Source organism: Cupriavidus necator, assembly GCF_013141915.1.
Taxonomy (GTDB): Bacteria; Pseudomonadota; Gammaproteobacteria; order Burkholderiales; family Burkholderiaceae; genus Cupriavidus; species Cupriavidus necator_B.
Window position 1 is genome coordinate 168,557 of record NZ_SROX01000010.1, and the last position, 48,047, is coordinate 216,603.

General features: G+C 68.3%; 35 protein-coding genes and 1 tRNA gene (1 of these 36 cut by a window edge). 13 read left to right on the forward strand and 23 right to left on the reverse strand.

Annotated features, from left to right (window positions below; genetic code table 11):
* Both E5S69_RS19405 and E5S69_RS19410 read right to left on the reverse strand, forming a co-directional pair.
* Positions 1–58, reverse strand: partial view of an OmpW/AlkL family protein gene (locus tag E5S69_RS19405; protein ID WP_171516261.1) — the 5' end (the start) only. Its footprint begins 665 nt before the window's first position; the window shows 58 of its 723 coding nt (coding positions 1–58); it begins with the start codon at positions 56–58; its stop codon lies off the left edge, out of view.
* Between the two features lie 268 nt (positions 59–326).
* Positions 327–2,315 carry an alkyl/aryl-sulfatase gene (locus E5S69_RS19410; RefSeq protein ID WP_171516299.1) on the reverse strand — a complete coding sequence of 663 codons (1,989 nt, stop codon included), beginning with the start codon at positions 2,313–2,315 and terminating at the stop codon, positions 327–329.
* A gap of 186 nt (positions 2,316–2,501) precedes the next feature.
* On the opposite strand from E5S69_RS19410, the gene E5S69_RS19415 reads away from it, so the two are divergent.
* Positions 2,502–3,146 (forward strand): TetR/AcrR family transcriptional regulator, encoded by a 645-nt coding sequence (locus E5S69_RS19415; RefSeq protein ID WP_171516262.1) that lies wholly within the window; start codon positions 2,502–2,504, stop codon positions 3,144–3,146.
* Here E5S69_RS19415 and E5S69_RS19420 read toward each other — a convergent pair whose 3' ends face one another.
* Both E5S69_RS19420 and E5S69_RS19425 read right to left on the reverse strand, forming a co-directional pair.
* A complete protein-coding gene (locus E5S69_RS19420) occupies positions 3,147–4,100 on the reverse strand; it encodes a delta(1)-pyrroline-2-carboxylate reductase family protein (RefSeq protein ID WP_171516263.1) in 954 nt (317 codons plus the stop codon).
* A gap of 59 nt (positions 4,101–4,159) precedes the next feature.
* Positions 4,160–5,173 carry an aldo/keto reductase gene (locus tag E5S69_RS19425; protein ID WP_171516264.1) on the reverse strand — a complete coding sequence of 338 codons (1,014 nt, stop codon included), beginning with the start codon at positions 5,171–5,173 and terminating at the stop codon, positions 4,160–4,162.
* A gap of 100 nt (positions 5,174–5,273) precedes the next feature.
* Here E5S69_RS19425 and E5S69_RS19430 point away from each other — a divergent pair, with 100 nt between their 5' ends.
* On the forward strand, positions 5,274–6,197 hold the full coding sequence (locus tag E5S69_RS19430; RefSeq protein WP_171516265.1) for a LysR family transcriptional regulator: 924 nt from the start codon (positions 5,274–5,276) through the stop codon (positions 6,195–6,197).
* Here the strand turns inward: E5S69_RS19430 and pbpC are convergent.
* The 4 genes from pbpC to E5S69_RS19450 form a co-directional block, all read right to left on the reverse strand.
* Entirely contained in the window at positions 6,187–8,412 is a 2,226-nt protein-coding gene (gene pbpC / locus E5S69_RS19435) for a penicillin-binding protein 1C (RefSeq protein WP_171516266.1), read from the reverse strand. The two genes, E5S69_RS19430 and pbpC, sit on opposite strands and share 11 nt — an antisense overlap.
* Positions 8,409–9,113 (reverse strand): lysoplasmalogenase, encoded by a 705-nt coding sequence (locus E5S69_RS19440; RefSeq protein ID WP_171516267.1) that lies wholly within the window; start codon positions 9,111–9,113, stop codon positions 8,409–8,411. The genes pbpC and E5S69_RS19440 overlap by 4 nt, the downstream gene beginning before the upstream one ends.
* The gene (locus E5S69_RS19445) at positions 9,110–15,184 is read right to left on the reverse strand and encodes an alpha-2-macroglobulin family protein (RefSeq protein ID WP_171516268.1); all 6,075 of its coding nucleotides are present in this window, start codon (positions 15,182–15,184) and stop codon (positions 9,110–9,112) included. Before E5S69_RS19445 ends, E5S69_RS19440 begins: the two co-directional genes overlap by 4 nt.
* Positions 15,185–15,292: 108 nt before the next feature.
* A complete protein-coding gene (locus tag E5S69_RS19450) occupies positions 15,293–15,778 on the reverse strand; it encodes an Lrp/AsnC family transcriptional regulator (RefSeq protein ID WP_171516269.1) in 486 nt (161 codons plus the stop codon).
* Between the two features lie 167 nt (positions 15,779–15,945).
* On the opposite strand from E5S69_RS19450, the gene phhA reads away from it, so the two are divergent.
* The 4 genes from phhA (at position 15,946) to E5S69_RS19470 (ending at position 19,948) form a co-directional block, all read left to right on the forward strand.
* Positions 15,946–16,875, forward strand: a complete 930-nt coding sequence (gene phhA, locus E5S69_RS19455; RefSeq protein WP_171516270.1) for a phenylalanine 4-monooxygenase — start codon at positions 15,946–15,948, stop codon at positions 16,873–16,875.
* Positions 16,876–17,041: 166 nt separating this feature from the next.
* Positions 17,042–17,341 carry a 4a-hydroxytetrahydrobiopterin dehydratase gene (locus E5S69_RS19460; RefSeq protein WP_012354319.1) on the forward strand — a complete coding sequence of 100 codons (300 nt, stop codon included), beginning with the start codon at positions 17,042–17,044 and terminating at the stop codon, positions 17,339–17,341.
* Between the two features lie 145 nt (positions 17,342–17,486).
* Positions 17,487–18,191, forward strand: a complete 705-nt coding sequence (locus tag E5S69_RS19465; RefSeq protein WP_171516271.1) for a response regulator transcription factor — start codon at positions 17,487–17,489, stop codon at positions 18,189–18,191.
* Positions 18,192–18,319: 128 nt separating this feature from the next.
* A complete protein-coding gene (locus E5S69_RS19470; RefSeq protein WP_423766653.1) occupies positions 18,320–19,948 on the forward strand; it encodes a sensor histidine kinase N-terminal domain-containing protein in 1,629 nt (542 codons plus the stop codon).
* 21 nt (positions 19,949–19,969) lie between these two features.
* On the opposite strand, the gene E5S69_RS19475 is transcribed toward E5S69_RS19470, so the two are convergent.
* Positions 19,970–20,485, reverse strand: coding sequence for an SET domain-containing protein (locus tag E5S69_RS19475; RefSeq protein ID WP_216621379.1), 516 nt, complete (start codon positions 20,483–20,485; stop codon positions 19,970–19,972).
* 1,128 nt (positions 20,486–21,613) lie between these two features.
* On the opposite strand from E5S69_RS19475, the gene E5S69_RS19480 reads away from it, so the two are divergent.
* Both E5S69_RS19480 and E5S69_RS19485 read left to right on the forward strand, forming a co-directional pair.
* A complete protein-coding gene (locus E5S69_RS19480; RefSeq protein ID WP_012354324.1) occupies positions 21,614–21,892 on the forward strand; it encodes an HU family DNA-binding protein in 279 nt (92 codons plus the stop codon).
* A 241-nt stretch (positions 21,893–22,133) separates the two neighbouring features.
* Positions 22,134–23,132, forward strand: coding sequence for a DUF2272 domain-containing protein (locus E5S69_RS19485; RefSeq protein WP_171516274.1), 999 nt, complete (start codon positions 22,134–22,136; stop codon positions 23,130–23,132).
* A gap of 75 nt (positions 23,133–23,207) precedes the next feature.
* Here the strand turns inward: E5S69_RS19485 and dinB are convergent, their stop codons facing one another.
* The 4 genes from dinB to ltrA all read right to left on the reverse strand — a co-directional run bounded on the left by dinB (position 23,208) and on the right by ltrA (position 28,538).
* A complete protein-coding gene (gene dinB, locus E5S69_RS19490) occupies positions 23,208–24,287 on the reverse strand; it encodes a DNA polymerase IV (protein ID WP_171516275.1) in 1,080 nt (359 codons plus the stop codon).
* A 63-nt stretch (positions 24,288–24,350) separates the two neighbouring features.
* On the reverse strand, positions 24,351–25,256 hold the full coding sequence (rarD, locus tag E5S69_RS19495) for an EamA family transporter RarD (protein ID WP_171516276.1): 906 nt from the start codon (positions 25,254–25,256) through the stop codon (positions 24,351–24,353).
* Between the two features lie 150 nt (positions 25,257–25,406).
* The gene (locus E5S69_RS19500; RefSeq protein WP_171516277.1) at positions 25,407–26,543 is read right to left on the reverse strand and encodes a TRAP transporter substrate-binding protein; all 1,137 of its coding nucleotides are present in this window, start codon (positions 26,541–26,543) and stop codon (positions 25,407–25,409) included.
* Positions 26,544–26,825: 282 nt separating this feature from the next.
* A complete protein-coding gene (ltrA, locus tag E5S69_RS19505; protein WP_171516278.1) occupies positions 26,826–28,538 on the reverse strand; it encodes a group II intron reverse transcriptase/maturase in 1,713 nt (570 codons plus the stop codon).
* 1,444 nt (positions 28,539–29,982) lie between these two features.
* Here ltrA and E5S69_RS19510 point away from each other — a divergent pair.
* Positions 29,983–31,671 carry a carbohydrate porin gene (locus E5S69_RS19510; protein ID WP_171516279.1) on the forward strand — a complete coding sequence of 563 codons (1,689 nt, stop codon included), beginning with the start codon at positions 29,983–29,985 and terminating at the stop codon, positions 31,669–31,671.
* On the opposite strand, the gene E5S69_RS19515 is transcribed toward E5S69_RS19510, so the two are convergent.
* The 10 genes from E5S69_RS19515 to def all read right to left on the reverse strand — a co-directional run bounded on the left by E5S69_RS19515 (position 31,655) and on the right by def (position 42,059).
* Entirely contained in the window at positions 31,655–32,407 is a 753-nt protein-coding gene (locus E5S69_RS19515) for an aquaporin (protein WP_171516280.1), read from the reverse strand. The genes E5S69_RS19510 and E5S69_RS19515 overlap by 17 nt on opposite strands.
* A 297-nt stretch (positions 32,408–32,704) precedes the next feature.
* Entirely contained in the window at positions 32,705–33,196 is a 492-nt protein-coding gene (locus E5S69_RS19520) for a hypothetical protein (RefSeq protein ID WP_171516281.1), read from the reverse strand.
* Between the two features lie 327 nt (positions 33,197–33,523).
* Positions 33,524–33,599 (reverse strand) — tRNA-Phe (locus E5S69_RS19525).
* Between the two features lie 60 nt (positions 33,600–33,659).
* Positions 33,660–34,370, reverse strand: a complete 711-nt coding sequence (locus tag E5S69_RS19530) for a response regulator (protein WP_171516282.1) — start codon at positions 34,368–34,370, stop codon at positions 33,660–33,662.
* A gap of 52 nt (positions 34,371–34,422) precedes the next feature.
* Complete coding sequence (locus tag E5S69_RS19535) at positions 34,423–36,855, reverse strand: sensor histidine kinase (RefSeq protein WP_171516283.1); 2,433 nt, start codon at positions 36,853–36,855, stop codon at positions 34,423–34,425.
* Positions 36,852–37,754, reverse strand: a complete 903-nt coding sequence (locus tag E5S69_RS19540; protein WP_171516284.1) for a DUF4390 domain-containing protein — start codon at positions 37,752–37,754, stop codon at positions 36,852–36,854. Before E5S69_RS19540 ends, E5S69_RS19535 begins: the two co-directional genes overlap by 4 nt.
* Positions 37,755–37,763: 9 nt before the next feature.
* Positions 37,764–39,194: a 16S rRNA (cytosine(967)-C(5))-methyltransferase RsmB gene (gene rsmB / locus E5S69_RS19545; protein ID WP_171516285.1), complete on the reverse strand. Its 1,431-nt coding sequence runs from the start codon at positions 39,192–39,194 to the stop codon at positions 37,764–37,766.
* A 142-nt stretch (positions 39,195–39,336) separates the two neighbouring features.
* Positions 39,337–40,197, reverse strand: a complete 861-nt coding sequence (gene htpX, locus E5S69_RS19550; protein ID WP_171516286.1) for a zinc metalloprotease HtpX — start codon at positions 40,195–40,197, stop codon at positions 39,337–39,339.
* 188 nt (positions 40,198–40,385) lie between these two features.
* Positions 40,386–41,399 carry a methionyl-tRNA formyltransferase gene (fmt, locus tag E5S69_RS19555; protein WP_171516287.1) on the reverse strand — a complete coding sequence of 338 codons (1,014 nt, stop codon included), beginning with the start codon at positions 41,397–41,399 and terminating at the stop codon, positions 40,386–40,388.
* A gap of 153 nt (positions 41,400–41,552) precedes the next feature.
* Positions 41,553–42,059, reverse strand: a complete 507-nt coding sequence (def, locus tag E5S69_RS19560) for a peptide deformylase (RefSeq protein WP_018005004.1) — start codon at positions 42,057–42,059, stop codon at positions 41,553–41,555.
* Positions 42,060–42,219: 160 nt separating this feature from the next.
* On the opposite strand from def, the gene E5S69_RS19565 reads away from it, so the two are divergent.
* The 4 genes from E5S69_RS19565 to E5S69_RS19580 all read left to right on the forward strand — a co-directional run bounded on the left by E5S69_RS19565 (position 42,220) and on the right by E5S69_RS19580 (position 47,936).
* Positions 42,220–43,401, forward strand: coding sequence for a LysM peptidoglycan-binding domain-containing protein (locus E5S69_RS19565; protein ID WP_171516288.1), 1,182 nt, complete (start codon positions 42,220–42,222; stop codon positions 43,399–43,401).
* Positions 43,402–43,408: 7 nt separating this feature from the next.
* Entirely contained in the window at positions 43,409–44,611 is a 1,203-nt protein-coding gene (gene dprA / locus E5S69_RS19570) for a DNA-processing protein DprA (RefSeq protein ID WP_171516289.1), read from the forward strand.
* A gap of 83 nt (positions 44,612–44,694) precedes the next feature.
* On the forward strand, positions 44,695–45,099 hold the full coding sequence (locus E5S69_RS19575; protein ID WP_171516290.1) for a thioredoxin domain-containing protein: 405 nt from the start codon (positions 44,695–44,697) through the stop codon (positions 45,097–45,099).
* A 158-nt stretch (positions 45,100–45,257) separates the two neighbouring features.
* Positions 45,258–47,936: a DNA topoisomerase III gene (locus E5S69_RS19580; RefSeq protein WP_171516291.1), complete on the forward strand. Its 2,679-nt coding sequence runs from the start codon at positions 45,258–45,260 to the stop codon at positions 47,934–47,936.
* Positions 47,937–48,047 lie beyond the last annotated feature (111 nt).

Genomic DNA, 48,047 nt, shown 5'->3' on the forward strand with positions numbered 1-48,047 from the left:
CTCCGGTCAGCGCCAGGACGGCGCTCGCGGCCAGCATCTTCTTATAGGTCGATTTCATAATCCTCTTACTCCTCTTTCGGTAACTGCTGCGTGCATTATCCGGCCAGCCTGCGCGCGGTTGTTTCATCAATGACACGGATTCGTAGAGGACGCCCCCTAAAGGGAGGGTTAACCATGAAAAAAAGCGGCGGCCGCGGCCCGCCGAGGCGACCGTCCGCAGCGTCGACGCAACGGTTTATAGCGCAGGGCGGAAAAAACCCTCACGTGCAAGCGGTTTTAGCGGCCTGGCGCGCAATAGCGGCCGCGCGCCGGCGCCCGACACGGCGTCAGGGCGTCACGATGGCAAAGTTCGGTTCGGACTTGTCCATCAGCCCCGCCCACGCCGCCAGCGCCTGCGGGTCGCCCTCGACGCGCGCGCGGCCCGCCTGGGTCTCCGCCTGCAGCGTGGTCTGGCCGGCCAGCACGCCCATCAGCACCGCGCGCGGCATGATCAGCGTGGCCTGCGGCGCGGCATGCTGCGCGTCGGCCTTGTAGCGGAACACGCCGTTTTCCACGGTGAGCGCAAAACGCTTGCCGGTGTCCGGCTGAACCCAGTTCAGCGCCAGCGTCTTGCCGGCGGCACGGTCGCCGTTCAGGCTGATCGCCAGGTAGTCCAGGAACATGGTGTCGGTCATCGCGCGCAGCACGTCCGGGCTGCCGGCGCGGCGGCCAGTCTTGGGCGGGCCCGCGCGCAGCTCGGCGGCGCCGCTCAGGTAGGCGTTGCGCCAGGTCGACGATTCCGCCTGGTAGCCGAGCTGCTCCAGCGCATCGGCCTCCAGCTCGCGGGCCGCCTGGTTGGACGGGTCGGCAAAGACCACGTGCTTGACCACCTCGGCCACCCAGCGGTACTCGCCGCGCGCGTAGGCGGCGCGCGCCTGCTCCAGCACGCGCGCCGCCCCGCCCATGAATTCGACATAGCGCTTGCCCGCCTCTTCCGGCGGCAGCGGGTTCAGGTTGGCCGGGTTGGCGTCGTACCAGCCCAGGTAACGCTGGTACACCGCCTTGGCGTTGTGGCTGACGGTGCCGTAGTAGTCGCGCAGGTGCCACTCGCTGGCCAGCGACGGCGGCAGCTTGAGACGCTCGGCGATCTCGGCCGGCACGTAGCCCAGGTTGGCCAGCCGCAGCGCCTGGTCGTGGATGTACTTGTAGCCGTCGCGCTGCTTGCCCAGGTAGGTGACGATCTCCTGGCGGCCCCAGGTGGGCCAGTGGTGCTGGGCGAACAGGACGTCGGTGCGCGCGCCGAAGCGGTCGATGGTCTCGTCGAGCGCCCGCCACCACTGGTTGGCGTCGCGCACCTGGGCGCCGCGGAGGGTGTAGAGGTTGTGCAGGTTGTGGGTGGCGTCCTCGGCCGCGCACAAGGCCTTCCACTGCGGGAAATACATCAGCATCTCGGCCGGGGCCTCGGTGCCGGGCGCCATCAGGAACTCGATCTTCACGCCGTCGATGGTGCGCGTGTCGCCGGTCTTGTGGATCAGGTCGGTCGGCGCGATCAGCGTCAGGGTGCCATGCGCCACGGCCTTGCCCAGCCCCACATCGACCTGCCCGGTGGCCGAACGCGGCAGGTTGAAGCCATACATGTACTGCGCGCGGCGGCTCATGGCGTTGCCGGCGAAGACATTCTCGCTGACGGCCTCTTCCATGAAACCCTCCGGCGCCAGCACCTTGACTCGCCCGGCCTTGACGTCGTCTTCGCTGACGACGCCCTTGACGCCGCCGAAGTGGTCGCCGTGGCTGTGGGTATAGATCACCGCCAACACCGGCTTCCTCGGCCGGTGCTTGAAGTACAGATCCAGGCCGGCGCGCGAGGTCTCCGTCGCGGTCAGCGGGTCGATCACGATCAGCCCGGTATCGCCCTCGATGATCGTCATGTTGGCGATATCGAAGCCGCGCACCTGGTAGATCCGGTCCGTCACCTGGAACAGCCCGTGGTGCAGATTGAGCTGGGCCTGGCGCCACAGGCTGGGGTTCACCGTGGGCGGCGCCGTGTCTTGCTTGAGGAAATCGTAGGGCTCGAGCGCCCACACCACATTGCCCTTGGCGTCGCGGATCTCGGTCTGGTCCAGCGTGCCGATAAAGCCCCGGCGCGCCGCCTCGAAATCGCGCCGGTCCTGGAACGGCAGTTGTTGCAGCACCGCCGCGTTGGCGCGCGCGGTAGCAGCGGTGGCCGGGTTGCCTGCCGGGGCCGGGCCGGCGGCGGCACTGGCGGGGCCGGCAAGGGTGAAGGCGGCTGCGGCCAGGGCGGCTGCGGCGGCAGCAAAGGCAGTTGGGTACGGCATCATGGTCTCCTGGAATGCTGCGCCGGGCGTAGGTGGTTGCCGCCAAACGCTTATGTCATTGTGCTGAACGTTCAGTACAATTCAGGAGTTTGCTGGCAGACCTCGTCTACTGTCAAATAGACTGCCGGCGCAGATCGGACCCTGCCGCCAGCAACCGTCTTCCTCCACTTCTTGCCGCCCCCGCCAATGCCCTCGACCCGCCCGGCCGCCAGCCTCGCCGCACAGAACCCTCCCGCGCCGGTCGCCAAGAACCGGCGCGGCCTGGAAACCCGCGAACGCGTGATCACCGTCACACGCGGGCTGATCAGCGCGCACGGCTACGCCGAGGTCACTCTTGACCAGATTTCCGCCGAGGCCGGCGTGGCCAAGAGCAGCCTGCTATGGCATTTCGGCAGCAAGGAAATGCTGCTGGCCGAGGCCGCCAGCAGCCTGTTCCGGCAGATTGGCGAGGAACTGGGCGCGGAGCCGCGCCACGGCAGGACCGCGGCACGGCGGCTCGAGAACACGTTCGACCGGGTCGCCGACTATTTCACCGCCAACCCGGAGGCCAAGGGCGTGGTGCTGGCGCTGCTGTTCTCCGGCAGCGTGCCGGCCAGTGTGCGCGAAGAAATCCGCCGCAGCTGGGACAGCCACGTGCGGGACCTGGTCGAGGCGCTGTCGGCCCCCGGCCGTCCGCTGCCCGCGCCGATGGCACGCCTGATGATCGCGACCCTCCACGGCTGCTACTGCCACTGGTATGCCAGCGACCGCAGCGAACCGATCGCCGCCTTCCTGGCGCCGGCGCGCGAACTATTTGGCGACTGGCTGCGCCAGCGCGACCGCGGCGCTTGATCAGGCGCGGCTGGCCAGCACGCACGCCGCCAGGTCCCACAGCGCGTAGCCCACGCTCTTGAACACCAGCGGGCTGCCCGCCCGCGCGCGAATGGTGTCCGCCTGCAGGATCGCGGTCTCGAATGGCTGCACGTTGGCCCAGTCGATGCCGGCCTGCAGCAGGTCGCCGGCCTCGTCCTCGATGCCGAACAGCGTGTCGGCCAGCAGGCGGCCGTGGCCCGCGGCGGCATGGCACAGCGCCGGCGGCAGCTCGCACATATCGGGCCGGAACGCGCCGACCGCGGCGATGAAGTGATGGTCGCGCCAGAGGCCGCTGTCCAGGTCCGGCAGCACTGCCGTGCGGCTCGACGTGACCGTGACCACCATCGACACGCGCGGCAACACCGCCGCGACCGACTCCGCCACCTGCGCTTCCACCCCCAGCGCCCGGGCATGCGCGACCAGCGCGTCGGCCTTGTCGCGCGTGCGCGAATGCAGCCACAGCTTGCGCACGCGCAGCCCGGCGACGAAGGCCTCCAGGTGCGTCAGCGCCTGCACGCCCGCGCCGACGATCAGCAGTTCGCCATCGGGGCGCGCGGCAAAGCGCTGCGCCGCCAGCAACGACACCGCCGCGGTGCGCCGCCCGGTCACGGTGGGACCGTCGAGCATGGCGATGCGCGCGCCCGTATGCGCGTCGGCCACCACCACTTCGCCGAGGATGCTGGGCAGGCCGCGCTGCGGGTTGCCGGGATGGACGGTGATGTTCTTGGTCATCACCAGCTCGCGGTTGCGCGCCGGCATTACCAGCAGCGTGCCCGCACCGCCGTGCGCGTCGCCGACCGGCAGCGCGATACGCGGCGGCGCCATGGCGGTGCCGTCGCGCAGCTCGGCCAGCATGTCGGCGATGGCTTGCGCCAGTTCGGGATACGGCAGGCGCGCCGCGGTGGTGGCGGCATCGAGGGGGACGAAGGACATGCGCGGGCTCCGGCAGGACATGGCGAAGCGCCATTATTGCGCATGGCCGCGCGCGCGTTTCAGCCCGCCAGCAACGTCATCACCTGCGCCGCATAGCGCGTACCCGCCGCTGCGCCGACCGGAAACACCGCGTCGATATCGGCCAGGTCGCTTACATCCAGCCGCACCGTCAGCGCGCCGAGGTTGTCGTCCAGGTTGGCGATGCGGCGCGTACCCGGGATCGGCACCACCTGCGGCCCGCGCGCCAGCACCCAGGCCAGCGCCAGTTGCGCCGGCGTGCAGCCCTTGTCCGCCGCCAGCGCGCGCACCTTGTCGACCAGCGCCAGGTTGCGGGCGAAGTTCTCGCCGACAAAGCGCGGGTTGGTCCGGCGGAAGTCATCCGCGTCAAAGTCTTCCGGGCTGCGGATCGCGCCAGTCAGGAAGCCGCGCCCGAGCGGACTGTACGGAACGAAGCCGATCCCGAGGCGCGCGCAGGCTGCGAGCACGCCGTCCTCGTCGGCGTCGCGCGTCCACAGCGAGTATTCGCTCTGCAGCGCCGTGATCGGATACACGCGGTGTGCGCGTTCGAGCGTGGCGGCGCTGGCTTCGGACAATCCCAGCCAGCGTACCTTGCCGGCCCGCACCAGGTCCGCCATGGCGCCGACGGTGTCCTCGACCGGCACGGCCGGATCCACGCGATGCAGGTAATACAGGTCGATGTGGTCCGTGCCCAGCCGCTTCAGGCTGGCCTCGCAGCTGGCACGCACATAGTCGGGCCGGCCATTGACGCCCCGCGTGGCGGGATTGGCGGGGTCGCGCACCAGTCCGAACTTGGTCGCCAGCACCACCTGCTCGCGCCGCCCGGCAATGGCGCGGCCCACCAGTGCCTCGTTGGTGTGCGGGCCGTAGACATCGGCGGTGTCGAGCAGGTTGATGCCGCGCTCCAGGGCGTGGTGGATGGTGCGGATCGACTCGGCGTCGTCATGCGCGCCATAGAAGTCGCTCATGCCCATGCAGCCCAGGCCCAGTGGAAACACGCTGGGACCGGTCTTGCCGAGCTGGCGCAATGGGGTGGAAATGGCGTTGGCGGTCATCAAGGGCTCCGGTTGGCCGGCGGCATGCCGGCGGTGCATGGGATGCGGCAAGTATGGGCACTCGACCCGCCAGGAAACAGCGTGCTACGCTGCATGCATCATGAAGCCAGACTTCACAATCGATATCGATTCACTGCCCGCGCTCGCCGCCTTCGCCCGCGTGGCCCGGCTGGGGAGCTTTACCGCCGCCGCCGCCGCGCTCGCCGTCAGTCCTTCGGCGGTGTCGCAGACCATCCGGCAATTGGAAACGCGCCTGGGCGTGCGGCTGCTGCAGCGGACCACCCGCAGCGTCGGCCTGACCGAGGCCGGCGCCGCCTTGCTGGCGCGCGTGGAGCCGGCGCTGGCCGAGATTGGTGCCGCCACCGACGATATCCGCCAGCAGCGCGACCTGCCCGCCGGCACGCTGCGGCTGACCACGCCGACCACCGCCGGCGCGCTGGTGCTGCGCCCGCTGCTGGCCGATTTCATGCGCGCCTTCCCCGGTCTCACCGTCGACGTGGTCACCAACGACCGCTTCGCCGACCTGGTCGCCGAAGGCTTCGACGCCGGCCTGCGCCTGGGCGAGGCCCTGCAGCGCGATATGGTCGCCATCCCGGTCACAGGGCCGCTGCGCATGGTGGTGGCGGCCTCGCCCGATTACCTCGCGCGCCACGGCACGCCGCGCCATCCGCGCGACCTGCACGCGCACCTCTGCCTGCACTACCGCTTCGGGCCCCATGGCAGCGTCTATCGCTGGGAGTTCGTCGAAGATGGCCGCACCTTCACCATGGACACGCGCGCCGCGCTGATCGCCAACGACAGGACCCTGCTGCACCAGGCGGCGCTCGACGGAATCGGCCTGATCCACGAATTCCCGGTGCATATCCAGCCGTCGCTCGACAACGGCCGGCTGGTCACCGTGCTCGACCCCTGGCTGCCGCCGTTCGACGGGCTCTATCTGTATTACCCGAGCCGCGTGCTGATGCCGCCCAAGCTGCGCGTTTTCGTCGATTTCCTGAAAGCGCGCGCGGGCCTCAGCGCCTAGCCGCAGGCACGGGCGCGCGCACCGAAGCGCCGCGCACCTCGATGCCGATGCGGTCCACCACCTTGCCGGCGGCATCGAGCAGTTCCACCTGGTGCCGGCCGGGCCAGGGCAGCCATGCCACCTCGCCGCCGCGCCCGAGCGGCTTGCCGTCTATGCGCCAGCTGACCGCGCGCGCCGGCTGGCCGGCCACGCCTTGCGCGTGGAACCATACCCGCTGCGAGGCCGGCGGCATGTCCGGGTCCAGCGCAAACACCGTGCCGTCAGCAGGCGTGGCGATTATCGGGGCAGCCGGGCGCGCGGCCGGTGCGCCCACGCTGACGCGCCGGATCGCGGTGCCCGCCAGGAACACTTCATCGCGCGCGGGCTCCAGCCCGTCGTCGAAGCTCAGCGCCACGCGCTCCACGCCGGCGGGCATGGCGGGCGCCTGGCTGGCGCGCGCGCGGTGCAGGATTTCCATCACGTCGTGCCATACCGGCGCCGCGCCCGACACGCCGGAGACGTCGCGCATGCTGGCGCCGCTGGCATTGCCGACCCACACGCCCACGGTGTAGTGCTGCGACCAGCCGATGCACCAGTTGTCGCGCATGTCCTTGCTGGTACCGGTCTTCACCGCGCTCCAGAAGCGCGTGGTGAGCGGGCTGTCGAGCCCGAAGGTACGCGCGCGGGCGTGGCGGTCGGACAGGATGTCGGCGACCACATAGCTTGCCGCGGGCTGCATCACCGTCTTTGCCGGCGTGGCCGGCGCCCCTTGCCGCAGCCGTGGCGGCGCGTAGCTGCCGCCATTGGCGAGCGCGCGGTAGGCATTGGTCAGCGCCAGCAGCGACACGTCGGCGCTGCCCAGCGCCAGGCTGTAGCCGTAGTAGTCGCCCGCCTCGGTCAGCGGCAGCCCCAGCGCTACCAGGCGCTTGTGGAAACGGTGCGGGGTCACCATCACCAGCGTGCGCACCGCCGGCACGTTCAGCGATGCCGCCAGCGACGCGCGCAAGCTGACCCAGCCGGCATAGCGGTGGTCGTAGTTCTGCGGCACGTAAAGGCCGCCGCCCACCGGCAGGTTCACCGGCCGGTCGTCCAGCAGCGAAGCCGCCGTCAGCCGCTTTTCTTCCAGCGCCTGCGCGTACAGGAAGGGCTTGAGCGTCGAGCCGGCCTGGCGCAGCGCGGCCGCGTGGTCCACCTGCGCCGCGCCGGACAGCGCGCCAGACGAGCCCACGTAGGCCAGCACGTCGCCGCTGGCGTTGTCGATCACCACCACCGCGCCGTCCTCGACATTACGCCCCGCCAGTTCGCGCAGGTGCCGGTCCAGGCTGGTGACGGCAGCACGCTGCAGGCGCGCGTCGAGCGTCGAGGCGATACGCGCGGGCATGGCGGCGCCGGCCGCCAGCTGCGCGCGCGCCTCGCCGACCACGCGCCGCGACAGGTGCGGCGCCAGCTGGGCCGGACCCGCTGAGGGCATGGCCGCCGCCGCGCGCTGCGCCACCGGTCCGGTGCGCAGCAGCGCCAGTTGCGCGAAGCCCTCCAGGCCGTCGCACTCGCGCGGCACGCGCATCTCGCGCAGGATGCCGCAGGCCCGGCTGGCCACCTGCGCGGCCCGCGCATTGGGCGCGCGCACCAGCGCCACCGCCAGCGCCGACTCGCGCGCATCGAGCCCTTCGGGGTACTTGCCGAACAGCACCTGCGACATCGCCGACAGGCCCACCAGTTCGCCACGGAACGGCACCAGGTTGAGATAGGCCTCCAGGATCTGGTCCTTGCTCCAGCCACGTTCCAGCGCCGCGGCGCCGGCGGCCTGCCCCAGCTTCTGCGTGAAGCTGCGCCCCTGCCCCGGAGCGCCGGGGCGGCGCAGGTCGTCGTCGAGCAGGCCGGCCAATTGCATGGTCAGCGTCGAAGCCCCGCGCGTGCGCGTGTTCCACAGGTTGGCCCACGCCGCCGCGGCAACCCCCTGCCAGTCGACGCCGCTATGCGCATGGAAGCGCCGGTCCTCCGACAACACGATGGCCGTGCGCAGCGCGGGCGAGGTGTCGGCCAGCGCCACCCAGTCGCCGCGGCGCGCGTGGAAGTCGTCGCGCACGCGGCCTACCGGCTCGCCGTGGCGGTCCAGCACCACCACGTCGGCGCTGCGCCAGTCGGCGCGCACCTGCGCGAAGGTGGGCAGGGCCGCCGCCGGCGCCGACCACGCCAGCGCTGCGGCCAGCGCGACCAGCGACAGGCACTGCCTCATGGCCGTGCGCGTCCCGAGACCAGCCCAGCCACCAGCAGCACCTGGGCGGCGGCGTAGGTCCACCAGATGCCGAGCTGGAACGATTCGAACGGCACCAGGAAGCGCGCAATGCCGATCATCATGTCCGACGCGGCGAAGCACAGCGCCCCCAGCGCCGCCAGCGGCGTGGGCAGGCGTGCCACCAGCGCGCCGCACACCATGGCGGCGAGCACGCCCACGTATAGCGCAACCGGCACCGTCAGCGTGCCGAGGTTGGGCCAGAAGCGGCCCAGCATGGTACCCGCCACGCCGAGCATGGCGCCGCAGGCAATCAGCCGGTGCGGGCGGGTATCGCCCGCCAGCGGCACCAGCAGGCGCAGGTAGGCCAGATGCGCCAGCAGGAAGGCGCCAAGCCCGCCCATGAACGAAAACGACAGCGCCGGCAGCGCCAGCAGGAAATCGCCCAGCGCCGAGCACAGCAGCGCCGTGACCAGCCAGCGGCGCTCGCCGGGTACGCGGTGGAACCACGCGGCGCGCGCCAGCAGCAGCGCCATCGCGGTCTTCCACACCGGCTGCATGGCGATATGCCCGGTCAGCGGCGCGCCCTCGGGCAGGTCCAGCGCCACCTGCACCAGCAGCGCGCCGTAGAGGAGGCCGGCCATGGTGCCCGCGAGCCACCATTCGCGCACGCGCGCCGGCATCATCATGGCCAGCCAGCTCATGGGCGCGCCCCGACCGCCAGGCGCGCGTTGGGCGCCACGCCGAATACGTCGGGCGCGTACATCGCCTCGACCCGCGTGGGAGGCAGCGCGAAGTCGCCGGCGTTGTTCAGCCTTACCGTGTATTCGACCGAGACCTTGCCCTTGGGCAGGTAACCGAAGTACTCGCGATAGGCCTGCGGCGTGCGCTCGACATAGGCCGGCCAGGCCGCGCCCTGGCGCCGCTCGCCGCGCGTGGCGATGGCCGAGTCGCGGCCCAGCCCGCTGCCCAGGATGGTGGCGCCGGCTGGTACGGGGTCGCTCACCACGACCCAGGTCATGTCGGCCTGCGCATCGATCTCGAGCTTGACGCGGTACACGTCGCCGCGCGACCACTTGCCCGGCACCGCCTGTTCCTGCGGCGTCACGCTGCGCTGGATGCGGTAGCCCGCCTCCAGCGGCGCGGTCACCGGCACCGCCGCCATGGCGCGCACCGTGGCCCAGGGCTGGCCCGCGCCGGCGTGCTCCACCTGCAGCGTGCCCCCCTCGGCAGCCGGCCAGGGCAGCTCGACGCTGCCCTGCGCCACGCCGTCGCCGCGCTGCGCGCGCGCCCAGTCGAAACTGCGCGCGGCATCGGCAGCATTGCTGACGCTCGCGCGCGTGGTGCCGGCCACCGGCGTCTTTTCGAACGCCTGCGCAAAGCGCGTCACCGCCAGCATGCCCCAGGCGTTGGCGGTGGTGGTGCCCCAGGCGCCGTGCACCTGGCGTCCCAGCAGCCCCGTGGCCAGTTGCGGCGCGTCGTCCTTCCAGCCCGGCAGCTCCGACGCCAGCGCCAGCAGGCGCGCGGCATTCACGTCGCCGCCGGCCATCATCCACCACCAGTTGTCAGTGCGCTCGGTGGAGAACGCCAGGCGCGTGCCCTGCACCGTCAGGCGCGAGCGCAGCAATTGCTGCGCCTCGGCCAGGCGCTGCTCGCGCTGGGGGATATCCTGCACGCGCGTCAGCAGCAGGGTCCAGTCCAGCAACGCCGAGGTAGGCCATTGCGCCGGCAGTATCTGGATCGAACCCAGCATGCGCGCCTGCGCGTGGCCGCTGCGCGACAGCGCCTCGAGCGCGGCCAGCTTGCGCACCTCGAGATACTGCGTACCGCCGGCGGGCGACCAGCTGTCGCGGCGGATGCGGCCTTCGACGAAGTCGGCCAGGCCGCGCTCCATCTGCGCGCGCTGCGCGTCGGGAATACGCAGCGCCTGCCCGGCGCGCGCCGCCTCGTCGGTCACCGCCAGCAGGTAGGCGGTCAGCACTTCGCTGCCGTAGTCGCTGTCGCTGTTCAGCGGGAAGTACGAGGCCAGGCCGTTGGCATCGAGGTAGGACGGCAGCTGCGCCATCAGCGCATCCCAAGCGGCGCTGTCGTTCAGGCCGATGGCTTTCGACGCGCGCTGTTCCAGGCAGGTGAACGGGTAGTTGCGGAACCACTCGCGCACGCCCGGCATGCCGCCCGCCAGCGACGACTGGTAGCTGACCTGCAGCCCGCCGCGTACCTTGCCCGCCGGGTCGGCCAGCGCGCCTGGCGGCGCCTTGACCGGCACCGACAGCGACGGCGCCACCTGCGCCAGCGTGGCCTGCTGCACCGTGACCGGCACCGCCGGCACGATCTGCTGCGACACCTTGATGCGGTCGGAGGCGCCCTGCGTGCCCTGCTCGCTGGCCTGCACTTCCCACATCACCGTGCCGGTGCGCGCATACGCCAGCAGCGCGGGCGCGGTCACGTCCCAGCCGATCTCGCGCGCTTCGCCCGCGGGGATCTGCACGGTCTGCACCGGCAGGCCGGTCTCGTTGCCAAGCAGCGTGCCGCGCGCGCTGGCCTGCACCGTCATGGCGCGCCGGGTGGTATTGCGCAGCGTGAACATGGCGCGGTAGCGGTCATCCTCGCGCACCAGCGGCGGCAGCCCGGAAATCACTTGCAGGTCCTGCGTGGCGGCGATGGTGGCGCTGCCGGTGCCGAAGCGGCCCAGGCCAAGGTCCGCCACCGCGACGATGCGGAAGCTGGTCAGCGAATCGTTGAGCGGCACCTCGACGCTGGCACGGCCCTCGGCGTCGAGCTGCACGCGCGGGTGCCACAGCAGCAGCGTGTCGAACAGCTCGCGCGTGGGGCTCTTGCCGCCGCCGCCGCCCGCCGGCACCGCCTTGCGCCCGTAGTGGCGGCGCCCGATGATCTCCATCTGCGCGGTCGCGGTTTCCACGCCGTAGCCGCGCCGTTGCAGCATCGCGTCGAGCAGGTCCCAGCTGGTGTTGGGCATCAGCTCCAGCAGCGCCTGGTCCACCGCGGCGAGCGCGACTTCGCCGTTGGCGGCAGGCTTGCCGTCGGGCAGCCCGACCTGGATCGCCACGCGCGCCTTGCCGCGCACCGGATAGCTGGTCTTGTCCGGGGTCACCGCGACGTCGAGCCGGTGGCCGGCATTGCCGACGCGGATCTCGGCCAGCCCCAGCCGGAAGGCCGGCTTGGACAGGTCGACCAGCGCGGTCGGCGCCGCATACTCGCGCCCTTCGCTGCGGAACGCGCGCCACCATTCGCCCGGCTGGCGCCAGCCCCACGTGAAGAACGAATACCACGGCACTTCATGCAGGCGCCCGCGCAAGGCCAGCACCGACACGTAGACGTTGGGGCCCCACTCCGGCTTCACCTGCACGCGCACGGTCGGATCGCTGCCATGCAGCTCGACCACCTGGGTCTGGTAGATGCCCTCACGCTCCACCGCCACCAGCGCGGTGGCGTGGCGGAATGGCATGCGCACCTGGAACACCGCGGTGTCGCCCGGCGCATAAGACTTTTTCTCCGGCAGCAGGTCGATGCGGTCATGGTTCTCGCCGCCGAACCACAGCTCGCCCTGGCGCGTCACCCACACCGTCGACGCCGCCTGCGCGGTGCGGCCGTCCTTGTCGCGCGCGCTGGCCACCAGCTCGATCTGGCCGGCCTGTTCCAGCGCTACTTCGCAGCGCGCGCGGCCCTGCGCATCGGTGCGGGTCTCGCATACGGTGCCGAGATCGCGCGTCTCGGTACGGTTGTCATAGCGGTAGAAGCCGCCCACCACGCGCTTGCGCGCCGAGGTGGTGATGCGGGCGCGCGCGTTGATCCTGACCGGCGCGTCCGCCACCGGCTTGCCGTTGACGTCCAGCACCACGCCATGCACCGCCAGCTTCTGCCTGACCGAGACCCAGTCATCGGTACGGATGCCGGCCACCACCGCCGCGGGCCATACCGGCACGGTCTGGCGCAGCGTCTGGATCTCGCCGTTAGGGTCGGCAAAGCCGGCTTCGAGCACCAGGTCGCGCGGCGCGTCGGTCTTGGGCAGCTTGCGCAGCGTCACGCTGCCATTGCCGTTCTTGTCCAGCGTCAGCGGCAACTTGTCGGCGACCAGCTTCTGGCCGTCGGCGCTGGCATCGCCCTGCTGGTCTTCGTCCATCTCTTCGTCGCCGCCGCTTTCGCGCTGCGCGCGCGGGGGGTTGAACGAGAATTCTTCATAGCCCGGGAAGCTGACGTATTTGTCGCGCAACAGCGCGGACATGCGCACCGGCAGCCCGGCGGCGCCGCCGCCGGAAAGATAGTGGATCTCGACGCCAACCGGCAGTTCGGCCGGCGCCACCACGGGCCCGGCCTTGCCCGCCACTTGCAGCGTGCCGGCGAGCACCGGCAGGCGGAACGCCTCGACGCGGAAGCTGCCGCTGGTGTAGCTGCGCGCGCCGCCGTCGTCTTGCGCGCCATCGCCCTTGGGGCTTTCCAGCTCGACGGTATAGACCCCCAGCTTGGCCGCCGCGGGCACCTGGAAGGTGCTTTCCGCGCTGCGCCCGCCGGTCGCGGTCTGGCGCCATTGCAGCGGCAGCTCGTAGCGCTGGCCGCTGCCCTCGTGGCGGATGGTCATGCGCGTGGGCAGCGGACGGCTGGCCGGCGGCAAGGCAAAGCCCTGCGCGGTCTCGGCGCGGATCAGGTGCTTCATCGACACGGTTTCGCCGGCGCGCAGCAGCGTGCGGTCGAAGATGGTGTGGGCGCGCACGGTGGGCGTGGCGCTCGTGTCCGTCGGCACATTGAAGCGCCAGCTCTCGATGCCGCGATTCCAGTCCGACATCACGAAGGCCATGTCGGCCTTGCCGCGCGCCTGCGGGTGCGTGGCGGCGATGCGGGCGGAGACAAAATAGCCCGACAGCCCGTTCTGTTCGCAGGCGCCTTGCGGTGCCGCGGCCAGCCTGGCAAAGCGCGCCACGCCGCTGGCATCGGTGCGGCCTTCGCCAAGCAGGCGCCCGCTGCAGTCGCGCACCGCCACCGCGGCATCGCGGACCGGCTTGCCATCGTCCAGCGCGGTGACCCAGGCCACCCCGCTGCGGCTGCCATCGTCCTCGTTGCCGGTGCTGCGGCCCAGCTTGAAATGCACGCCCAGGTTGGTGACCAGCGCGGCGGTGCGCACGTACATCGGCGCGCGCTTGCCCAGCAGCGCCTCGCCCAGCATCGGCGAGGCGATCTCGACCACATGGAAACCTGGCTCCGGTAACGGGATGCCGACCACCTCGAACGGCCGCGGCGCATCGCCCGAAGGTTTGGGCACGGCCAGCTTCTGCACGCCCGGGGCGCGCTCGAGCAGCGACACCGAGCGGGTTTCGATCGACACCGCATTGCGCGGATTATTGACGCGGTACGGCGCGCGGCCCGCCAGCACGGCGTCGAGTTCGCCGCGCGTATAGCTGGCCTCATGCAACCGGCGCACCAGGCCGAACCACTGCATCACCGCCGCGTCGTCGTCGACGCGCAGCTTCATCACGGTGCCGGCGCGGGCCTGCACGCCGCGTACGGCGAGATCCGCTTCGACATTGCGCAGCGTCACCGGCAGCAGCGGCGGATAGTCGGCGGCGGACTTGCCGCGCGGCAGTTCGCCGAAGCGCTCGACCACGCCGAACGGCGCCGCGGCAAACTTGGCCAGCGGCGGCATCGAGGCGGTGGCCACCTTGAGCGGGAACAGGTCCGCATTGGCCAGCGCGCGGCCGCTGTCGTCCTGCAGCTTGCGCGGCACTTCGATGGTGAACTGCGCCTTCTCGGCGAACGGCGCGGCAAAGGTGAGCGCGCTGACGCTGGCGTCCGGCGCCAGGTCGGGATCGAACTGCGGCGCGCGCGGACCCGATGGCGTCTTCAGCACCACGCTTTCGGCCAGCTTGCGCGGTACCGGCGCGGAGAACGTCACCGACATCGGCCGCAGCGGCGTGCAGGGAGACTGCGCGTGTTCGCGCTCGCAGCTGAAGCTGGCGGTAAACGGCTCGCGCACGGTGTAGTCGAAACGGCGTTCCTCGCGCGTGGCAACGCCCGACGCCGTGGCTATGCCCGCGCCCAGCACCAGCTGCACCCGTGCCCCGGCCGGCAGCCGCTGCTGGCAGGCGAGCAGATGCACCGCATCGGGCACCGGCTTGGCCAGGCGGTCCCAGCGGATGGCCTCGAGCACGGCGTCGCGCTCCTTGCCGGCCAGCAGCCGCACCGGGATGCGCTCGCCCAGCCCCTGCGCCTGGCACCAGGCGTGCTCGCGCACCGACGCCGCGGTGGCGGCGCCGTTGAAGCGCAGCGCGAAGACCTGGTCTTCCTCGATCTCGCCGCCGGAGGGCCGGCTCGAGACCACGGTCGGGCCGCCGGTCTCGAAGCGGTATTCCGCCTTGCCGGCATAGGCGCTGCCGGCCTCGCTGCGCAGGCCGGCGCGCATGCGCACGGTACAGCGCACCCCAGGCGGCAGGTCGCTGGCGAAGTCATAGACCCAATTTTTTGCATCGATCCAGCGCGCCTGGCCGCTTGTGCTGGCACCGGTGCAGGAGACCGCGGCGGGCGCCGCGGCCTGGACATCGCCCATCGGCACCATGGCTTCGTCAAAGCGGATCGCCACCTGCCGCACCTGGCCCACCGTGCCTTCCGGCGAGAAACGGCTCACCTGCGCGGCCAGCGCGCCGCCGCCCAGCGTACCCAGCGTGGCCGCCACGGCCACGGCCGCGACCCCGCAAGCACGCCCCAATTGCGATTGCTGCAGCGAACTGCCAAGGCCCCGATCGGCTCGGGCGACGATCCCCTTCATCCTGCCATCCTCCGTTTCCGCCACGTTTGCGGCACCCGGCGAGGGTGACACGCACGCCACAGGAGCGCAAGACCGGCGCGCACCGGCAGCGCGTGCGGGGGAGACGTTTCAGCGCAGGTGCGACAGTGGCAACGGGCCCTCGCACTTGATTGCCGTCAGCACGATGTTCGACCGTACGCTCTCCACGCCCGGCACGCGCATCAGCCGTTTCATGGTGAATTCAGCCAGCGTGGGCAGGTCAGGCACGACCACGCGGATCAGGTAGTCGGCCTCGCCAGCGACGGAATAGCACTCCTGCACCTCTTCCAGCAGCAGGATCTCTTCGCGGAAGCGCTCGATGATGGTGTCGCCGTGATGCGCCAGCTTGACGCTGATAAACACCACTACGCCCAGCCCCAGCGCCTGCGAGGACAGGCTAACGCGGTATCCGGTGATGACACCGTCGGCCTCCAGCCGCGCCAACCGGCGTCCGACCTGGCTGGGCGACAGGTGCACGCGCTCGGCCAGCTGCTGGTGCGTGGTGCGGCCGTCGGCCTGCAGCGCGCTGAGCAGGGCGAGGTCATACGCGTCGAGGGAAATGCTCTGGGCTGCCATACATGAATCCCGCATCCAAATGTCCGTTGATGCGCATTATATGCAGGATCCACCGTAATCAAGCGGACTATGCGGACAGATTGCAGCTTCACGCGCCTAAACTACGCAGTAAATCCGCATTCATGCTGCCGCCGACGCAGCCAGCACGCATTCAAGGAGACACGCCAATGTCCATCGCCATGGCCAGCGAAGCCCCCGGCGCCTTCCAGGGCACCCTGACCGACAAGCTCAAGGAACAATTCGACGCCGGCCTGCTGTCCGGCCAGGCACTGCGCCCGGATTTCACCATCGCCCAGCCGGTGCACCGCTACACCAGCACCGACCACGCCATCTGGCGCAAGCTGTACGAGCGCCAGGCCGAAATGCTGCAGGGCCGCGTCAGCGATGAATTCCTGCAAGGCTTGGCCACGCTGGGGATGGAAAAGGACCGCGTGCCGGACTTCGACCAGCTCAACGAGACCCTGATGCGCGCCACCGGCTGGCAGATCGTGGCCGTGCCCGGCCTGGTGCCTGACGAGGTGTTCTTCGAGCACCTGGCCAACCGCCGCTTCCCGGCCAGCTGGTGGATGCGCAAGCCCGAGCAGCTCGACTACCTGCAAGAGCCGGACTGCTTCCACGATGTGTTTGGCCACGTGCCGCTGCTGATCAACCCGGTCTTCGCCGACTATATGGAAGCCTATGGCAAGGGCGGCCTGAAAGCGGCAGGGCTGGGCGCGCTGGAGATGCTGTCCCGCCTGTACTGGTACACCGTGGAATTCGGCCTGATCCGAACGCCGCAGGGGCTGCGCATCTATGGCGCCGGTATCCTGTCGAGCCAGGGCGAGTCGATCTACAGCCTGGACTCGGCCAGCCCCAACCGGATCGGCTTTGATGTGCGCCGCATCATGCGCACGCGCTACCGCATCGACACCTTCCAGAAAACCTACTTCGTGATCGACAGCTTCGAGCAATTGTTCGACGCGACCCGCCCGGATTTCGCGCCGCTGTATGAAGCCCTGCGTGCCCAGCCGACGCTGGGTGCGGGCGACATCGCCGAGGGCGACCACGTGATCAACGCCGGCACCCGCGAAGGCTGGGCCGACACCGAAGACATCTGAGGCGGCCCGCCCGGCCAAACCCCGGGGCCGCTGCCCCGCTCCCCGCTTTGTGAAACAATGCCGGCATGCCCGCCGCCCCGGCGCGGGCGGGCCGGCTGTCCGCCCGATGCGCGTTGTCCGCATCGGGCGACCTTCGTTTTCTCCCAAGATCCAGATCGAGCCCATCATGACCCCTCTTTCCCCGCAAGCCCGTGCCACGCTGCTCGCCGACCTGCCCGGCTGGACTACCGTCCCGGACCGCGACGCGATCTTCAAGCGCTTTACCTTCCACGACTTCAACGCCGCCTTCGGCTTCATGACGCGCGTGGCGATCCAGGCCGAGAAGGCAGACCACCACCCGGAATGGTTCAACGTCTACAACCGGGTCGACATCACGCTGTCGACGCACGATGCCAACGGCCTGACCCAGCGCGACATCGACCTGGCGCACTTCATCGAGCGCGCCGCCGATGCGGTGACGAACTGACCGGCAGCCCGGGCGGTAGCTGTAGGCTAACCGTAAGGAAGCCGCGGGCGGCGCCTAGTACAATCTGGCGCAGGCCCGCACCGCCATGTGCGCCGTGCGGCCTTTCCCTGCAAGCCATGCCCAACGTCCTTCCCGAGCTGCCGCCATGCGTATCCTGCTGATCGAGGACGACCGCCAGATTGCCAGCGGCGTCGAAGCCGGCCTGTCCCGCGCCGGCCACCAGGTACGCGTCGTCCACGACGGCGTCTATGCCACCGAACACCTGCTGCGCGAGCAGCACGACCTGGTCATCCTCGACCTGGGCCTGCCCGGCATCGACGGCATGACCCTGCTGGCGCGCTATCGCGCCCGTAACCGCACCACCCCGGTCATCATCCTGACCGCGCGCGACGAGCTGGAAGACAAGCTTTCGGGCCTGAATGCCGGCGCCGACGACTACCTGATCAAACCCTTCGCCCTGCCCGAGCTGGAAGCGCGCGTGCGCGTACTGCTGCGCCGCAGCCAGCATGGCGAGGCCACGCCCGAGCGCGACGTGCGCCTCGGCCGCCTGCGCCTGTCCGGCAACGACCGCCGCATGTTTATCGACGCCCGCCCGCTGGAGCTGTCGCCGCGCGAGTTCGCGGTACTGGAGCTGCTGCTGCAGCGCCAGGGCCGCGTGGTCAGCAAGGCCCAGCTGCAGGACCACCTGGCCACCTTCGCCCACCCGGCCGGCGAGGGCGGCGATACCGTCGGCGACACCGCGATCGAGGTCTACGTGCACCGCGTGCGCAAGAAGCTCGAGGACAGCGACGTCGAGATCGTCACCGTGCGCGGCTTCGGCTACCTGCTGCAGATCCGCGCCGGACAATGAAACCGCTCCGGCCGCCGCGGTTATCCGCCCCGCGGCCCTGTCCTTTGGCCTAGCCGGCAATGTGGCCTCGCTCCCGCACCTCCTCCCGGGTTTCCTGGCGCACGGCCTCCCGCATCGCGACGCGGAACGTGCCCCCATCTCCCGCTGCGGCTGATGCCGCGGGAGTCAACCCTGCGCCCGCGGCGACGCGCCAGGCCTCCCGCCCCGGCTCCAACATCAGCCTGCGCGTGCACCTGCTGCGCGCGCTGGCCACGCCGCTGTTCGCGCTGGTGCTGACCAGCGGTTCGCTGTCGTACTGGCTGGCGGCGCACTACACCACGCAGGTGTTCGACCGCGCGCTCTATGGCGTCGCCAACAACATCGCCCAGCAGATCCGCATCGCCGGACCGCGGCTGGAGCAGGACATCCCGATGATCGCGCAGACGCTGGTCGAGGCCGAGGGCACCGACCGCATCTACTGGCGCATCCACGGCCCCGACGGGCTGATCGGCGGCATGGATACCTGGCTGGGCTACGGCACCGGCCAGACCACGCTGCACGACGCGCGGCTGTTTTATGCGTGGTTCAGCGGCCGCCAGGTGCGCGCGGTGCGGCTGCCGGTGATGCTGCCCAGCGCCGCGGTCGATGAACTCGGCACCAGCGAGGCCGGCAAGCCCGCGCGCGGGCCGATCGTGGTGGAAGTGGCCGAACTGCTGGACCGGCGCGAGACCGCCGCCAACGAGATCCTGCTGTCGGTGTCGGTGCCGCTGATCCTGCTGCTGCTGGTCGGCAGCCTGATCCTGTCGCACGTGCTCAAGGAGGAACTGGTGCCACTGCAGATCCTGGCCGACAAGCTCAACCGGCAGACCGCGCGCTCGCTCGCCGCACTGGATGAAACCCAGGTCCCGGCCGAAGTGGCGCCGCTGATCCGCGGCCTCAACGCGTTGCTGGCGCGGCTGCGCGACGCGCTCGACGCGCAGCGCAAGTTCATTGCCGATGCGGCGCACCAGTTGCGCACGCCGCTGACCGCGGTCAAGCTGCATGCCGATCGGGCACAGGCCGCCGATTCACTGGAAGTGGCCCGCCATGCGCTGCGCGAGGTGCAGACCGCGGCCGACCGCGCGGTGCGCCTGTCCAACCAGCTGCTGTCGCTGGCGCGGGCCGAGCCCGGGCTGTCGCTGGAACGGCTGGGGCCGGTGGAACACTTCGACCTGGCCGAGCTGGCCTTTGAAACCGGCGCCGAGTGGGTGCCGCAGGCGCTGGCGCGCCGCATCGACCTGGGCTTCGAGATCCTGCCCGGCCCCACCTTCACCGGCGGCGCCCCGGCCGTGGTGCGGGGCAACCGGCTGCTGATGCGCGAAGCGCTGTCCAACCTGATCGACAATGCGGTGAAATACGTACCCGCCGGCGGTCGCATCACGGTGCGCGCCGGCGGCGAGACCATGGGTCACCGCGGCATGGCGGTGGTGATGGTGGAAGACAACGGGCCCGGCATCCCGCCGCAGCGGCGCGAGGAAGTGTTCAAGCGCTTTTTCCGCGGCGACCGCGCGCCGGAGCCGGGCGGCGGCCGCGCCGTCCAGGCGGGCGGGGCCGGCCTGGGTCTGGCCATCGTGCATGAGATCGTGACCCTGCACCACGGTACGATCCGCATCGAGGACGTGCCGCCACTTCCGCCCGGGACCGCGCCCGCAGCGTCCACCGACAGCCCGCCGGAGCGGCGCGCGGTGATGCGCTTTGTCATCCGGATTCCCTGCGAGCCGGCAGGGGCGGCAGCCTGAACCGCCGCGCGGGCAACGGCCTTACTTGGCCTTCTTCTTCTTTTCCTTCGGCGCCAGCATGGTGCCGCGGCATTGCGGGCTGCCGCAGCGGCACTCGAATTCCTTCTTCAGCTTGGCGGTATAACGGGCATCGATCACCAGGCCGTAGTCATAGAACAGTTCCTCGCCCTGGGCAATGTCGCGCAGCGCGTGGATGAAGACGCGGCCCTTCTTCTCGCGCGCCTCGCAGTTGGGCTCGCAGGCGTGGTTGATCCAGCGCGCGCGGTTGCCGCCGTACTTGGCGTCGATGACGCTGCCGTCGTCCAGGCTGAAATAGAAGGTGTGGTTGGGATCGCTGGGATCGTGCGGATGGCGCTCCAGCGCCTTCTTCCAGGAAATGTGCTCGCCCTTGTACTCGATCACGCGCTCGCCCTCGGCAATCGGGGCGATGGCATAGACGCCCTTGCCGTGTACGCCTGACTGACGCACCTCGATCCGGTCGCTCGCCGTCTTTTTGCTGCCCGCTTCCGCTGCCTTGCGCTTTGCCTTGTCCGCCATTTGCCTTTCCGTGCTCTCGCCTGTTGTGCCTGGTTGGCCGGTGCTGGCCTCCCGGCGCGATCGGGGATGATACCGGGGCTGCCGCGACACGTATACGTGGCAACAGTCTCGCCCGGGCTCAGGCAGTCCGAGTCAAGCCCTGAGGACGTATACCCACGCCGCCGAGCCGCGCCCCAGCCGTATACGCCCCTCCTGTTTACCACCCGGCATGTGGATAACCGCGCTCCGATCTGTGGACAAGCATGCGGATTGGGTGTGGGCTGCCTGGGGCTCGCATGGGGATGCCTCGGGCATAAGTCGGAGCAGGTCAGCGGACGACCTCATCCATAGGGCTGAGTCTTCCACCTCGGCCAACATTGGATGCGACCACTTCTCGTTTACGTAAACCGTTGAAGACAATGATGTTTACCGGGTTTTCCACAGCGGATGCGGGTGTTTACCTACTACTACTATCTGTATACATGAAAGAAAAAGGTAAACCGAAAGAACAACCCCCGGCCCGAGGCACCAACCAAAAGGCGGCAGGCGTAAACATCGGGTTTGCGAGAGACTTTGAGTTTTGCCCGTTCGGGTATACGGGCGAGATAAGCGAGGGCGGGAGCTAGGCGCGCACGTATACGCGTAAGGCAGCAAGGCTGAGGTAAGGAGCGCGGTCAGCCCATGCACGCCTCGAATAACGAGAGATCAGTCGCCCCGGAGTCACCCTCAGCGCCACATGCACGATAGTGCAGTTCGCCTATGGCAAGCCCTATCGGCTTCCAGGCGGCTTGGGCGCAGCAGAGCCCCAATGCCTCTCGGAACGCTTCTGAGGCTGCCAGCGGCCTTCTGATGGCTTTCTGGCGGGGGTATACGCAGCCGGGGTGCACAGTGGCATGCAGCGGTTTGCGAGCCCCTCTCCACTGCCTACACCGCGATCCCGCGCACGGAGCACACCTTCCCGACGGCGCCAATTTGCCGCCAGCCCCGCGCTGGCGCGGCCTCGCGGAAACTGCCAGGTAACAATCTGTTCCCGGTGCGCCTTGTCCGACACGGTATCATGTGGCCCGCGGCGTCTTTGCCGGAGCGGTGCCAGCCTGGCCGCCCGGCATGCGGACGCCTGTGTTTTATCAACTCGATACGGAGTGAAGCATGACGAAAACCGAACTGATCGACGCTATCGCAGCCGGGGTGGACGGTCTGACCAAGGCCAAGGCGGAACAGGCACTGAACGTGACCCTGTCGGCCATCATGGACGCCGTGGCCAAGGGTGACACGCTGAGCCTCATCGGCTTTGGCACGTTCAGCAAGGGCGAGCGTGGCGAGCGCATGGCGCGCAACCCGCGTACTGGTGAAGAAATCAAGGTCGAAGCCGCCAAGACCGTGAAGTTCAAGGCTGGCCAGAAGTTCAAGGACGCTGTCAACCAGTGATCCTGACGGGCTGCACTGCAGAGCCCGGCATTGCCTGACCCCGCCATGCCGCCGCCCCGGCGCCCGAGGGCGCAGGCGCGCGCCATGCGGGGGACGTTATCCACAGTCGTGATCTGACTCTTCTGCAGTATCCGCCGCATCACCCGCCCAGCGCCGGAGCGATTGCGCGCGAAGTCTTCCAACAGGCGTCCAGCCTTGGCCAGCACTGGCCATGCCGGGCGCCGTGCCATGTGGGGCCAACATGTTTGCCCGTTCGCAGCGCCACAAATCTCCACAGCGTTATGCACAGCGCTTTCCACAGCCGATTCCACAGCGTTCTCCACAGGCGCTTGCGCCGTTGCGCGCCGCCTGCGCGGCCGCGGCGCTGGCGCTGCTGAGTGCCTGCGCCACGGTCAGCGAGCCGGCCCGGCCGCAGGCACGGGCACTGCCCGACACCGAGCGGCCGCTGACGCGCCCGGGCGCCACGGCGCGCGAGCGCATCGTCGAGATCGCCACGCAGGAATGGGTGCGCTGGGGCAGCCAGGTGGTACGGCTGGGCCGCGACGACACCGCTTGCGTGACCTACAGCCCGGTGCCGGCACCGGAGCTTCCGCCTGAGTTGCCGCTGGCATCCTCCACGGACAACGGGGCGCCCGCGGTGGCCACCACCGATACGGAATCGAAGACCAACGGCAACCCGCCGCCCGCCCCCAGCTGCCTGTCTTTTCCGGACGGCACCGGCATGGAGGCCACGCCGCTGGGTTGCACGCTGGCCCGCCGCTACTGGGGCATCGTCGGCGAGGCGCCCAGTTGCAGGCAGGTGACGCAGGGTGCCTGGGCCTGGTCGGCGGTCTTTGTGTCATGGGTGTTGCGCAAGGCGGGGCTGGACGAGCGCCAGTTCCTGACCGGCCAGTCGCACTCGATGTACGTGGTCGATGCCCGCGACGGCATCCTGCCCCATCCCGCCTTCCGCATCGAGCCCGTTCCCGCGATGCCTCGCCCCGGCGACATCATCTGCGCCGGCCGTGGCCGTGACCGCTATCTCGAGGACATCGCCGAAATCGGCTTCGGCACCACGCCGATGCATTGCGACATCGTGGTCGCGGTGGATCCGGCAGCGCGCGTGGTGCGCGCCATTGGCGGCAACGTCCAGCAATCGGTATCGATGGAAGAGATCGAGCTGGGCGATTCGGGCCGGCTCGACGGTGTCACCAACTCGCACATGCCATGGCTGCTGGTGATGCGCAACGAACTGCAGTAGACATTGTTATTGATGCGAATTATCAGTGTGTCATGTTTGAGATTAGCCTGATAAATCGCGCGAATGATTCCGGGTTCAGTCGAACAGCTCAAGCTGCGCGGTATCCCGGTCACTCGTGCCCACCCCGACTCCAAGCAGCCGCACCGGCAAGCCTCGACGCCCATGGCCCTCTGCCAGCAGCCGCGCATAGACGCTGCGATCCGGGGCATGGCCGCGGCATTCGACCGTGGTCTGGCGGAAGTCCGAGAAGCGCAGCTTTACCGTCAGCTTGTCGATGGTGTCATGCGCCTGGGCGCGCGCGATGCGCGCCTCGAGCATGGCGATCAGCGGTTCCAGCTCGGCCAGGCAGGCCGGCAGGTCGGGCAGGTCGTCGGCATAGGTCTCTTCCACGCTGATCGACTTGCGCTCGCGCTCGGGCGTGACCGCGCGCTCGTCCACGCCGCGGCACAGCTTGTACAGCCGCGCCCCGAACACGCCGAACTCGCGATGCAGGCGGTCGGCAGACCACGGCCGCAGGTCACCGCAAGTCTCGGCGCCCAGCCGGCGCAGCTTGGCTGCGGTGACCTTGCCGACGCCATGGATGCGTTCCACCGGCAGCGCGGCGACAAAGGCGTCGACGGCCGCCGGCCTGACCACGAACAGCCCGTCGGGCTTGTTCCAGTCACTGGCAATCTTGGCGACGAACTTGCTGGGACCGACCCCGGCCGACACCGTCACCCCCACTTCTTCACGCACGCGCTGGCGGATCTCCTCGGCAATGCGGGTGGCGCTGCCGGCATGGCGCGTGCACAGGCTGACATCGAGGTAGGCCTCGTCCAGCGACAGCGGCTCCACCAGCGCGGTGTATTCGCGGTAGATCGCAAAGATGCGGCGCGAGACCTCGCGGTACTTGTCCATCGCCGGGCGCACGATCAGCAGGTCGGGGCAGCGCTTGAGCGCCTGGGCCGACGCCATCGCCGAGCGCACGCCGAAGGCGCGCGCCTCGTAGTTGCAAGTGGCGATTACCCCGCGCCGGTCGGGCGCGCCGCCCACCGCCATTGGCCGGCCCCGCAGCGACGGGTCGTCGCGCATCTCGACCGAGGCGTAGAAGCAGTCGCAGTCGCAATGGATGATCTTGCGCTGGACCGCGGGACTGGCATCAGGCGGGGCGGACATGGGGACCGGGCTCGGAATTGGCTTTGTCTAGTTATCCGTCGGATGAATAATGACGATCAATTTTCAGGTCGTTTCATTGATCGATTGGATGCCAGCGGGCTTCTGCCGCGTATTCATCCACAACCCTTCGGCCGCATACAAGGCCAGCGACAGCCAGATCAGCGCGTAGCCGGCCTGCTTCTGCGCTGGGAACGGCTCATGCCACAGCCACACCCCCAGCAGCAGTTGCAGCGTCGGCCCGGTGTACTGCAGCAGACCCAGCAGTGACAGCGGAATGCGCCGCGCGCCGGCCGCAAAGAACAGCAGCGGCACCGCCGTCACCGGCCCGGCCAGCAACAGCAGCCACTGCGTACCCGGCGCTGCGTGGGTAAAACTGTCCTGGCCGGTGGCGAACAGCCAGCCCAGCGCGGCGGCGGCCAGCGGGAACAGCAGCAGCGTTTCCAGCGACAGCCCTTCCAGCGCGCCCAGCGCACCGGTCTTGCGCAGCAGCCCGTAACCGCCAAAGCTGGCGGCCAGGCCCAGCGCAATCCATGGCAACTGCCCCGCCGCCACCGTCAGCCAGGCCACGCCCGCCGCGGCCACCGCGATCGCCAGCCATTGCACCCGGCGCAGGCGCTCATGCAGGAACACCACGCCCAGCAGCACGCTGAACAGCGGGTTGATGAAATAACCGAGGCTGGCATCGACCACGCGGTTCGCCGACACCGCCCAGATATACAGGAACCAGTTCGCGCACAGCAGCGCCGCGCTGGCGGCAAACGACAGCAACAGGCGCCGGTCCCGCGCCACTTGGCCGAGCCACCCCCATTGGCGCCGCCAAGCCAGGATCAGCCCCAGGAATACCAGCGACCACACCATCCGGTGCAGCAGGATCTCCACCGGCGCGATGTGAGGGAGCGACTTGATGTAGAGCGGGAGCAGCCCCCAGATGATGTACGCCAGCAGCGCGTAGAGAATGCCGAGTTGCATAGGGTTTTCCGATCGATGCCGGCGATTCTACCGGGGCCGCGCCCTCCCCGCCGGCGCGCGCCGCGCGCGCCCGCCGCCAACAAAAAAACCCCATGCTCCGGCGGGACCATGGGGTTTGCTGAGGGCCCGGTTGCCCGGGCGCCACGCGGCTTACAGCTTGCGCGCGAAGCTGAACTGGGCGAAGCCCTGCTCGGCCACGTTGAACCACGCCGCCTGGTTGTTGCGGAACACGCGCCAGTCGTCGTAGATCTTCTTGAACGACGGGTTCTTCGCGGTTTCGTCGGCGTAGGATTCCTGGGTCGCCTTGAAGCAAGCCTCCATGATCTCCTTGGAGAACGGACGCAGCTTGACACCGTTTTCCAGCAGGCGTGCCAGCGCCTGCGGGTTGACCGTGTCGTACTTGGCCATCATGGTGGTGTGCGCCTCGATGGTGGCGGTTTCCAGCGCGCGCTTGTACAGCGCGGGCAGCTTCTCGAACTCGCTGGCCGAGGCGTAGAACGACAGCTGCGCGCTGCCTTCCCACCAGCCCGGGTAGTAGTAGTACGGGGCCACCTTGTAGAAGCCCAGCTTTTCGTCGTCGTACGGGCCCACCCACTCGGCCGCATCGATGGTGCCTTTTTCCAGCGCGGGGTAGATGTCGCCGCCGGCGATTTGCTGCGGCACCACGCCCAGGCGCGACAGCACCACGCCGGCAAACCCGGCGATGCGGTACTTCAGGCCCTGCAGGTCGGCCACGGTCTTGATTTCCTTGCGGAACCAGCCGCCCATCTGCGCGTTGGTGTTGCCGCCCAGGAAGTTGACGACGTTGTATTCCTTGAAGAACTCGCGCATCAGCTTCATGCCGTTGCCCTGCAGCATCCAGGCGTTCTGCTGGCGCGCGGTCAGGCCGAACGGCACGGTGGTGTCGAAGCAAAGTGTCGGGTTCTTGCCGAAGTAGTAGTAGCCGGCGGTGTGGCCGATCTGCACGGTGTTGTTCTGCACCGCGTCCAGCACCTGCAGGCCCGGCACGATTTCACCGGCGGCAAAGACCTTGATATTGAACTTGCCGTCGGTCAGCTCACGCACCCGGGTCGACAGCGTCTCGGCGCCGCCGAAGATGGTGTCGAGCGACTTGGGGAAGCTCGAGGCCAGGCGCCATTCCACGGCGGGGTTGCTGCCCACCACGGCCGGCGCGGCCGGGCCGCTGGCGGCGGCAGGCGCGGCCTTTTCTTCACCCTTGCCGCACGCGGCCAGTGCCCCGGTGGCAGCCACGGCCGACGCTTTCAACAGAAAGGAACGACGTTCCATCTCCACTTCTCCTCTTATAGATATTGATTCGGATGCGGGCGCAGGGCTTGCATGAGGCCTCGCGCCGGACCGTGACGCACTGGCCGCCGGGATACGGCGGCCCGCGCAGCGCTGTGCCTGTGGCGAACGGGCACGGCGGCGTGCCCTGCAGGCCCCACGCTGCACCGCGCGCACGGCCGAGGGCTGTCTTACCCGAAAGAGTAGGGTAGGGACGAAGGTCATTACTGACCTGTCCCCCCCTAGGAACCGTACGTGCGAGTTTCCCCGCATACGGCTCGAGTCTCAACTAAATGCCCCTTCGGACACCGGCTTCACAACAGTTCTACCTTGGTGATGCACTTGCTTGTGACAGTTCGGATGCAGCAGCACTCGATTCCCTAGCGCATCGGAGCCCCCGCGTATGCGAGGTTCGATGTGATGATCTTCCCATCCTGTTTCCTTGGTTATCTTGCACTGACACACTGCGCACAAGCCTTGCTGGGATAGATACAGCTTGATCCACTGCTTCCGGTGCGCCATGTTTTCCAACATACGCTCCTGTCGCAGCTTCTCGCCGTACCGTTCCTGCGTTGGATCGAAAGGATTGTAATCCCCCCGAATCTTCTTGTGCCGCCGGATAGGCGTACCCGCGAGCGAGTACAACTCCGTCCAACCTACACTGCCGTTGCCGCTCACGAACTTGGTTCCAAACACCCAGTTTCGTTCGCCGACGGTCGCAAAGTATTTCCTACGCACCCATTCGACGGACTTATGTGGATGTCGCCGCTTTGCCCACCGTCGTAGAGCATTAAAGATTTCATGCTCCACACGGGCGAACACCGCTTTCGCCACCACCGGACTGTGATACTGCGCCCAGCCCCGTAGCATCGGGTTTAACAGTCGAATTAAGACCGACTGCTCCACCGTCTTGTTGGTGCTGATAACCGCCTTTACCTTGCGATAGAACGCTTGCGCGTTTTTCTTGCTTGGCTTTATGAGCAGTGTTCCCGAGTACTTCCGGAAATTCCACCCTAGGAAGTCAAAGCCGTCAGTGATGCTGACGATCCGCGTTTTCTCCGTCGACAGCGACAGCCCCCGTACTGCAAGGAACTGTTCTACCCACGGCTTCACTTCGTTCTCTAGGACCTCCGGCGTATCACCGGTGATGACGAAGTCGTCCGCGTAACGCACAACGTTCACTTTGAGCCTTTTCGTCTTGGTCGCTCCCAACTTCGTTCCGAGGAACTTGGTCAGTTGTGTTTCCAAGCCGTTCAGCGCCACATTTGCCAGAGTCGGGGAAATGATGCCTCCCTGCGGTGTTCCGGCTTCGGTCGCCTGAAACTGACCCTGAAATACCACGCCAGCCTTCAACCACTTCCGAAGGATTGCTTTGTCCATCGGGACATTGCGCTCCAGCCAGTCGTGACTGATATGGTCAAAGCATCCTTTTATGTCAGCTTCCAGCACCCATTGAGCCGAGGCCTTCTGGGATAAGGAAACAAACAGCTGGGACATGGCATCCGCGGTGGATCGGTTGGTCCTGAACCCATAGGAGTTCGGATCGCTCGTTCCTTCGGACACCGGTTCCAGTGCCAGCAAATACAGCGCTTGCATGGCTCGGTCCAACATGGTTGGAATGCCCAGAGGGCGCTCCTTCCCATTGGCCTTGGGGATGAAAACCCTCCGTAATGGCAAAGGTCTGTACCCCCGGCGCTTCAACCTCCCAATGGCTTCCCACCGGGCTTCAGGCGTTGTCCACTTTTCGCGATCGACGCCTGCCGTTCGCTTACCTTGGTTCATCGTCACTCGTCGTACCGCCAGTGCTTTGGCGGAGAACGAGCGGGTCAGAGACCGTTGCAGGGCTTTCACCCTACGCCAGTCCCCTTCCTGTGTCGCCTTCGCAATTCGAATCTGCATTTCTCGAACGTTCCGCTCCACGCGGCGCCAATTAATGGCGCCCCAGGTTTGCGGCACGCCGGAGAGCGCAGATTCATCCTTGCGGATCAATGCTTCCATGCTGCTCTCCAATCTTGAGGATCTCCCCCAACATCAAGAGACAGCACGCCCCTTGAGGGACGTGTTGCCCCTCAAGGGAAGAAAAATTTAAACAAGCGAGATCAGTCAGCCGTCCTGCGACGATTGACCAGTTGGAAGTCTGCCCGCTTTCGCGTGGGATGATGTCTCAACCCCTATCCGGACCATTACAGCCCGGCATTCGCTTTTTCCAACCTCCCATACCCGCACAGCCAACAGCGTTCCTTGCGGTTCGCCTGCCTGAGCCAAACTGCGCTCCGGCAGCCATACGGGCTTACCACGTTCCCTGCGCATTACACGACTGGGTTAGGGTCTGCCTTTCCGCCGGTGGTCATCGTGGCGACGTGTCCCAAGGCTTGAGTAGGACAACCGACCACACACCTTTTGGTTAATGCCTAGCAGCAGCTTTGGCATCTCAATCGTTACGACGTTTATCAGCAGTTCACTTACGTTACCCATACCAGTCAGCCTAGCGCCTCAACCCCGTTGCTGCTCGGAGCCTCCACCATCCTGTCTCGCGACCTGATGGCACCCTTTCGGGGGCTACATTGTCAGGAGAGCTTCACACCCCACCGTTACCAGTGACGCATGTCTCCCTAGGCTACTGCTAGTCGCATAGCAGGTTCTCTATCGTGTAACCCTTTCGGGCATATCCGACCGAACCATAATGCACAGAGCTACCGCTCCGGGACCTCACTTACCTACCACTGTGCTCCTATGCAAGCGAGCGCCTGACGGCATCGGTCGCTCTTGCGAGCGCTGGCTGCCGTCCCAAAGAACGTAGCGCCGTTCTATCCAGAACGGTTTGAATGCTATGTTGCGGCGATACAACGGAATCTCCGCTGTTTGGCCGCATACACCCTCCGTTAGGGGGATGTCTACAGAGAACTCGCCCAAAGGCGAGCGTCCCCGCCCTTGGGCAATGGCTGGAAATCCATCCAGCAAAAAGCAAGCTGCAAGTCGGCCAGTGTTCCGGCTTCCTCACAACACATCGGACTCCCCTCTGGCTGTTCGGCCGGGTTCGTCTAAGCAAGTAATGGTCGAGATTGGACGGTTCAGGCCAAGGCCCTCCCCTTGTCTCGACAAAGGTCGATGCTCCTTACGTTGGAGCTACCCGGACACGAGAATGCGTGTCGCACCAAGCCAGCCGATTATAGCGGTGGCCCTTTCGCCACGGGGCCCCGCTCAAGTGCGGGTTTTCGCTAGTCGATTGCGTCATATCCGCCGTTTTTCGCATGGTGAGACGCCGCACAGTGTGATGGATTTTGTAACCCGGCTTGCGGTCAAATGGTCTCGGCTGATAAAAAACAGTCCCGATTCCGGAGCCCTGCCCGCCTGGCAGGATGGTTGCCACGCCGGAATTGCCGTACCCGTTGCCGTCCCATTGCCGTACCAATTGCCTGCTTCTGTTCGTCGACTTCCCCTGATGCCGTCCGGCTCCCGCGCTAGCGCGGGCCGGCGCGTGCCGCTGCGCCGCCTCGGCTTTGCCGTGCTGGCCGCCTGGGGACTGGTGGCGTGCGCGCAGACCGGCGATCCGGCTAGCGGCACTGCTACGCCCGCCACAGCCTTGCAGCCGCCGCGCATCGCGCCACGGCCGGGCGTGCCCGCCACGGCCACCGCGGCCGTGGCGGCGCCAGCCACGCCCGCGGCAGCGGCGAACGCTGAAGCGGCGGCATCGCCCGCTCCGGCCGCCGGCGACGACCCGCTCGCCGCGTTGATCGACGGCGCCGCAGCGCCCGCGGCAAGCGTCACCGTACCCGCCACAGCGGCAACCAGCGTCGCCGCGACCCTGCCGCCGGTCGATCCTGACTTCGTTGGTCCGCCCGAACCCCCGGCCCCGCCGCCGCCGCCGCTGGTGCTGTTTCCGCCCAAGCTTGGCGAATTCCAGGCCGAGGCGCCCCCCGCGCCGGCTCAACGCGCTGCCGCGGATGCCGGCGCGCCGTCGGACGCACCCCCGGCACTGCATTCGCAACTGCCCGCCGACGACCCGGCGGGCGAGTCCGTGTGGCGCCTGAGCTACAGCGGCCGCGCTGCGGTCGAGGAGCGCCCGGCTACCATGCGCGCCTGTCCCGGTGGGGCGCTATCCACCGGCATAGGTAGCGGGCTGGCCTGCCGCAGCACGGGCGAAGTCAAGATTCGCGAGTCAGTGCTGGACCTCGACGGCGGCGCCCAGGTGATGCTGATCGCGCAGGCGCGCGGCACGGATGCCACCACTGTCAATGGCCGCCCGGCGGCCATCGACCCCTATGCCCTGGTGCCGCAGTTTTATACGGCGGTCAGCGGGCTGGCGGTGCTGGATGGCGCCACCATGTGGGCCGGCCGGCGCGACAACGCGCCGTTCCTGATGTCGTCCGGGCTGCTGCCGCCGAATTCCACGGCGATGCGCTTCGGCGTGGACAACGCCAAGGTGATCGGCGATATCGGCCTGAACTACCAGTACACCGCGCGCGCCGACCAGAACGGCCAGAACTTGCCCAGCTACCACTCGCTGCGCACCGCGCCCATCCCCACCAATGAACAGGGCTCGGTCCAGCTCGGCTTCACGCGGGTGGAGGCCCAGCCGCTGGTAGAGGACCCGGGCGGTGCGTGGTGGGCTTCGGCGCTGCACGAGCAGAAAGGGGTGCTGTTCGGCACCAACCGGCTGGGGTTGCAGTTCGGCTCGGGATCGCGCAACGCCATGACCGGCTATACCGGCATGGGACCGGCGCTGTCGCGCACGCGCGTGGCCGACTCGATCGAATGGAAGAGTCGCTGGGGGCTGAGCGGCGCGGTGGAGCAAAGCCTGCAGTTCGACCGTTCGCCGGTCGGCACGTTGCAGTGGACCACCACGCGGCTGCGTCCGGCGTACGTCGCCAGCAGCCAGTTCCGATTGAATTTCGAGGTGTCGCACGACCAGATCTCGTCCGGCTTTGGCGTCAGCGGCCAGCGCACCGCGCTGACCGTGGCGCCTACGCTCACGCTGGGCAAGTCGGCCGGCAACGCCAACCTGCGCGCCTTCTATACCTACAGCCGTGCCAGCGACGTGGAAGGCATCGGCTACACCGCGCCGGCCGACGCATGGGGCTCGCAGGCGAGCGGCTCGATCTTCGGCGTGCAGCTCAATCGGCGCTGGTAGTTGGCCGGGTTGTTGCGGGGCTCATGGTGGAGCCTAGGGCGTGGGGCACGGCACCGGCGCCAGCCTGCACTGTCGCAGCGGGCTTGCGGCACAGCCAGTGGAACAGCAGCGTGGCGGCCAGCCCGCCGCCGATCTGTGCCAGCACGAAGCCCGGCACGTCTTGCGGCCGGATCCCGGTGAAGGTATCGGTCAACGCGCAGGCCAGCGTCAGCGCGGGATTGGCGAACGAGGTCGACGACGTGAACCAGTAGCCCGCGGTGATATAGCCGGCCACCACAAACGGCACCAACTGCGGCCGGCTGCGCAGCGTGCCGATGCCCACGCCGACCAGGCCGAAGGTTGCCACGAACTCGCTCCACCACATCGACGCGCCGGTGCGGCGCTGCGCCGACCACGCCAATGCCGGCTCGCCGAACATGGCATGCGCCGCCAGCACGCCGCAAACGCCGCACGCCAGCTGCACCAGCACATAGCGCAGCGCATCGCGCGGCGCCAGCGTGCCCTGCACCAGTGCCGACAGGCTCACCACCGGATTGAAATGCCCGCCCGAGACCGGCCCTAGCGACACGAGCAAGGCCACCAGCCCGGCGCCCGTGGCCAGCGAATTCGCCAGCAGTGCCAGCGCGGTATCGCCATCGGCGAGGCGCTCCGCACGAATGCCGGAGCCGACCACGATCGCCACCAGCAGCGCGGTGCCGAGCCCTTCCGCCACCAGGCGGCGCGCCAGCGTACTCATCGCAGCGCTGCGCCGGCGCAGCGGCGCAAAGCATGGGCGGGACCAAGGCTAGACCGCGGACTTGTGTCGGAGCCGGTGGCGGAAACGATGGGGACAGCGCGCAGCAACAAGATGGACAACGTCGCCTGAGACGACGCCTCGAACAGTGGCAGATCGTGGCCATGAGCATGGCAACGCCGCGGCGCAGCGGCTGCGCGCGCGGTCGCGACAGTGTTCCGCCGCGGCGCGGGGGCGTCAATGTGCGCTGACGATGTTGTGTGCTGACGCGGGGTTTCGAATCGGGTCGTTCCGCGCAATTCAGCGCAACAGGAACGCAATATCCTCGACCACGATCTTCGCCACCGGGATGCCCTTGCGGCGCTGGAACAGGATGTGCTGCTGGACGCGGCTGCGCTGATCGGCAAACACGGCGGGATCGATCGGCGTGCCCATTCGCATGTAGTGCTGGACCAGCAGCTTGTAGGCGCGATGGCGCACCTGCATGGCCTCGGTTTCGGCACGCAGCCGCTTGATCTCGGCCGGGCTGCGGTCGATGGCCTGGTGCAGTTCTTCCACCGTGCGCGCGTGCAGCTCGCGGTAGACGTCGCGCTCGGCTTCCATCTGGTGCAGCTCGTCGCGCAGCGCGCGGATCTTGTTCTGCAGCTTCAGGGTCTGCGACACCGCCTGCTGAATCCGTCCCGCCGCGCCCAGCGCCTGGCTGGCGGCGGCCATGGTGCTCTTCCACAAGCCGCGCTCGCCGGCCGCGGTTTGCGGTGGCCAGCGCTTGTCCGTCCCGGTCAATGTGTCCATCCAAGCCCCCGGTGATAAGTAGCGGCCCGGGCCGGGTACCTGCATTATGGAAGCGGCTTGGCCGGCCTGGCCCGCCCTGCCTGGCGGCAGCGCGTCAGGGCATCGTAGAGAGACATGGATCGGCTGCCAAGTAGAAGATATTTACTTCTGGATTGGGTGTTGCACGCCCGGCGAAACGGCGGCCGGGGGGCGTCAGTGGCGCCGTCGCAACCCAGGTTCAGCGTGGCCTTGGGTTGGCCTTCCGGCGGCGATGCGAGCATGGCACGCGTACCGGAACCAGCGCCCAATGCAAAAAGCCCGGCTGCAAGAGCCGGGCTTTTTCTGTTCTGGTGGCCTGGGACGGAATCGAACCGCCGACACAAGGATTTTCAATCCTCTGCTCTACCGACTGAGCTACCGGGCCAAAGAAGCGAAACTATAACTGGACTTTTGGAGCCAGTCAAGCGTCATCCAGGCCACTGCGTCAGTGTTCGGCCGGCTCCGGCTTGTTGCGGCCCAGCTCGACGCCGAGCTGCTTGAGCTTGCGGTACAGGTGGGTCCGCTCGAGCCCGGTTTTCTCGGCCACGCGGGTCATGCTGCCGTGTTCGCGCAGCAGGTGGTACTCGAAATAGGCGCGCTCGAACAGGTCGCGCGCTTCGCGCAGCGGCATGTCGAACGAGAACTGCATCTCCGCCTCCGGCACACGCGCCGGGCTGCCGTTGGGCGCGGCTTCTACCGTAGCTTCGGGCGTGGCGGCGGTCGTGCCGGTTTCCGCCGATGGCGCGGTGGCCGGAGCGGCGGCGGCGGCTGCGTTGCTGCGCGGGCGTTCGATGCCGCGGGCCAGGCCCTGCTCCACCGCGGACAGCAGCTTCTGCAGCGCGATCGGCTTTTCCAGGAAATTGAGCGCGCCGATCTTGGTGGCCTCGACCGCGGTGTCGATGGTTGCGTGGCCCGACATCATGATGACGGGCATGGTCAGCTGTCCCTGCGCGGACCACTCCTTGAGCAGCGTCACGCCATCGGTATCGGGCATCCAGATATCGAGCAGCACGAGATCGGGCGTGCCGGCCGCGCGGTAATCGCGGGCCTGTTGCGCGTTTTCCGCGAGTTCGACCACATGGCCTTCGTCGCTGAGGATTTCCGAGAGCAGCTCGCGGATTCCCATTTCGTCATCGACTACGAGGATGGTTGCCATACTTCCCCTCTTAACCCCACCGCAGCGTTCCGGGACCGGACGCCAATGTTGACTATGCCAGTTTAACGAACAGGATCGAGATCTGCGCACCGATGATCTCGGCACCTTCCGTGCGATTGCGCAGTTCAATGCGCGCGCCGTGTTCGTCAATGATCTTCTTTACCATCGCGAGCCCGAGACCCGTGCCCTTGGCTTTCGTGGTCACATAAGGCTCGAACGCACGGCTCAGGATGCGCGGTGCAAAACCGGGACCATTGTCCGCAATGGTGAGCTTGACGGCCTGCCGGTTCTCGCCGGCAGAATCTTTGTATTCTACAGTCTCGGTGTGCAGAGTGATATGGGGCGCGGCCCTACCGGCCGCGACGTTCTCCGCGGCCGCGTCCTGTGCGTTCTGCAACAGGTTGTGGATGACCTGGCGCAATTGCGTTGGATCGCCCTTGATCTCGGGCAGCGCGCTGCCCAGCGTCGGATGGATCACGAGGTGCTCATGCACCGTCGGATCGTCGATGCCATACAGGTGCAGCACCTCGGCCACCAGGCTGTTGAGCTGCAGCGATTGCAGCACCGCGGGCGGCGTGCGCGCGTAGTCGCGGAAATCATCGACCATGCGCTTCATCGCGGCCACCTGGTTGACGATGGTGGCGGCGCCGCGCTTGAGCACGTCGGCATCGGTGCCCTCCAGCTTGGGCGAGAGCTTCATCTGCAGGCGCTCGGCCGACAGCTGGATCGGCGTCAGCGGGTTCTTGATCTCGTGCGCCAGGCGCCGGGCCACCTCGCCCCACGCCACCGAGCGTTGAGCGGAAATCACATCGGAAATATCGTCGAAGACGATCACATAGCCGGGCTCGTCGCGCTCGCCGCCGGGCAGGCGCGCGCCGCGCACCAGCAGCGTCAGCGGCTGCTCCTCGCCCTGCGGCAGTTCGATCTGCTTCTGCCAGTGCTCGGCGCCGCCCAGCACCTCGCTGGTGTTCTGGTCCGAGAAGGCCTGGCGCACGATCTCGCCGAACGACGCCATGCCGGGGATCTGTTCCATCGGCAGGCCCATCACCGCGCCGAACGGCTGGCGGAAGATGCGCTCGGCGCCAGGATTGGCGGTGATCAGCACGAAGCGGCGGTCGAACACCAGCACGCCCGCGGTGAGGTTCTGCAGCACGCTTTCAAGGTAGGCCTTCGACTGCTCCAGGGCGGCGCGGTTTTCTTCTACCGCCAGCCGCGCCTCGGCCAGCTGGCGCGTCATCTGGTTAAACTGCTGCGTCAGCATGCCCAGTTCATCGCGGCTCTTCAGCTCGCGCTTGGGCGACAGATCGCCCTCGGCCACTTCCTTGGTTCCCTGCAGCAGCATCAGCAGCGGCCGCGCCAACTGGCCGCCAAGCAGCAGTGCCAGCATCACCGCGATGAAGACCGCCAGGAACAGCGTCAGCGTCAGCGTGCCGATATACATCTTGCGCAGGCCGGTGCGGCCCAGCGCCTTTTCCTGGTACTCCTGGTACGCGCGCTGGACCTCGTCGGCATTGCGCGCCAGCGCCGCCGGCACGGGATGCAGCACCTGCAGGTAGCGTTCTTCGCGCACGCTCTCGCCGACCAGGCCGAAACCGCTCGAAGGGGAGTCTTCCGGGCTGCGTTCGACCGACAGGCCGGAGCCGGCCCAGCGCGGCGGCCGGGTCAACGCGCGGGGTGCGCTGGCGGCGCTGATCGTATCTTGTGCCGATCCTGGCGCCGCGCCCAGCGGGATGATCACGCGCAGGCGGTACAGGTGACTGCTGTCGACGCGCTCGGGAGCCTGGCCGACGTCGCTCGACGGATCGGTGCCGCCCTCCACCGCGGCATAGCCGCCCGCCAGCCGCGCCTGCTCCGCCAGCACGCCGGAAGGCAGGTCCGGCACCAGCGAGGCATAGTTGCTGGAAGCGGTGGCCAGCACGCGGCCGCTGCCGGTGAAGATGGCGGCTTCCTGCACGCCATACTGCTCGCGCAGCCGGTTCAGCTGCAGCGAGGTGGCCACGCCTGAGGCGCCGGCCAGCTGCTCGGACATCAGCCGCGCCTTGACCTGCAGGTCGGCCAGCGAGCTGTCGATGGTGGCGCGTCCCAGGTTCAGACCGGCCTCAAGCGCGGTTTCCACGCGCACGTCGAACCAGGACTCGATGCTGCGCGAGACGAACTGCAGCGACACCAGGTAGATCAGCACCCCGGGCAGCACGCCGACCACGCCGAAGAATACGGCGAGCTTGGTCATCAGCCGCGTGCCGAACTTGCCGCGGCGATAGCGCAGCCACAGCGTCACCGCCAGCGCGCCCACGGTCAGCACCAGCAGCGCGCCGATCACCAGGTTCACTTTGAACAGCAGCGTGAAATAGCGATCGAAAAATTCGGTATTGGCCGACGCGCCGGCAAGCAGGCCCACCAGCACCAGCGCCAGGAACACGATGATGCCGGCCACGACGCGGTACAGCAGGCGCCGGAACCGGCTGTCCCACAACGGGTTGCTCATGGCTGGCTCGAAGCGGGCTGCGCCAGCATCGCCGGCGACAGTGCGTACGACACAGTTTGCAGGTACAGACCGCGCCCTTCCCCCGGGCCCCGTTCATTGGCCGCGGCAGGCGCCGATGCCGCAGCCGGTGCCGGCATGGGGGGCGAGGCCGGCAACGCAGGCAATGCCGGTGCCGGTGGCGGTGCCGGCGGCTGGGGCGGTGGTGCCGGCGGTGGTGCGGGCGGAGGCGCCGGCGGCGCGCTCAGATCGGTGGGCACGGTGTAGGTGAAGCGCCGCCAGTCTGACGCCAGGTTCCAGTCGCGCGTGTTGACGGCATTGATCTGGAACGGCTTGGGCAACTGCGACAGGTCCAGCCGCATGCGCACTTCGGCGCTGTAGGTTTCGCCGGGCTTGACCGCGTTGCGCTCGAACACACGCCAGCCGCGCACGCGCTGGATAAACTGCAGCGCGCTCTTCAGGCGCGTGAACGGCAGCTGCAGGCCGCCGGTGGAGATGCGGTACTGGCGCGTCAGCGGCTGGTACGACAGGCGCACGCTGCGGGTGGTGTTGACCGGCTTGTCATCGAACCAGTACCAGCGCGAGCGCGAGAGCTGGAAGTCGACCGCGAAATAGAGCGAGATGCCCTTGTGCAGCGCGTCCTCGAGCGCGGGCGGCAGGTCGAAGTCAAAGCTGGCGGCCAGCTCGAAGCCGCCGTCCTGGTATTCGATGCGGGCTTCGGTGGCCTCGATGACCTGCGCCTGCGCGGCGCGGGGCAGCCACAGCGCGGCGGCCAGCGCCAGTATCAGCGCGAGCGCCCAGCGCGCCAGCCGGCTGCACGGGTTGGGCACGGAGGCTGGGCCGGTGTCGGCGCAGCGGGCCACTTCAACGCGAAAGCCTGACAGGCGCGGCGTGCTCGGCATCGGATCAGATCAGGCGCGTTTCTGGAAGCGGGCGTAGAAGAAGCCATCGTGATCGGATGGCAGGCTGGCGCCACCGGTGCTGTCAAGGGCGGCCTGGTCACCGTCCGCGCCCTCGGCAAGCGTTGCATGGGTGCCGGGCAGCAGCTGCCCTGGCGCCTGCAATCGTATCGCATCTGCCAGTTGCTCACCAAACCAGCGCGCCTGCTCCTCGCCCTCCGTTGGGAAAATAGAACAGGTGACATAGACCAGGATGCCGCCCGGCTTGAGCAGCGGCCACAGCTGCGAGACGATGCGGCGCTGCTCGGTGATGAGCCGGGCGATATCGGTTTCGCGGCGCAGCCAGCGGATATCGGGATGGCGCCGTACGATGCCCGAGGCCGAGCACGGCACGTCGGCGAGAATGCGGTCGAAGAGTTGCCCGTCCCACCAGTCGGCGGGACGGCTGGCATCGCCGACCACGATCTTTGCAGACTTGCCCAGGCGCGCCAGGTTTTCGCCGATGCGGGTGGCGCGCTGCGCATCGCTCTCGACCGCGGTCACGTCGATATCGGCCAGCTCCAGCAGATGTCCGGTCTTGCCGCCGGGCGCCGCGCAGGCATCGAGCACGCGCATGCCGTCGGCCACCTCCAGCAGCGGCGCGGCCAGTTGCGCACCGGCGTCCTGCACCGAGACTACGCCTTCGGCAAAGCCCGGCAGCTGCGTTACCGGCACCGCGCGCACCAGGCGCACCGCCTGCGGGCCCACCACGCGCCCGGCCAGCCCGGCGTTGGCCAGGTCGGTCTGGTACTGCGGCACGGACACGCGCGCGGTGTTGACGCGTACCGTCATCGGCGGGCGCACGTTGGCACTGGCGGCCAGCGCCGTCCACTGCTCAGGGTAGGCTTCGCGCAGCATGCGCAGCCACCACGGCGGCAGGTTCCAGCGCGCCTGCTCGTCGCGATTGACCTCGGCCAGCAGCGCCTTGCGCTCGCGCAGGAAACGCCGCAGCACGGCGTTGACCAGTCCGCGCGCATGCGCAGTCTTGGGTTCGGAGGCGGCGGCGCTGACGGCCTGGTCGACCACGGTGAAGGTGCTGTAGCCGGGGCGGCCGGCGTCGGCATCGTGGCGCGCCGGGTCGGCGCTGTCGTGCTTGTCGCGTGGCCCCGGCGTGTGTTCCAGCAGCAATGCCAGCGCCACCGCCAGCAGCGAATCGACCTGCGCGCCGGGCGGGCGCGTCACCAGCTTGGTCACCAGCGCGCGCGCGGTGCCGAACTGGCGCATGGTGCGGTAGGCAATGTCCTGCAGCGCGCCGCGGCTGGCGGCATCGCGCACGCGGTCCAGCCGCAGGTGCGCGGCGGCGTCCTCGATCGCCTGGGGCAAGGCCGTGCCTTCGCTGACGGCGCGCACCGCGGCGGCGGCGCCAAGCATCTGGAAGGCAAGCGAATCGGGAGGCAGGCGCATATCGGTCAGGCGGCGGATCAGGCAGCGGTTAAGGCGGTGAATCGGGAGGGCGTGGGGCGCGGGCCAAAAAAAGCCCGCCGGTCCATGCGGAACAGCGGGCAGTTTACCTTGTGCCGGGGCCGGGCCCCGGATTTCCGGCGGCTCAGGCGGGGTAGGTGCCGGTCTGCGCCATCTGCATCAGCCGCGCGATGCGTTCCTCGGTGGCCGGATGGGTCGAGAACAGGTTGGCGATGCCGCCGCCGGAGAGCGGGTTCATGATCATCATCTGCGCCGTGGCCGGGTGTTCCTCGGCGGCCTGGAACGGGATGCCCTGCGCGTAGCGGTGGATCTTGTCCAGCGCGCTGGCCAGCGCCTGCGGGTCGCCGCTGATCTCGGCGCCGGCGCGGTCGGCTTCGAATTCCCGCGCGCGCGAGATCGCCATCTGGATCAGCGAGGCCGCCAGCGGCGCCAGGATCGCCACGGCAATGCTGGCGATCGGGTTGGAGCGGTTGCCGTTCTCGTCGCGCCCGCCGAAGAACATCGCCATATTGGCCAGCGCCGAGATTGCACCCGCCATGGTGGCGGCTATGGTCGAGGTCAGGATGTCGCGGTGGCGCACGTGCGCCAGCTCATGCGCCATCACGCCGCGCAGCTCGCGCTCGGACAGCACCCGCAGGATGCCGGTGGTGGCCGCCACGGCCGCGTGTTCCGGGTTGCGGCCGGTGGCAAAGGCGTTGGGCGCGTCTTCATTGATCAGGTAGACGCGCGGCATCGGCAGGCCGGCGCGCTGCGCCAGTTCCTGCACCATGCCGTAGAACTGTGGCGCGCTGCCGGCATCGACTTCCTGCGCGTTGTACATGCGCAGGACCATCTTGTCCGAGAACCAGTAGGAGAAGAAGTTCATGCCCAGCGCGATCAGCAGCGCGAACATCATGCCGCTGCGCCCGCCGATCATGCCGCCGATGACGATGAACAGCGCCGTGATGGCCGCCATCAGCATGAAGGTCTTGACCCAGTTGAACATTGCGGTGATCTCCGTGTAATCGTGAGCCGCGTCCCGCGTGAAAGCGGACGCGATGACCGTTAGATAGGGGGCAATCGCCGAAAATTCAACGGCGGTTCAACGGAATGGAACGAGCGGCGCGGCCGGCGGGCCCGGCCGGGCGCTGCCCCCGGCACTTATGCTGCCATGTGCGGCAAAGGGCTGCCTGGTTATTCCTCGGCGGCTCCGTTGCCGGGCACCACGCAGCGCGTGCCAGGCGGCAGTGGCAGGCCCTGCAGGAACTGCTGCGCCGGCTGTCGACGCCCGCCCGGCTTCTGCAACTCGGTGACCTGCAGCGCGCTGCCTTCGCCGCACGCGATCAGGATGCCGGCGGCGTCGGCCGCCAGCACCGTGCCGGGCGGATGCGGCAGGCTGCTGGCCGCCGCCAGCGGCAGCGCCTGCCAGCACTTGATCACGGTGTCGCCCACCTGCACCGTCGCGCCCGGGAACGGGTTGAAGGCGCGCACCTGGTTGGCCAGCGCGGCGGCCGGGCGGCGCAGGTCCAGCGGCGCTTCGTCCTTGGCAATCTTCTCGGCGTAGGTAACGCCTTGCGCCGGTTGCGGCGTGGCCGCCAGCGGCCGGCCGGCGTCCAGTTCGCGCAGTGCGGCCACGATCATGCGGGCGCCGAGCGCGGCCAGGGTGTCGTGCAGCGTGCCGGTGGTGTCGTCCGGCCCGATCGGCACCGCTTCGCGCGTGAGCATGTCGCCGGTGTCCAGGCCCTCGTCCATCTGCATCAGCGTGATGCCGGTCTCGGCGTCGCCCGCTTCGATGGCGCGGTGGATCGGCGCCGCGCCACGCCAGCGCGGGAGCAGCGAGCCGTGGATATTCAGGCAGCCCAGCCGCGGCAGGGTCAGCGCCTCGGCCGGCAGGATCAGGCCGTAGGCGGCCACCACCATGACATCCGGGGCAATGCCGGCCAGCGTGTCGATGGCCGCGGCGGCCTCTTCCGGATACTTGCCCTGGCGGCGCAGCGAACGCGGCTGCAAGACCGGCGCCAGGCCGTTGGCGACGGCGAATTGCTTCACCGGGCTGGCCTGTAGCTGCATGCCGCGGCCGGCCGGCCGATCGGGCTGGGTCAGCACGGCGACCACCGGAAATCCGGCGGCGTGGATGGCTTCCAGCGCGACGCGCGCAAACTCGGGCGTGCCGGCAAAGGCGACACGCAAGGGGCTGGCTTGGGACATGGCAGGTTCCGTGGCCTGAAACGGCACCGGCCGCTGTAGCGGCCGGTATCTGGGTTCTTCGGAAGTCATAAAGATAACAGACCCCGCGCGGAAGCCGCACGCGGGTAGCCGGATTCCGGCGGGCTGTTACATCTTTATTGCCGCTGAAGCGGCTTACATGCGGGTGCGTTCGCGCTTCTGCAGCTTGCTCTTGATGCGGTTGAGCTTGAGCGGCGACAGGTACTCGACGAAGACCTTGCCGCGCAGGTGATCGATCTCATGCTGGATGCAGACCGCCAGCAGGTCGTCGGCGTCGAGCTCGAAGCTTTCGCCCTTCTCGTTGAGCGCGCGCACGCGCACGCGGTCGGGGCGCTCGACCCGGTCATAGACCTCGGGCACCGACAGGCAGCCCTCTTCCCACACCTTGCGGTTGTCGCTGGCCCAGACGATCTCCGGGTTGATGAAGACCTGGAGCTGGTCGCGCGTTTCCGAGACGTCGATCACCACCACCTGCTCGTGCACGTTGACCTGGGTCGCGGCCAGGCCGATGCCGGGCGCTTCGTACATGGTTTCCGCCATGTCCTTGACCAGCTGGCGGATGCGGTCGTCCACCGCGGCCACGGGTTTGGCAACGGTGTGCAGGCGGGGATCGGGGTAGGTCAGGATGTCGAGTTTTGCCATGATGCTGGGGCGCAACGCCGGCCGCTGCCGGCAACCCGGCCGCGTTGCGGCGGCGGATGTTTACATGCAGAATCGGGGCGCAAGTACAAAAATTCAAGGCGCGCCGCAACAGGCACGCTCTACCGGGTCAATCCGGCCGAACCACCGGCCGGCCAGGAAAATGCGCGATCTTACCAAAGAACACCAGGCGGCGTCGGGCCGCAGGCTGCACGCGTTCATCCCCAGATTTGCTTATCCGTTATTGAGTGCCGCGGCCTTCACCGCCGCGGCCGCGCTGCCAGCCACAGCGTCGGACCTGACGGTAACGCCGGCCCAGCAGGCCGAAGCCCAGCGCACCGCCCGACAGGGCATTCCCGTGGCCGACCTTGCCGCCAACGCGCCATCGCAATATACGGTGCGCGCCGGCGACACGCTGTGGGGCGTCTCCGGCCGCTTCCTGCGCCAGCCGTGGCGCTGGCCCGAGCTATGGGGCATGAACCGGCAGCAGATCCGCAATCCGCACCTGATCTACCCGGGCCAGATCCTGTACCTGATCCAGCGCGACGGGCGGGCCTGGCTGTCGACCGCGCCCGGCGGCAGCGACGTCGTGCGCCTGTCGCCGCAGATGCGCAGCGGCACCACCGACACGGCCGCCATCCTGAGCATCCCTGCGGCCGATATCGAGCCCTTCCTGATACGGCCGCTGGTCGTCGATCAGGACACGCTGGACACCTCCGCGCGCATCGTGGCGGTGTCGGAATCGCGCGTCATCCTCGGCCGTGACGACACCGGCTATGCCCGCGGCATTCCCGCGGACGCGCCGCAGGGCAGCGACTGGCAGGCCTACCGCCCGCTCACCCCGGTGCGCGATCCCGTGACGCAGGCCGTGCTCGGCTACGAGTCCGAATATGAAGGCAATGTGCGCCTGGCGCGCGGCGCGCAGGGCCCGGACGCCGTCTCGACCATGCAGGTCACGCAGGCCAGGCAGGAAATGGGCGTTGGCACGCTGCTGATGCCGCAGCCCGCGCGGGAAGCCTTGCGCTACGTGCCGCACGCGCCCGATGCGCAGCTCGACGGCCGCGTCGCCAAGGTCTATGGCGGGGTGGAGTTCGGTGGTGCGAGGCAGGTGGTGGTGCTCAACCTGGGCAGCCAGGCCGGGGTGGAACCAGGCCACGTGCTGGCCCTGTCGCGCACTGGCGAAACCGTGGCCGACAAGACCGACAGCAACCGCGCCATCCGGCTGCCGGACGAGCGCTACGGCCTGGCCTTTGTCTTCCGCGTGTTCCCCGGCGTGTCGTATGCGCTGGTCACCGACGCTTCCAACGTAATCGCGGTCGGCGACCGGGCCACCTCGCCGCGCTGAACCGGCCTTGGCGACGTCTGCGGCGGCGCCGGTATGCGCCGCAACCCTGGGCCATGCCGGCGCCGGCGGGCAAGCCGCCATCCGCAATGCCGACGACCTGAAGGCATGGCTGCAGCTGACCTGTGCCCCTGGGATCGGCCCGGTCGCGGTGCGCGTGCTGCTGGCTGCGTTCGGGCTGCCGCCACAAGTGTTGGCGCAGAGCGTGACGGCGCTGTCCGCAGTCGTTCCGGCCAAGCTGGCCCGCGCGGTACTGGCCAGGCCCGATGCCGGGCTGCCGGCGCTGGTCGAACGCACGCTGGCGTGGCTGGGCACGCCGGGCAACCGCCTGCTCACGCTGGCCGATGACGCCTACCCTGCCCGCCTGTTCGACCTGCACGACCCGCCGCCGCTGCTATATATCAAAGGCGATCCCGCGTTGCTGGCCCGCCCGGCGGTGGCCGTCGTCGGCGCACGCAATGCCACCGGGCAGGGCAAGCGCAATGCGCAGGCTTTCGGGCGCGAACTGTCCGAGGCGGGCCTGACGGTGATCTCCGGCCTGGCGCTGGGGATCGACGCCGCCGCCCACGCCGGCGGGCTGCTTGGCTGTGGCGGCACGCTCGCGGTCACGGGTACGGGGGCCGACCGGGTCTATCCCGCCGACAACCTGGCCCTGGCCCATGAGGTCGCCGAGCGCGGTGCCGTGGTCACCGAATTTCCGCTTGGCATGCAGGGTATGCCGGCCAATTTCCCGCGCCGCAACCGGATCATCGCGGCGCTCGCGCACGGCGTGCTGGTGGTGGAGGCCGCGGCGCGATCGGGCTCGCTGATCACCGCGCGGCTGGCCGCGGAACTGGGCCGCGAGGTGTTCGCCGTGCCCGGATCGATCCACGCGCCGCTGTCTCAGGGTTGCCACCTGCTGATCCGCCAGGGCGCCAAACTGGTGGAGCGCATCGAGGACGTGCTTGAGGAAATCAACCTGGGGCCAACCTCACCGCTTCGGCCGCCGCCAGCGGCGCAGGCCCTGGCCTCGCAGCCAGTTGCGGAGCAATCTGAATTTGCCGACCGTGCCGACCCCCTGCTGGCCGCCCTCGGCTACGATCCGGTTACGCTGGATGCGCTGTGCGAGCGCAGCGGCCAGCCCCCCGACGCCGCCGCGGCACGCCTGCTGGAACTGGAACTGGCCGGGCTTGCCGAGCGTCTACCGGGAAACCTGTTCCGACGTCTTGCGTGAAGGCGGTACGACCGACCCTCAGCGCAATACCGATACAATCGCCGGCTGTCCGTGTGTCGCGGGCTCCTCATGTTTCCGATGCCATGACCGTTTACTTTCCTGAACGTGACGCCGGCGCCATTGCCGAGTGCCTGGCGGCGCGGCCGCAGGGCCGCTTGGTGGCGTGCCTGTGCGCGCAGTGGTGCGGCACATGCCGGGATTACCTGGCAGCGCTGACGGCGCTGGCGGCACGCCATCCTGAGGATTGCTTTGTCTGGATCGATATCGAGACCCATGCGGATGCGCTTGGCGATATCGATATTGAGAATTTCCCGACTGTGCTGGTGCAGCCGGCAGCGGGCGGAGTGCCACGGTTCTATGGCACGCTGCTGCCGCATGTCGAGGTGCTCGAGCGCATGCTCGCCCGCGGTGCGGCCATGCCGGCGCCCGCAGAAGAAGTGCCTCACGTGCTGGAGTGGTTGCTTGGCGGCGGGCGCGGCGCCGCCTAGGCGGTGCGCGGGACGGCAAGGGGGCCGTAAGGAGGCTTGCTTGCACCACCGTCGAAACCGCGCTTATTATTGGCGCCTCATAGCCCCCCGGCGTTCTGATTACTACGTTTGCAGTGCAATTAGCGGGTTGCAAGAAGCAGCTCGCAAGGACCCTTCCCATGTCAAAAGCCCTCATCATCGCGGAAAAACCGTCGGTCGCGGCGGATATCGCCCGTGCCCTCGGGGGGTTTACCAAGCACGACGAGTATTTCGAGAGCGACGATTACGTGCTGTCCTCCGCCGTCGGCCACCTGGTCGAGATCGCCGCGCCGGACGAATACGAGGTCAAGCGCGGCAAGTGGAGCTTCGCCAACCTGCCGGTGATCCCGCCGCATTTTGACCTGCGCCCCATCCCCAAGACCGAGTCGCGCCTGAAGGTGCTGAACCGGCTGATCAAGCGCAAGGACGTTACCGCGCTGATCAACGCCTGCGACGCGGGGCGCGAGGGGGAACTGATCTTCCGCCTGATCGCGCAGCAGGCCAAGGCCAAGCAGCCGGTGCGCCGGCTATGGCTGCAGTCGATGACGCCGCAGGCGATCCGCGACGGCTTTGCGGCCCTGCGCGAAGACGAAGACATGCTGCCGCTGGCCGACGCGGCGCGCTGCCGCTCCGAGGCCGACTGGCTGGTCGGCATCAACGGCACGCGTGCCATGACCGCCTTCAACAGCAAGGGCGGCGGCTTCTTCCTGACCACCGTGGGCCGCGTGCAGACCCCGACGCTGTCGATCGTGGTGGAGCGCGAAGAGAAGATCAAGCACTTCGTGCCGCGCGACTACTGGGAGGTGCGCGCCGAGTTCATCGCCGCCGCCGGCTTGTATGAAGGCCGCTGGTTCGACCCCAAGTTCAAGAAGAGCGAGTTCGATCCCGAGGCGCGCGAGTCGCGCCTGTGGAGCGAGGCCGAGGCCAAGAGCATCGTTGCCGCCTGCCGCGACAAGCCCGGTACCGTCACCGAGGAATCCAAGCCGTCGACACAGCAATCGCCGGCGCTGTTTGACCTGACCACGCTGCAGCGCGAGGCCAACTCGCGCTTCGGCTTCTCGGCCAAGAACACGCTGGGCCTGGCGCAGGCCCTGTATGAAAAGCACAAGGTGCTGACCTACCCGCGTACCGATGCGCGCGCGCTGCCCGAGGACTACCTGGACACGGTCAAGCAGACCATGGACATGCTGGCCGACAGCTCGCCCAACTACCTCCCGCACGCCAAGAAGATCCTGGCGCAGGGCTGGGTCAAGCCGAACAAAAAGATCTTCGACAACAGCAAGATCAGCGACCACTTCGCCATCATCCCGACGCTGCAGGCGCCCAAGAACCTGTCGGAGCCGGAGCAGAAGCTGTACGACCTGGTGGTGCGCCGCTTCCTGGCGGTGTTCTTCCCGGCGGCCGAGTTCCAGGTCACGACTCGCATCACGGAAGTCGCCGGCCACCACTTCAAGACCGAAGGCAAGGTGCTGGTCAATCCGGGCTGGCTGGTGATCTACGGCCGCGAGGCGCAGGGCGACAAGGACGCTGCCAACCTGGTGCCGGTGGCGAAGGACGAGAAGGTCAAGACCGACAAGGTCGAGGGCGTTGGCCTGACCACCAAGCCCCCCGCCCGCTACAACGAAGCCACGCTGCTGTCCGCGATGGAAGGCGCCGGCAAGCTGGTCGACGACGATGCGCTGCGCGAAGCCATGGCCGGCAAGGGCCTGGGCACCCCGGCCACGCGTGCGGCGATCATCGAAGGGCTGCTGACCGAGAAATACCTGGTGCGCGAAGGCCGCGAGCTGATCCCCACCGCCAAGGCGTTCCAGCTGATGACGCTGCTGCGTGGCCTGGGCGTGCAGGAACTGACGCAGGCCGAGCTGACCGGCGAATGGGAGCACAAGCTTTCGCAGATTGAGCGCGGGCGCCTCAAGCGCGATGAGTTCATGCGCGAGATCGCGCAGATGACGCAGCAGATCGTCAAGCGCGCCAAGGAATACGACAGCGACACCATCCCGGGCGACTACGCCACGCTGGACACGCCGTGCCCGCAGTGCGGCGGACAGGTCAAGGAGAACTACCGCCGCTTTGCCTGCACCGCGTGTGAATTCTCGATCAGCAAGATCCCCGGTGGCCGCCAGTTCGAGATCGAGGAGGTCGAAGAACTGCTGCTGAAGAAAGAGATCGGTCCGCTGCAGGGTTTCCGCAGCAAGATGGGCCGCCCGTTCGCCGCCATCCTCAAGCTGGGCAAGGACGACGAAGGCCATTACAAGATGGAATTCGACTTTGGCCAGAATGACGACGACAACGACGGCGAGCCGGTTGACTTCAGCGGCCAGCAGCCGGTGGGAACCTGCCCGAAGTGCGGCGGCTCGGTGTTCGAGCACGGCATGAAGTATGTCTGCGAAAACAGCACGACCAGTCCCAAGAGCTGCGACTTCACCACCGGCAAGATCATCCTGCAGCAGGAAATCAGCCGCGAGCAGATCGGCAAGCTGCTCAACGAAGGCAAGACCGACCTGCTGACCGGCTTCAAGTCGTCGCGCACGGGCCGCAATTTCAAGGCCTTCCTGGTCAAGCAGCCGGACGGCAAGATCGGCTTCGAGTTCGAGGTGCGCGAGCCCAAGGCCGGCGCCAAGACGGCGGCCAAGGCCCCGGCCAAGGCAGCATCGCGCGGCGCGGCCGAGGCCGAAGCGGCGCCAGCGACGAAGACGGCCGCCAAGACCGCGGCCAAGACCGTCGCCGCCAAGGCGCCGGCGAAGAAGGCCGCCGCAAAGAAGGCGCCCGCCAAGACCCCCGCGGCGAAGAAGACGCGCGCGGCCGCTGCCGGCGAGTAAGCGCAGCCGCCCTGGCAAAACGCCCGGCATTGCGGAACTGAACCCCAGAAGTTGGACGGTTCGAGAAGACTAGGCTTGCAAGGGCTGAGTCCTGTATTGCACGGGACTCAG

Excerpts from the sequence above, each read along its gene's own strand:
- E5S69_RS19415 (WP_171516262.1), top strand. The coding sequence starts at position 2,502 with ATGCCCTCGACCCGCCCGGCCGCCAGCCTCGCCGCACAGAACCCTCCC.
- E5S69_RS19515 (WP_171516280.1), bottom strand. The coding sequence starts at position 32,407 with ATGAGTACGCTGGCGCGCCGCCTGGTGGCGGAAGGGCTCGGCACCGCG.
- E5S69_RS19430 (WP_171516265.1), top strand. The coding sequence starts at position 5,274 with ATGAAGCCAGACTTCACAATCGATATCGATTCACTGCCCGCGCTCGCC.
- pbpC (WP_171516266.1), bottom strand. The coding sequence starts at position 8,412 with ATGAGGCAGTGCCTGTCGCTGGTCGCGCTGGCCGCAGCGCTGGCGTGG.
- E5S69_RS19510 (WP_171516279.1), top strand. The coding sequence starts at position 29,983 with ATGCCGTCCGGCTCCCGCGCTAGCGCGGGCCGGCGCGTGCCGCTGCGC.
- E5S69_RS19410 (WP_171516299.1), bottom strand. The coding sequence starts at position 2,315 with ATGCCGTACCCAACTGCCTTTGCTGCCGCCGCAGCCGCCCTGGCCGCA.
- E5S69_RS19575 (WP_171516290.1), top strand. The coding sequence starts at position 44,695 with ATGACCGTTTACTTTCCTGAACGTGACGCCGGCGCCATTGCCGAGTGC.
- E5S69_RS19420 (WP_171516263.1), bottom strand. The coding sequence starts at position 4,100 with ATGTCCTTCGTCCCCCTCGATGCCGCCACCACCGCGGCGCGCCTGCCG.
- E5S69_RS19535 (WP_171516283.1), bottom strand. The coding sequence starts at position 36,855 with ATGAGCAACCCGTTGTGGGACAGCCGGTTCCGGCGCCTGCTGTACCGC.
- E5S69_RS19465 (WP_171516271.1), top strand. The coding sequence starts at position 17,487 with ATGCGTATCCTGCTGATCGAGGACGACCGCCAGATTGCCAGCGGCGTC.
- E5S69_RS19540 (WP_171516284.1), bottom strand. The coding sequence starts at position 37,754 with ATGCCGAGCACGCCGCGCCTGTCAGGCTTTCGCGTTGAAGTGGCCCGC.
- E5S69_RS19445 (WP_171516268.1), bottom strand. The coding sequence starts at position 15,184 with ATGAAGGGGATCGTCGCCCGAGCCGATCGGGGCCTTGGCAGTTCGCTG.
- rsmB (WP_171516285.1), bottom strand. The coding sequence starts at position 39,194 with ATGCGCCTGCCTCCCGATTCGCTTGCCTTCCAGATGCTTGGCGCCGCC.
- E5S69_RS19530 (WP_171516282.1), bottom strand. The coding sequence starts at position 34,370 with ATGGCAACCATCCTCGTAGTCGATGACGAAATGGGAATCCGCGAGCTG.
- E5S69_RS19425 (WP_171516264.1), bottom strand. The coding sequence starts at position 5,173 with ATGACCGCCAACGCCATTTCCACCCCATTGCGCCAGCTCGGCAAGACC.
- E5S69_RS19440 (WP_171516267.1), bottom strand. The coding sequence starts at position 9,113 with ATGAGCTGGCTGGCCATGATGATGCCGGCGCGCGTGCGCGAATGGTGG.
- E5S69_RS19480 (WP_012354324.1), top strand. The coding sequence starts at position 21,614 with ATGACGAAAACCGAACTGATCGACGCTATCGCAGCCGGGGTGGACGGT.
- fmt (WP_171516287.1), bottom strand. The coding sequence starts at position 41,399 with ATGTCCCAAGCCAGCCCCTTGCGTGTCGCCTTTGCCGGCACGCCCGAG.
- E5S69_RS19460 (WP_012354319.1), top strand. The coding sequence starts at position 17,042 with ATGACCCCTCTTTCCCCGCAAGCCCGTGCCACGCTGCTCGCCGACCTG.
- E5S69_RS19500 (WP_171516277.1), bottom strand. The coding sequence starts at position 26,543 with ATGGAACGTCGTTCCTTTCTGTTGAAAGCGTCGGCCGTGGCTGCCACC.
- htpX (WP_171516286.1), bottom strand. The coding sequence starts at position 40,197 with ATGTTCAACTGGGTCAAGACCTTCATGCTGATGGCGGCCATCACGGCG.
- E5S69_RS19580 (WP_171516291.1), top strand. The coding sequence starts at position 45,258 with ATGTCAAAAGCCCTCATCATCGCGGAAAAACCGTCGGTCGCGGCGGAT.
- E5S69_RS19475 (WP_216621379.1), bottom strand. The coding sequence starts at position 20,485 with ATGGCGGACAAGGCAAAGCGCAAGGCAGCGGAAGCGGGCAGCAAAAAG.
- E5S69_RS19520 (WP_171516281.1), bottom strand. The coding sequence starts at position 33,196 with ATGGACACATTGACCGGGACGGACAAGCGCTGGCCACCGCAAACCGCG.
- def (WP_018005004.1), bottom strand. The coding sequence starts at position 42,059 with ATGGCAAAACTCGACATCCTGACCTACCCCGATCCCCGCCTGCACACC.
- ltrA (WP_171516278.1), bottom strand. The coding sequence starts at position 28,538 with ATGGAAGCATTGATCCGCAAGGATGAATCTGCGCTCTCCGGCGTGCCG.
- rarD (WP_171516276.1), bottom strand. The coding sequence starts at position 25,256 with ATGCAACTCGGCATTCTCTACGCGCTGCTGGCGTACATCATCTGGGGG.
- phhA (WP_171516270.1), top strand. The coding sequence starts at position 15,946 with ATGTCCATCGCCATGGCCAGCGAAGCCCCCGGCGCCTTCCAGGGCACC.
- E5S69_RS19450 (WP_171516269.1), bottom strand. The coding sequence starts at position 15,778 with ATGGCAGCCCAGAGCATTTCCCTCGACGCGTATGACCTCGCCCTGCTC.
- E5S69_RS19565 (WP_171516288.1), top strand. The coding sequence starts at position 42,220 with ATGCGCGATCTTACCAAAGAACACCAGGCGGCGTCGGGCCGCAGGCTG.
- E5S69_RS19485 (WP_171516274.1), top strand. The coding sequence starts at position 22,134 with ATGTTTGCCCGTTCGCAGCGCCACAAATCTCCACAGCGTTATGCACAG.
- dinB (WP_171516275.1), bottom strand. The coding sequence starts at position 24,287 with ATGTCCGCCCCGCCTGATGCCAGTCCCGCGGTCCAGCGCAAGATCATC.